Source organism: Streptomyces sp. NPDC014891 (genome assembly GCF_043081085.1).
Lineage (GTDB): Bacteria > Actinomycetota > Actinomycetes > Streptomycetales > Streptomycetaceae > Streptomyces.
Map to the genome: position 1 here is coordinate 636084 of NZ_JBIBWF010000005.1, position 57671 is coordinate 693754.

General features: G+C 71.0%; 40 protein-coding genes and 1 pseudogene (2 of these 41 cut by a window edge). 9 read left to right on the forward strand and 32 right to left on the reverse strand.

The window, feature by feature from the left end; all coding sequences use genetic code 11:
- From ACF09E_RS18190 to ACF09E_RS18230, 9 genes are all read right to left on the reverse strand, one after another.
- Nucleotides 1-1160 carry the 5' portion of an ABC transporter substrate-binding protein gene (locus tag ACF09E_RS18190; RefSeq protein ID WP_392206064.1) on the reverse strand. The gene continues 466 nt to the left of window position 1, outside the view, so 1160 of the gene's 1626 nt are visible here — the first part of the coding sequence; the start codon lies at nucleotides 1158-1160; its stop codon lies beyond the left edge, outside the window.
- A 177-nt stretch (nucleotides 1161-1337) separates the two neighbouring features.
- Complete coding sequence (locus ACF09E_RS18195; protein WP_392206065.1) at nucleotides 1338-2426, reverse strand: ABC transporter ATP-binding protein; 1089 nt, start codon at nucleotides 2424-2426, stop codon at nucleotides 1338-1340.
- Nucleotides 2419-3477 carry an ABC transporter ATP-binding protein gene (locus tag ACF09E_RS18200; protein WP_392206066.1) on the reverse strand — a complete coding sequence of 353 codons (1059 nt, stop codon included), beginning with the start codon at nucleotides 3475-3477 and terminating at the stop codon, nucleotides 2419-2421. The genes ACF09E_RS18195 and ACF09E_RS18200 overlap by 8 nt, the downstream gene beginning before the upstream one ends.
- A 14-nt stretch (nucleotides 3478-3491) precedes the next feature.
- Nucleotides 3492-4439, reverse strand: coding sequence for an ABC transporter permease (locus ACF09E_RS18205; RefSeq protein ID WP_392206067.1), 948 nt, complete (start codon nucleotides 4437-4439; stop codon nucleotides 3492-3494).
- On the reverse strand, nucleotides 4432-5364 hold the full coding sequence (locus tag ACF09E_RS18210) for an ABC transporter permease (protein WP_361852510.1): 933 nt from the start codon (nucleotides 5362-5364) through the stop codon (nucleotides 4432-4434). The genes ACF09E_RS18205 and ACF09E_RS18210 overlap by 8 nt, the downstream gene beginning before the upstream one ends.
- A gap of 170 nt (nucleotides 5365-5534) precedes the next feature.
- Nucleotides 5535-7172 (reverse strand): ABC transporter substrate-binding protein, encoded by a 1638-nt coding sequence (locus ACF09E_RS18215; protein WP_361852476.1) that lies wholly within the window; start codon nucleotides 7170-7172, stop codon nucleotides 5535-5537.
- A gap of 539 nt (nucleotides 7173-7711) precedes the next feature.
- On the reverse strand, nucleotides 7712-9613 hold the full coding sequence (gene typA / locus ACF09E_RS18220) for a translational GTPase TypA (protein ID WP_361852473.1): 1902 nt from the start codon (nucleotides 9611-9613) through the stop codon (nucleotides 7712-7714).
- Nucleotides 9614-9893: 280 nt separating this feature from the next.
- The gene (locus tag ACF09E_RS18225) at nucleotides 9894-12362 is read right to left on the reverse strand and encodes an ABC transporter family substrate-binding protein (protein WP_392206068.1); all 2469 of its coding nucleotides are present in this window, start codon (nucleotides 12360-12362) and stop codon (nucleotides 9894-9896) included.
- Nucleotides 12363-12876: 514 nt separating this feature from the next.
- Nucleotides 12877-13926 (reverse strand): hypothetical protein, encoded by a 1050-nt coding sequence (locus ACF09E_RS18230; protein WP_392206122.1) that lies wholly within the window; start codon nucleotides 13924-13926, stop codon nucleotides 12877-12879.
- A 132-nt stretch (nucleotides 13927-14058) separates the two neighbouring features.
- On the opposite strand from ACF09E_RS18230, the gene ACF09E_RS18235 reads away from it, so the two are divergent.
- On the forward strand, nucleotides 14059-16161 hold the full coding sequence (locus ACF09E_RS18235) for a TPM domain-containing protein (RefSeq protein ID WP_392206069.1): 2103 nt from the start codon (nucleotides 14059-14061) through the stop codon (nucleotides 16159-16161).
- 53 nt (nucleotides 16162-16214) lie between these two features.
- Nucleotides 16215-16922, forward strand: coding sequence for a PspA/IM30 family protein (locus ACF09E_RS18240; RefSeq protein ID WP_392206070.1), 708 nt, complete (start codon nucleotides 16215-16217; stop codon nucleotides 16920-16922).
- Nucleotides 16923-17116: 194 nt separating this feature from the next.
- On the opposite strand, the gene ACF09E_RS18245 is transcribed toward ACF09E_RS18240, so the two are convergent.
- The 6 genes from ACF09E_RS18245 to ACF09E_RS18270 all read right to left on the reverse strand — a co-directional run bounded on the left by ACF09E_RS18245 (nucleotide 17117) and on the right by ACF09E_RS18270 (nucleotide 24047).
- The gene (locus ACF09E_RS18245) at nucleotides 17117-19687 is read right to left on the reverse strand and encodes a SpoIIE family protein phosphatase (RefSeq protein WP_392206071.1); all 2571 of its coding nucleotides are present in this window, start codon (nucleotides 19685-19687) and stop codon (nucleotides 17117-17119) included.
- A 144-nt stretch (nucleotides 19688-19831) separates the two neighbouring features.
- The gene (locus ACF09E_RS18250) at nucleotides 19832-20254 is read right to left on the reverse strand and encodes an ATP-binding protein (protein ID WP_392206072.1); all 423 of its coding nucleotides are present in this window, start codon (nucleotides 20252-20254) and stop codon (nucleotides 19832-19834) included.
- A gap of 144 nt (nucleotides 20255-20398) precedes the next feature.
- Entirely contained in the window at nucleotides 20399-20851 is a 453-nt protein-coding gene (locus ACF09E_RS18255; RefSeq protein WP_392206073.1) for a (deoxy)nucleoside triphosphate pyrophosphohydrolase, read from the reverse strand.
- A 40-nt stretch (nucleotides 20852-20891) separates the two neighbouring features.
- Nucleotides 20892-21071, reverse strand: a complete 180-nt coding sequence (locus ACF09E_RS18260) for an SPOR domain-containing protein (protein WP_392206074.1) — start codon at nucleotides 21069-21071, stop codon at nucleotides 20892-20894.
- Nucleotides 21072-21225: 154 nt separating this feature from the next.
- Nucleotides 21226-22923: a purine-cytosine permease family protein gene (locus tag ACF09E_RS18265; RefSeq protein ID WP_392206123.1), complete on the reverse strand. Its 1698-nt coding sequence runs from the start codon at nucleotides 22921-22923 to the stop codon at nucleotides 21226-21228.
- 371 nt (nucleotides 22924-23294) lie between these two features.
- A complete protein-coding gene (locus tag ACF09E_RS18270) occupies nucleotides 23295-24047 on the reverse strand; it encodes a GntR family transcriptional regulator (RefSeq protein ID WP_392206075.1) in 753 nt (250 codons plus the stop codon).
- A gap of 414 nt (nucleotides 24048-24461) precedes the next feature.
- On the opposite strand from ACF09E_RS18270, the gene ACF09E_RS18275 reads away from it, so the two are divergent.
- Entirely contained in the window at nucleotides 24462-25799 is a 1338-nt protein-coding gene (locus ACF09E_RS18275) for a glycoside hydrolase family 18 protein (protein WP_392206076.1), read from the forward strand.
- Nucleotides 25800-25984: 185 nt separating this feature from the next.
- Here the strand turns inward: ACF09E_RS18275 and ACF09E_RS18280 are convergent, their stop codons facing one another.
- Both ACF09E_RS18280 and ACF09E_RS18285 read right to left on the reverse strand, forming a co-directional pair.
- Nucleotides 25985-27094: a DUF4190 domain-containing protein gene (locus ACF09E_RS18280; RefSeq protein WP_392206077.1), complete on the reverse strand. Its 1110-nt coding sequence runs from the start codon at nucleotides 27092-27094 to the stop codon at nucleotides 25985-25987.
- Between the two features lie 378 nt (nucleotides 27095-27472).
- Nucleotides 27473-29047, reverse strand: a complete 1575-nt coding sequence (locus tag ACF09E_RS18285; RefSeq protein WP_392206078.1) for a S8 family peptidase — start codon at nucleotides 29045-29047, stop codon at nucleotides 27473-27475.
- 176 nt (nucleotides 29048-29223) lie between these two features.
- Between ACF09E_RS18285 and ACF09E_RS18290 the strand changes: the two genes are divergently transcribed.
- Nucleotides 29224-30360 carry a pyridoxal-phosphate dependent enzyme gene (locus ACF09E_RS18290; RefSeq protein WP_392206079.1) on the forward strand — a complete coding sequence of 379 codons (1137 nt, stop codon included), beginning with the start codon at nucleotides 29224-29226 and terminating at the stop codon, nucleotides 30358-30360.
- 13 nt (nucleotides 30361-30373) lie between these two features.
- Here ACF09E_RS18290 and ACF09E_RS18295 read toward each other — a convergent pair whose 3' ends face one another.
- The 3 genes and pseudogenes from ACF09E_RS18295 to ACF09E_RS18305 form a co-directional block, all read right to left on the reverse strand.
- Nucleotides 30374-31180: a DUF4232 domain-containing protein gene (locus ACF09E_RS18295; protein WP_392206080.1), complete on the reverse strand. Its 807-nt coding sequence runs from the start codon at nucleotides 31178-31180 to the stop codon at nucleotides 30374-30376.
- A 135-nt stretch (nucleotides 31181-31315) separates the two neighbouring features.
- A pseudogene (locus ACF09E_RS18300) lies at nucleotides 31316-33964 on the reverse strand (BTAD domain-containing putative transcriptional regulator).
- Complete coding sequence (locus tag ACF09E_RS18305; protein ID WP_392206081.1) at nucleotides 33928-34344, reverse strand: hypothetical protein; 417 nt, start codon at nucleotides 34342-34344, stop codon at nucleotides 33928-33930. The pseudogene ACF09E_RS18300 and the gene ACF09E_RS18305 overlap by 37 nt, the downstream one beginning before the upstream one ends.
- A 101-nt stretch (nucleotides 34345-34445) precedes the next feature.
- Here ACF09E_RS18305 and ACF09E_RS18310 point away from each other — a divergent pair, with 101 nt between their 5' ends.
- The 4 genes from ACF09E_RS18310 to ACF09E_RS18325 all read left to right on the forward strand — a co-directional run bounded on the left by ACF09E_RS18310 (nucleotide 34446) and on the right by ACF09E_RS18325 (nucleotide 37528).
- On the forward strand, nucleotides 34446-35075 hold the full coding sequence (locus ACF09E_RS18310; protein WP_392206082.1) for a DUF6000 family protein: 630 nt from the start codon (nucleotides 34446-34448) through the stop codon (nucleotides 35073-35075).
- 107 nt (nucleotides 35076-35182) lie between these two features.
- Nucleotides 35183-35707, forward strand: a complete 525-nt coding sequence (locus ACF09E_RS18315; protein WP_392206083.1) for a hypothetical protein — start codon at nucleotides 35183-35185, stop codon at nucleotides 35705-35707.
- Nucleotides 35708-35789: 82 nt separating this feature from the next.
- Complete coding sequence (locus tag ACF09E_RS18320; protein WP_392206084.1) at nucleotides 35790-36611, forward strand: class I SAM-dependent methyltransferase; 822 nt, start codon at nucleotides 35790-35792, stop codon at nucleotides 36609-36611.
- Entirely contained in the window at nucleotides 36608-37528 is a 921-nt protein-coding gene (locus ACF09E_RS18325; RefSeq protein WP_392206085.1) for an alpha/beta fold hydrolase, read from the forward strand. Before ACF09E_RS18320 ends, ACF09E_RS18325 begins: the two co-directional genes overlap by 4 nt.
- A gap of 35 nt (nucleotides 37529-37563) precedes the next feature.
- Here the strand turns inward: ACF09E_RS18325 and ACF09E_RS18330 are convergent, their stop codons facing one another.
- The 8 genes from ACF09E_RS18330 to ACF09E_RS18365 all read right to left on the reverse strand — a co-directional run bounded on the left by ACF09E_RS18330 (nucleotide 37564) and on the right by ACF09E_RS18365 (nucleotide 48460).
- On the reverse strand, nucleotides 37564-39366 hold the full coding sequence (locus tag ACF09E_RS18330; RefSeq protein ID WP_392206086.1) for an ABC transporter ATP-binding protein: 1803 nt from the start codon (nucleotides 39364-39366) through the stop codon (nucleotides 37564-37566).
- The gene (locus ACF09E_RS18335) at nucleotides 39363-41216 is read right to left on the reverse strand and encodes an ABC transporter transmembrane domain-containing protein (RefSeq protein WP_392206087.1); all 1854 of its coding nucleotides are present in this window, start codon (nucleotides 41214-41216) and stop codon (nucleotides 39363-39365) included. The genes ACF09E_RS18330 and ACF09E_RS18335 overlap by 4 nt, the downstream gene beginning before the upstream one ends.
- Nucleotides 41213-42469 carry an alpha/beta hydrolase gene (locus ACF09E_RS18340; RefSeq protein WP_392206088.1) on the reverse strand — a complete coding sequence of 419 codons (1257 nt, stop codon included), beginning with the start codon at nucleotides 42467-42469 and terminating at the stop codon, nucleotides 41213-41215. The genes ACF09E_RS18335 and ACF09E_RS18340 overlap by 4 nt, the downstream gene beginning before the upstream one ends.
- Nucleotides 42462-43316, reverse strand: coding sequence for an ABC transporter ATP-binding protein (locus ACF09E_RS18345; RefSeq protein WP_392206089.1), 855 nt, complete (start codon nucleotides 43314-43316; stop codon nucleotides 42462-42464). The genes ACF09E_RS18340 and ACF09E_RS18345 overlap by 8 nt, the downstream gene beginning before the upstream one ends.
- Nucleotides 43313-44350, reverse strand: a complete 1038-nt coding sequence (locus ACF09E_RS18350; RefSeq protein WP_392206124.1) for a FecCD family ABC transporter permease — start codon at nucleotides 44348-44350, stop codon at nucleotides 43313-43315. Before ACF09E_RS18350 ends, ACF09E_RS18345 begins: the two co-directional genes overlap by 4 nt.
- Nucleotides 44351-44421: 71 nt before the next feature.
- Nucleotides 44422-45468 (reverse strand): FecCD family ABC transporter permease, encoded by a 1047-nt coding sequence (locus tag ACF09E_RS18355; protein ID WP_392206090.1) that lies wholly within the window; start codon nucleotides 45466-45468, stop codon nucleotides 44422-44424.
- Nucleotides 45465-46487, reverse strand: a complete 1023-nt coding sequence (locus ACF09E_RS18360; protein WP_392206091.1) for an ABC transporter substrate-binding protein — start codon at nucleotides 46485-46487, stop codon at nucleotides 45465-45467. Before ACF09E_RS18360 ends, ACF09E_RS18355 begins: the two co-directional genes overlap by 4 nt.
- A 107-nt stretch (nucleotides 46488-46594) precedes the next feature.
- Complete coding sequence (locus tag ACF09E_RS18365) at nucleotides 46595-48460, reverse strand: SIP domain-containing protein (RefSeq protein ID WP_392206092.1); 1866 nt, start codon at nucleotides 48458-48460, stop codon at nucleotides 46595-46597.
- Between the two features lie 140 nt (nucleotides 48461-48600).
- Between ACF09E_RS18365 and ACF09E_RS18370 the strand changes: the two genes are divergently transcribed.
- Nucleotides 48601-50244: a helix-turn-helix domain-containing protein gene (locus tag ACF09E_RS18370; protein WP_392206093.1), complete on the forward strand. Its 1644-nt coding sequence runs from the start codon at nucleotides 48601-48603 to the stop codon at nucleotides 50242-50244.
- A gap of 723 nt (nucleotides 50245-50967) precedes the next feature.
- Here ACF09E_RS18370 and ACF09E_RS18375 read toward each other — a convergent pair.
- The 4 genes from ACF09E_RS18375 to ACF09E_RS18390 all read right to left on the reverse strand — a co-directional run.
- On the reverse strand, nucleotides 50968-52320 hold the full coding sequence (locus tag ACF09E_RS18375) for a hypothetical protein (RefSeq protein ID WP_392206094.1): 1353 nt from the start codon (nucleotides 52318-52320) through the stop codon (nucleotides 50968-50970).
- Entirely contained in the window at nucleotides 52317-55736 is a 3420-nt protein-coding gene (locus tag ACF09E_RS18380) for an AAA domain-containing protein (protein WP_392206095.1), read from the reverse strand. The genes ACF09E_RS18375 and ACF09E_RS18380 overlap by 4 nt, the downstream gene beginning before the upstream one ends.
- A 221-nt stretch (nucleotides 55737-55957) precedes the next feature.
- On the reverse strand, nucleotides 55958-56485 hold the full coding sequence (locus ACF09E_RS18385) for an NUDIX domain-containing protein (protein ID WP_392206096.1): 528 nt from the start codon (nucleotides 56483-56485) through the stop codon (nucleotides 55958-55960).
- Between the two features lies 1 nt (nucleotide 56486).
- Nucleotides 56487-57671 carry the 3' portion of a tetratricopeptide repeat protein gene (locus ACF09E_RS18390; protein ID WP_392206097.1) on the reverse strand. The gene runs 171 nt beyond the window's last position, so 1185 of the gene's 1356 nt are visible here — the last part of the coding sequence; its start codon lies off the right edge, out of view; its stop codon occupies nucleotides 56487-56489.

The window sequence follows — 57671 nt, forward strand, 5'->3', positions numbered from 1 at the left end:
TTGTACGAGATCTTCATGGTGCCGCCGGGGATGCCGCCGCCCTCGGCGACGAGCTTCTTCGCCTCCGCGGCGTCGTACTTGCAGAAGTCGCCGCAGACGTCCTTGAAGCCGCCGTCCTCGCCGAGGACCGGGGAGGTCCAGTCGACGGCGGGGGTCCGGGTCTTCTGGAAGATCGTCTGGGTGATCTGGTCGCGGTCGATCGCCATGGAGAGGCCCTGCCGGAGCTTCTCCTGTCCGGGCTTGTTCCAGGCCGGGTCGTAGAACGGGAACGACAGGGTCTGGATGATGCCGGCCGGGACGTTGATGTACCGGTCGCCGAGGTCGGCTTCGACGTTCTTGAGCTGGGAGGCGGGGACGTCGTCGACGAGGTCGAGGTTGCCGGCCGTCAGGTCGGTGTAGGCGGTGTTGTTGTCGGTGTAGACCTTGAGGGTGATGCCGCCGTTCTGGGCCTTGTCGGGGCCCGGGTAGGCGTCCCAGCGCTTGAGGGCCATCTGGGAGCCCTTGGAGTACGAGTCGACGGTGTACGGGCCGTTGCCCACCGGCTTCGACAGCCAGGCGGCGTGGTCCGTGTAGAAGGTCTGCGGGAGCGGGGAGAAGGCCGCGTAGCCCAGGGTGATGGGCCAGGTGGAGAACTTCTGGGTGAGCTTGACCGTGAAGGTCTGGGGGCCGGTGACCTTGAGGCCGGACATCGTCTCGGCGGTCGGTTCGCCCTTCTCGGGGTGGACCTGGTCGTAGCCCTCGATCTGGCCGAAGAAGTAGGCGTTCTTCTGGTTGTTCTTCAGGTTCGCGCCGTAGTTCCAGGCGTCGACGAAGGACTTCGCGGTGACCTTCTCGCCGTTGGAGAAGGTCCAGCCGTCCTTCACCGTGATCGTGAAGTTGGTCGAGTCGGTCGTCTCGATCTTCTCGGCGAGCATGTCCTTGGCCTCGCCGGTCTTCGGGTCGTACTGCTTGAGCCCGCGGAAGATCATGGAGAGGACCTTGCCGCCCTGGACCTCGTTGGTGTTGGCGGGCTCCAGCGGGTTCTGCGGGTCGCCCCACGAGGAGCTCACGATGCCGTCGGCCCCTCCGCCGCCGCCGCTGTCGCCGCCGCCGCAGGCGGTCGCCGCGAGGGCGACGGCGGTGGCCAGAGCGGCCCACTTGGCGTGCGTGGCTCCGCGCATGGAGTGCCTCCCGAATGTCCTAAGTATGACTTAGGCCCCAATATCACCCGATACTGACGGGGGTGCACTTTTACCGCGGCCGGACGGTGGCCCGGCGATCCGGCGGGACACGCGAAGGGCGCCCCGGTCCGTGGGTACGGACCGGAGCGCCCTCCGTCGTGTCTGCCGCTCGGTGCGTCAGTGCACCGGCACGACCTGCTTCTCCTCGGCGAAGTGGCACGCCGAGAAGTGGGCGGCCGGGCTGTCCTGGCCGGCGAAGCGCTGCGGGATCGCCAGGAGCGGCGTCTCCTGCGCGCACTTCTCCTGCGCCTTCCAGCAGCGGGTGCGGAAGCTGCAGCCCGACGGCGGGTTGGCCGGCGAGGGGACGTCACCGGTCAGGATGATCCGCTCGCGGTGCGCGCGGGCCTCCGGGTCCGGCACCGGCACCGCGGAGAGCAGCGCCTGGGTGTACGGGTGCGTCGGGTGCTCGTAGATCTGCTCGTCCGTACCGATCTCGGCCATCTTGCCGAGGTACATGACGCCGACGCGGTCCGAGATGTGCCGGACGATCGACAGGTCGTGCGCGATGAAGAGATAGGACAGGTTGAACTCGTCCTGGAGCTTCCCCATCAGGTTGATGACCTGCGCCTGGACGGAGACGTCCAGGGCCGAGACCGGCTCGTCGCAGATGATGATCTCCGGGTTGAGCGCGAGGCCGCGGGCGATGCCGATGCGCTGGCGCTGACCGCCGGAGAACTGGTGCGGGTACCGGTTGATGTACTCCGGGTTCAGACCGACGACGTCCAGCAGCTCCTGCACCTTGCGGCGCCGGTCGCCCTTGGGGGCCACCTCGGGGTGGATGTCGAAGGGCTCGCCGATGATGTCGCCGACCGTCATGCGCGGGTTCAGCGAGGTGTACGGGTCCTGGAACACCATCTGGATGTTGCGGCGCACGGCCTTCAGCGCGCGGCCGCCCAGCTTGGTGATGTCCTGGCCCTTGTAGAAGACCTCGCCGGCGGTGGCCTGCTCCAGGTTCATCAGGAGCTTGGCGACCGTGGACTTGCCGCAGCCGGACTCGCCCACGATGCCGAGGGTCTCGCCCTGGTACAGGTCGAAGGAGACCCCGTCCACGGCCTTGACCGCGCCGACCTGCTTCTTGAAGAGGATGCCCTGGGTCAGCGGGAAGTGCTTCTTCAGGTTGCGCACCTGCAGGATCGGCTCGCCGCGGCCCACGGGGGCCTCGATGGCGGCCTCCACGGCCTCGTCGTTCTTGCTGAGGTCAGCCATGGATCGTCTCCTTCCAGAAGTGGCAGGCGCTCGTACGGCCCGGGAGGTCCGCACCGTTCTGCTCGGTGACGGGCACCAGCGCCGGGACCTCCGTGCGGCAGATGTCGTCGGCCATGGGGCAGCGCGGGTTGAAGGCGCAGCCGGTGGGCACCCGGAGCAGGTTGGGCGGGAGCCCCTTGATCGCGTAGAGCTCCTGGCCCTTCTGGTCCAGGCGCGGGATCGACTCCAGGAGACCCTTGGTGTAGGGGTGGGCCGGGCGCTTGTAGAGCTCGTGCACCGGCGCCTGCTCGACGATCCGGCCGGCGTACATCACGGCGATCTTGTCCGCGACGTCGGCGACGACGCCGAGGTCGTGGGTGATCAGGATCAGGCCCATGTTGTATTCCTGCTGGAGCTCCGCGAGGAGGTCCATGACCTGGGCCTGGACGGTCACGTCGAGAGCCGTGGTGGGCTCGTCGGCGATGATCAGGTCCGGCTCCAGGGCGAGCGCCATGGCGATCATGATGCGCTGGCGCATACCGCCGGAGAACTGGTGGGGGTAGTCGGTGACCCGCGCCTTGGCGGCGGGGATCTTGACCTTGTCCATCAGCTCGACGGCCTTGAGCGTGGCGGCCTTCTTGGAGAGGCCCTGGTGCACCCGGAACATCTCGCCGAGCTGGTAGCCGACGGTGAGGACCGGGTTGAGGGAGGACAGCGCGTCCTGGAAGATCATCGCGATCTTCCGGCCGCGGATCTTCCGGCGCTCCTCCTCGGCCATCTTCAGCATGTCCTGGCCGCGGAAGAGGATCTCGCCCTGCGGGATCTTGCCGGGCGGCATGTCGAGGATGCCCATGATGGCCTGCGCGGTGACGGACTTGCCGGAGCCGGACTCGCCGAGGACGGCGAGGGTCTCGCCGGCGTTCACCGAGTAGTTGACTCCGTTGACCGCCTTGGCCACACCGTCACGGGTGTGGAACTCGACGTGCAGGTCGCGGACTTCGAGCAGCGGACCGTTGTGGTCGGCGCCGTCGCGGGGCGCCGGGACGGACGCGGTCTTGTCGATGATGCTCATCTGTTACGCCCTCCTCAGCGCAGCTTGGGGTCGAGGGCGTTGCGGACGGCTTCGCCGAGCATGATGAACGCCAGAACGGTGAGGCTCAGCATGATCGACGGGTACAGCAGGATGTGCTGCGACGTACGGATCGCCTGAACGCCCGCGGAGATGTCGACACCCCACGAGACGGTCGGGGAGGCGAGACCCAGGCCCAGGTAGGACAGGGTGGCCTCGGCCGAGATGTAGCCGCCGAGCGCGATGGTCGCGACGACGATCACGGGAGCCATGGAGTTCGGCAGGATGTGCCGGAAGAGGATCCGGGTCGTGCCGGCACCGAGGGCCTTCGCCGCGTGGACGTAGTCGGCGTGCTTGACCGTGATCACGGCGCCGCGCATGACGCGGGCCATCTGCGTCCAGCCGAGGAAGGCGAGGGCGAAGACGACGACCCAGACGGTCCGCTCGACGAACGCCTGGAGGACGACCATGGCGCCGAGCAGGAACGGGATGCCGAAGAAGATGTCGGTCAGTCGGGACAGGATCGCGTCGACCCAGCCGCCGAAGTAGCCGGCGATCATGCCCACGATGCCGCCGAGGACGGTGACGATCGCGGTCACGGCGACGCCGACGATGATCGAGGCGCGCGTGCCGTAGATCAGTCGGGCGTAGACGGAGCGGCCCTGGATGTCGTAACCGAGCCAGCCCGCGGAGCCGATGTTGCCGAGCTCCGGCTTGCCGACGTAGTGCTTGACGAGGTCACCGGTGGTCGGCGAGGCGCTGGTGAACATGCCCGGGAAGGCCGAGATCAGCAGCAGGAAGAAGATCAGCACCGACGACACGAGGAAGTACGGGTTGCGGCGCAGGTCGCGCCAGGCGTCGCCCCAGAGGCTGCGCGCCTTCTCCGCCTTGACCTCGGGGACGCTCACCGAGGGGGTGTCGACGGCGTCCGCGGGAGCGGTCGCGGTCTTGGTCACGTCAGGCATACCGGATCCTCGGGTCCAGGACCGCGTACAGCAGGTCGATGAGCAGGCTGGTGATGAGGTAGATGACCACCAGGATCGTGACGAGGCCGACGAGGGTGGTTCCCTCGCGGCGGCTGATCGACTCGTAGATCAGGCCACCGACACCCTTGATGTTGAAGATGCCTTCGGTGACGACCGCACCGCCCATGAGGGCGCCGATGTCGGTGCCGAGGAAGGTGACGACCGGGATCATCGAGTTGCGCATGAGGTGGACGCCGATGACGCGGCTGCGCGGCAGACCCTTGGCGACCGCGGTGCGCATGTAGTCCGCGCGGAGGTTCTCCGCCATGGACGTACGGGTGAGCCGCGCGACGTAGGCGAGGGAGAGACCGCCGAGGACGATGGCCGGGGCGATCATCTCGGAGAGCAACTGGTCGTTGCTGACGTTGGGTTCGATCCAGCCGAGCTCGAAGGCGAACACCATCTTGATGATGAAGCCGAGCACGAAGACCGGGATCGAGATGATCAGCAGGGTGAAGATCAGGATGGCGTTGTCGGCCATGCGGCCGGCGCGGAGACCGGCGATGACGCCGAGGCCGATGCCGAAGACCAGCTCCACGGCGAAGGCGAGCGCTGCGAGCTGCAGCGTGACGGGGAACGCGTCACCCAGCACCTCGGTGACGGGACGGTCGTTGCGGATCTGCGTCCCGAAGTCCAGGTGGAAGATGATCCCGCTGATGTAGTCCCAGTACTGCTTCAGGATGTGCTGATCGAGACCGAGCTTGTGTCTGATCTCGGCGATGGTGGCGGGGGACGCGCCCTTGTCACCGAACAGACCGGCCACGGGGTCGCCGGGCAGGCTGTAGACCATGAGGAAGATCAGCAGGGTCGTCCCGAAAAAGACCGGGATCATCTGGAGCAGTCGTCGTGCGACATAGCGCCCCATCATGCCTCCGTTGAGATGTGACGGCGGCAGCCGGGGGCCCTCCCACGACGTCCTGCCCCGATGACGGGCAGAACAGTGTCGCGGAAGGGCCCCCCAGCCACTGCATAAGGCACCGAGCGGGACTGACGATCCGTCAGTCCCGCGACGGCGTGCGGACTACGCTTGGGTGATTACTTCGTGACCTCGACGCCGGTCAGGATCGGGTCGCCGTCCTGACCGTAAGCCACGCCCGAAACCTTCTCGGAGTAGCCCGCGTTGACCTTGTAGTACCAGAGCGGGATGGACGGCATGTAGTTCTTCAGTTCCTTCTCGATGGCCTGGAACTGCTTCACCGACTCGTCCAGCGTCGCCGCGGAGTCAGCCTTGGCGATCTCGGCGTCCAGCTCCTTGTTGGAGAAGTCGCCCTGGTTGCCCGCCGCACCCGTGCGGAACAGGTCCGAGATGAAGTTGGCGTTCACCGGGTAGTCGAGCACCCAGCCGGAGCGGTACAGGGACTTGACCTGCTTGGTCTTGCGAGCGGTCAGGTCGGCCTGGAAGTCCGGCTTGCTGTCGCCGACGCACTGCACGTCGGTGGCCTGCTGGATGGAGTTGCAGACAGCGTCCACCCACTCCTTGTGGCCGCCGTCGGCGTTGAACTGGATGGAGATCTTGTTGCCGGGGACGCCGCCGCCGGCCTTGATGAGCTCCTTGGCCTTCGCCGGGTCGAACTTGGTGACGCCGGCGCCACCGTCCTCCTGGAAGCCCAGGACACCCTTGGCGACCCAGCCGGTCGCGGGCTCACGGGTACCCTGCAGCACCGTCTTGGTGATGGTGGCACGGTCGATCGCCATGGACAGACCCTGGACGACGCGCGGGTCGATCGCCTTCGGCTTCTTCCACTGGTCGGCGTAGAAGGCGACGGCGATGGTCTGGATCGCGGAGTACGGCTGGTCCACGGCGCGGTCGCCGAGGTCCTGGCGGTAGACCGGGAGGTCCTTCGGCGCGATCTGACGCAGGACGTCGACGTTGCCCGACTTCAGGTCCTCGTACGCGGCCTCGAGGGTGGTGTAGTTCTTGAAGACCACACCGCCGTTCTTCGCCTTGTTCGGGCCCTTGTAGTCGTCGTACCGAGTGATCTCGATCTTCTTCTTGTGGTCCCAGCTCTTGAACTTGTAGGGACCGTTGCCGACCGGCTTCTGGCCACCGGCGGCCGGGTCCTTGTAGAAGGACTCGGGCAGCGGGGCGAAGACGATGTAGGCCAGCTTGTGACCGAAGTACGGGACGGCCTTCGAGAGCTCGATCTTGAAGGTGGTCTCGTCGACGACCGACAGGCCGTCGAGCTTGTCCGCGGTCTGCTTGGCGCCCTCGGCGTCCGGGTGGACCTTGTCGTAGCCCTTGATGTCCGCGAACCAGGACGAGAGGCCCTGGGCGTTCTTCAGGCTGGCGTTCCAGTTCCACGCGTCGACGTAGGACTTGGAGGTCACCGGGGTGCCGTCGTGGAAGGTCCAGCCCGGCTTGAGCTTGACGGTCCACGTCTTCGAGTCGGTCGTGGTGACGGACTCGGCGTTGATCATCTCCAGGGAGCCGTCGGCCTTGTAGTCGACCAGGGTCGAGAACAGGCCGGCCATGACCGCGGAGCCGTTGGACTCCATCGTGTCACCGGTGAGCAGGGGCTTCTCAGGCTCGCCCAGCTCGACGGAGAAGATTCCGTTCGGGTCAACAGCGCCCTTGGCGTCGCCGCTGTCGCTCTTACCCCCGCCACAGGCGGTCGCAGCAAGGGCGACGATGATCGCGCCCGTTACCCACTTGGCGCTCTTGGCACCGCGCATGGGTTCCTCCTCATGAGTCCACTTTTGTCACTACAAGAGGGGCACTCCGAGTTCTGCCGACACCCCTGACGGCATTGCACTCAAGTGCCCCGAGTGTGCTCGTGAGTCGGCACTCCCCACAGTGCGTGACCCATTGACCCGAGCTCAATGGAGCCAACTATTAAGTACGTCCGGGCTGTAAACCACACTTAAGTGGTCTCGTTTTGACAACATCACCACATGCCCAGATACCGAAATCCGGACAAACTGAGCACAGACAGACACCCCCGAAACGGACCGTTAACACACGTACCGGAGAGCGATGGCCGATATGCGGACACCGGGCCGGTGAAATGGAGTTGACGGAAGTTGACGAAAAGCCCGGACTCCCCCACTGCCTGCGGGGGTCCGGGCTCCGGTGTTGACGGGGTGTCGAACCGAAAGCGGGGTAGATCACAGAGACGTGATCTACCCCACTGTCATCGGTCGCATGCGGCCGATGCCGACCGATCTGGCCGACTGCTCGGCCTACGGTCTTCTCCGGTCGCTACGGCCGTGGTTCAGCCGTTCTTGGCGCGCGAGGAGGCGCGGCCACGCGCGTTCTGGTCGAGGATGACCTTGCGGATGCGCACGGCCTCCGGGGTGACCTCGACGCACTCGTCGTCGCGGCAGAACTCCAGGGACTGCTCCAGCGACAGCTTGCGCGGCGGGACGATCGCCTCGAAGGAGTCGGCGGAGGAGGAGCGCATGTTGGTGAGCTTCTTCTCCTTGGTGATGTTCACGTCCATGTCGTCGGAGCGGGAGTTCTCGCCGACGATCATGCCCTCGTACACCTCGGTGCCGGGGTCGGTGAACAGGACGCCGCGCTCCTGGAGGTTGGTCATCGCGAACGCGGTGACGGCACCGGCGCGGTCGGCCACCAGCGAACCGTTGTTACGGGTGGTCAGCGCACCGAACCACGGCTCGTGGCCCTCGTGGATCGAGTGGGCGATGCCCGTACCGCGGGTGTTGGTGAGGAACTCCGTACGGAAGCCGATCAGGCCGCGGGACGGAACGACGAACTCCATGCGGACCCAGCCGGAGCCGTGGTTCGACATGTTGTCCATGCGGCCCTTGCGGACGCCCATGAGCTGCGTGACGGCGCCCATGTGCTCCTCGGGGACGTCGACCGTGAGGCGCTCGACCGGCTCGTGGACCTTGCCGTCGACCTCCTTGGTGACGACCTGCGGCTTGCCGATGGTGAGCTCGAAGCCCTCGCGGCGCATCTGCTCGACCAGGATGGCGAGCGCGAGCTCACCACGGCCCTGGACCTCCCAGGCGTCCGGGCGCTCGGTGTCGAGGACGCGGAGCGAGACGTTGCCGATCAGCTCGCGGTCCAGGCGGTCCTTGACCTGACGGGCGGTGACCTTGCGGTTCTTGACGGCGGCCTTGGCGTCCGCGCCCTTGCCCGTGCCACCGCGGCCGACGAGCGGCGAGGTGTTGGTGCCGATGGTCATGGAGATGGCCGGCTGGTCGACCGTGATCAGCGGCAGCGCGATCGGGTTCTCCGGGTCGGCCAGGGTCTCGCCGATCATGATGTCCGGGATGCCGGCGACGGCGCAGATGTCACCGGGGCCGGCGACCTCGGCGGGCTTGCGGGTGAGCGCCTCGGTCATCATCAGCTCGGTGATGCGGACGTTCGAGATCGTGCCGTCCCGCTTGATCCACGCGACCGTCTGGCCCTTGCGCAGCTCGCCCTGCTCGACGCGGAGGAGCGCGATGCGGCCGAGGAAGTTGTCGGCGTCCAGGTTGGTGACGTGGGCCTGGAGCGGCGCCGTCTCGTCGTACACCGGGGCCGGGACGTGCTCCAGGATGGCGTTGAAGAACGGCTCCAGGTTGTCGCTGTCCGCGGGGACCGTGCCGTTCTCCGGCTTGGTCAGCGAGGCGATGCCGTCACGGCCGCAGGCGTAGACGATCGGGAACTCGATCTGGTCCTCGTCCGCGTCCAGGTCGAGGAAGAGGTCGTAGGTCTCGTTGACGACCTCGTCGATCCGGGAGTCCGGGCGGTCCGTCTTGTTGATGCACAGGATGACCGGCTTGCGCTGCTGGAGCGCCTTGCGCAGCACGAAGCGGGTCTGCGGGAGCGGACCCTCGGAGGCGTCCACGAGGAGGACGACCGCGTCCACCATCGAGAGACCGCGCTCGACCTCGCCACCGAAGTCGGCGTGGCCCGGGGTGTCGATGATGTTGATCGTGATCGGGGCCCCGCCGTCCTTGGGGTGATACTTCACCGCCGTGTTCTTGGCGAGGATCGTGATGCCCTTCTCACGCTCCAGGTCGTTCGAGTCCATCATGCGGTCGTCGAGCTGCTGGTGGGCGGCGAAGGCACCGGCCTGCTTGAGCATGGCGTCGACGATGGTCGTCTTGCCGTGGTCGACGTGGGCGACGATGGCGACGTTACGGATGTCGTGGCGCGTGGGCATGGGTGCTTGCGCTTCTCTCGGATCGTGGGATGCGGCGTCAGTTCCTCGTACGCCCGCCGGGCGGACGCGCCACGGCTATGTCCATGGTACGGGGCTGCCGCGCAAGGGGCTTCCCCGGCCAAGATCCGAGAGGTGGTGCCGAGCAGGGGCAAGGGTGTGGGGGAGGTCGTGCGACCGGGTCAAAGGGCCGACGCGATCCTGCCCGCCGGGATCACCGGCGGGCAAGGAAATTGAGCTGGTTCTGAGGTTGTGACCTGGGGTTTCAGGGCTTTCGGGGTTTTCAGGGGGTGTTTCGCTCGGCTCCCTTGGAGGTTTCGGGCTTCTTGAAGCCGATGTCCTGGTAGCGCGGGCCGGCCAGGCCCCAGGCTCCGGCGTTCACCAGATCCGCCTTGGCGGCGACGAGCTGGGGGCGCTGGTAGAGGGGGATGGAGCCGGCCGCCGCCCAGATCCGGGCGTCGGCCTGGCGCACCAGCTCCCGGGCCTCCTCCTCGTCGAGGGTGGCCGCGGCCTGGTCGAAGAGCTGGTCGATGCGGTCGGTGCCGACCCGCGAGTAGTTCTGCTCGACCAGGAGGGAGCCGTCCGAGGCGGGCTCGGGCTTGGCGAAGATCGGCCGGGCGTCGGTCGCCGGGAAGGCGGTGGCGGGCCAGGAGTAGAGGGCCAGGTCGTAGTCGCCCGAGGCCACGTGGTCCTTGAAGAAGCTGTCGTCGGAGACCTTGGTGACCTCGGTGCGGATGCCGACCGCGTCGAGCATCCGGACGATCCGGTCGCCGACCGCCCGCAGGGCCTCGGAGCCGGGGCCGGAGGGCAGGACGAAGCGGAGGCTGAGGGCCTTGCCGTCCTTGCCGAGGGTCTTGGCCGCGTCGGCGGCGCTCACGGGGGCGGCGGTGCCGCGCGGGGCGTACGCCCCGGCCACCCCCTTGTCCGTCCGGGTGATCGTCTGGGCGGCCTGGGCGCCGGTCCCCGTGTCGAGTGCCTCGGCGCGGGCGAGGAGCGCCGCGCTCTGGACGGCCGCCGCGGGGGCCGGGGCGAGGATGCGGGTGCCGCTCTCGGGACCACCGACGGCGGCGGCCCGGCGCTCGCCCGGCTTGTCGTCGCCGACGATGTAGAGGCCCTCGTCGGAGGCGGCGTCGGAAGCGCTGTCGGAAGCGGTGTCGGAGCTCGGCTTCTTGGCGTCGGTGGAGCCGGCGGTGTCCTCCTTCTCCGCCGCCCCGGCCTTCTCCGCCGCCCCGGCCTTCTCCGCCGTCTTCCCCTTCTCCTCGGCGCCCTCCTCCCCCGTCTTCTCCCCGGCGCCCTTCTTCTCGCCCTTCTCCGCCTCGCTGCCCGCCTTCGTGCCGTCCGCGGGCTTCCGCGCCGCGCCGCCGGGCACCCAGCCCGCGTCGGCGAGGAGGGCCCGTGCCTCGTCGGTGTCCTGGCTCCCGAGGGCGTCGCTGCCGTCCGCGTACGCGGACTGGCCCGCGAGGGCCAGGTGGCTGCCGGGCGGATCGGCCGGGAGGCCGAGCGGCTTGAGTACGGATTCGGCCAGTTCCTTGCGGTTGATCGCACGGGCCACCGCCCGCCGCACCCGCTCGTCGGCGAGCGGCCCGGACTCGCCGTTCAGCGAGAGCTGGGTGTAGGCGGGCTCCAGGGACTTGCGGACCGCGTACCTCGCCAGGACGTCCTGGGCGTTCGCGTACGCGGCGACGGCCTTCTGGTTCTGCTCGCGGGCGGCCCTGACCTCCTCCGCCTTCTCCTCGTCCGAGCCGTGGGCGAGTGCCCAGGACTTCAGGGCCTTGGAGGGGGTGATCGAGGAGCCGGGGCCGTGGGCGAGGGCGGCCTGGGCGCCGTTTCGGCCGGCCCGGGCGTCGCGGAGGGCGAGCGAGATGCGCTCGGCGGTGGACCGGTCGATCTCGGCCAGATCGAGGGTTCCCCTGGCGAGGGCGTCCGCGCGGTCCGCGCGGGCGACCGCCTTGAGGACGATGCTGTCGAGCTTCGCGGGCTGGCCCCACCAGCGGGGGTTGCGGGCGAGGGTGACATCGCCGCTCTTGCGGTCGACCGCCTTCAGCAGGAACGGTCCTGCAGTGGCCTTGAGGGTGGTGCGGGCCCCGTCGTTGAAGGAGGCCGGGGATCCCATGACCTGCTTCGGGTACAGCGGGGTGAACAAGGACTGCCAGTCGGCGTAGGGCTTGGCGAAGGTGACCCGCACCTCCAGGTCGTTCTTGCCCCGCTCGATCTTCTCGATCCGCTCGTACCCGGAGTTCCGCGCGGTCCAGTACGCGGTGTCGCGGCCGCTCAGCGCGCGCCACTGGGCGACGAAGTCGGGCGCCCCGATCTCGCGTCCGTCGCTCCACACCGCCTGCTGGTTGAGCTTGTAGAGGACGACCTGCTTGGGCTCCGTCTCGACGACCTGCGCGGACTCCAGGAAGTCGGGGTTGCGCTGCGGCCGGCCGCGCTCGTCGATCGTGTAGAGCGCGGGGAGCACGGCACCGGCGATCCGGGAGGTGGCACCGTCGGCGTCCGCCTGGAAGGAGTTCAGGGTGGTGGGGAACGCGTCGACGGCCCAGCGCAGGGTTCCTCCGTCGGCGACCCGCTCACGGGCGGCGGGCGCGTTGTCCTGGGCCGCGGCCCGGGACTCGTCCGCGTCGTCGGACGAGCATCCGGCGAGGACGGTGACGGCGAGGGCGGCACTGGTCAGCGTGGCGACGGAGCGGAGCGTGCGGGAGCGGGGGCTCCTGGAGCATGTCCTCCCGCGAGGGGCGCCGATCTGGGACATGACTTGTACCCCTTCGTCCAGATTCATTCCATTTGGAGATGATCACACCTATTGCTCATCCACTGAAAAGGAAGGAAAGGATCCGGCCACGGCGACACGACGACGCGGCCGGAAACCCCACTCGTGCGGCCCAACAGCGAGCGGGACGGGGCGGCCGCGGGTGCGGCCGGGCGGCGACAGAAAGGGGGCACGGCGCTCCCGCCGAGGCAGTCGGCGGGAGTGTCGGTGAAGGCATGGATGGAGTCGGTTCCGGCCGTCGAGGCGGCCGTCCGGCGGGCGGCGGGCGGCGGGCGGCGGGCGGCGGGCGGCGGGGCGACAGCCTGCCGCTGCCCCGTCCGCGAAGAGCTCCGCGATCGGTACCCCGGCGCCGTCGAGCAGCAACCGGGGCCAGGCGAGCAGCACGTTTCGGGCACGAACAGGCCCGGGGGCCGAACAGGCCCCGATTAGGGCCTGCCCCGGCGGGGCCGGGCCTTTCGCCCCCGCCGTGGTCCCGGGCCGGCGGCCCGGGCGCCGCTCAGTGCCAGCCGGCGCGGTAGGCCGCCCAGTCACCCTCCTCCGCGGCGAAGTCGACGTAGAGCGCGACGCCGAAGCGCGCGCGGTCGGGGTCGGTGCGTCCGAGGCCGAGTCTGACGCCCCGGACGGCGGCCTCGACGGTCTCCGCGTTCTCGTGGTGGCCGAGGTCGTCCTCGTGGAAGAAGGGGAGGCCCATCAGGAGGTCGGTCGACTCCGGAGTCACTTCGAGGGCGAGGCTGGTCTGCTGGGCGACGTACCCGCCGTACAGGCTCTCCAGCGGCATCCACGTGTCGTACGACATGACGGCGATCTGGTCGACGCGGCGGGCGACCTGGCCGAAGAACTTCTGCGACCACCACTTCTCCCTGCCCGTGAGCAGGCCGTTGGCCGAGTGCAGGCCGGGGAGCGGATCGATCTGGTGGGCGGCTATGGAGAGCTGCGCCTTCCGCGGCCGGGTGACCTCCCCCAGGTCGTCGAGCAGGGAGAGGTAGTCGGCGTCGTCGGACAGCAGCGGCTCCAGGTCGAAGTGGACCCCGTCGAAGCCGACGTCGAGGATCTGCCGGGCGGAGCTCACGACGGCGGCGCGTGACGCGGCCCTGTCGAGGCGGAGGCCGGGCCCCGGCCCGTCGTTGGCGAGGACGTCGCCCAGCCAGGCCTGGACACGTATCCCCGGCATCGTCCGGTGCACGGCGTCGACGAACCACTTCGCGCGGGGGTACCTGGCGGCGGGCAGGGTGCCGTCGTGCTCCAGGGGCCCCGCGTGGACGTACAGGTCGCGTATCCCCGTGTCCTTGACGCGCGCGGCGAACGCGGCGAGGTCGGCGTCCTTCTTCCGGCCGTCGACCCAGGCGTGGCCGAGCCACACGGCGTCCTTGTCACGGGTCTTCGCGTCGCCCCTGAGGTCCCCCGCGTAGTTGACGCGCAGGGCGAGCGCGCCGAACAACGGGGGCGCCACGAGGACCAGGACGAGCCCGAGCACGAACCAGCGCCCCCGTCGCCACATACGCCTCAGCCGTCCACTCACCCGAGCCCCCCGTGTGCCGTCGTGCAGGTCGTTCCACCGCTTCTCACCGTAGCGGCGGCTACCGACAGTGACGCAGGGCTGTGGAGAATGGTTTCCGCGGCCCCTCAGGGAGTCGCCGTCCGGTCGCGGCCGGTCATATGCGGACATAACCTCCCCTTTGTGACGCGAACAGCCACCCGAACCCTTCTCGCGGTACTGGTGGCGGCGTGGTGGCTCCTCGTGCCCGCCGTTCACGGTGCCCGTGCCGACGACCCGGTCGTCCTGTCCCGGGACGGGCAGATCACCGACCGGGTGGACGCGCTGGGCGACCGCCGCGCATCCGTCGCACAGGCCCTCGACCGGCTCTACGACGAGCGGCGGGTCCAGCTCTTCGTCGTCTACGTACGGGACTTCTCCGGTCGCGGCGGCCAGGACTGGGCGGACGCCACGGCCGAGCGCAACGGCCTCGGGACCGACGACCTGCTGCTCGCCGTCGCGACCCACGACCGCCTGTACGGCTACTCCGCCGCCCCGGACGGCCCCCTCACCCAGGGACAGCTGGACGACGTCGCGCGGACGGCGATCGAACCGGCGCTCCGGCAGAACGACTGGGCGGGCGCCGCGATCGGCGCGGCCGACGGCTACGCCGCCGTCCTCGCCGGGCAGCCCGTCCCCGCTCCGGCGATCACCCCCGGGCCCGCCGATCCGGGCGGCGCGGCCGGGGACGGCACCTCGGCGACCGACCTGGTGCTCCCGGTGGTCCTCGTCGGCGGCGCCGGCGCCGTGGCGGCCTACGCGTTCACCAAGCGGCGCCGGCGGTCCGAGACCCGCACCACGCCCCAGGGCGGGCAGGGCTGGGGCCCGCCGAAGGCGCCCGCACCGCCCTCCCTGGAAGAGCTCGACGGTCAGGCCCGGCAGACGCTGGTGGCCACCGACGACGCCGTCCGCACCAGCCAGGAGGAACTCGGCTTCGCGACCGCCCAGTTCGGCGAGGAGTCCGTCCGGCCGTTCACCGAGGCGGTCTCCTTCGCCGAGGAGCAGCTGACGGCCTCGTTCCGGCTGCGGCAGAAGCTCGACGACGCGTTCCCCGAGGACGACGCGACCCGGCGGAGCATGCTGGAGGAGATCCTGCGCCGCTGCGCGGAGGCGAACGCCCGGCTGGACGCCGAGAGCGAGGACTTCGACCGGCTGCGGGCCCTGGAGCGGACCGCTCCCGAGGCCCTGGCGACCGTCGGGGCCGCGGTCCGGGAGCAGACCGGGAGGACGGACACGGCCGAGGCGGCGCTGACGGCGATGCGCGAGCGGTACGCGGAGACGGCGGCCGCGCCCGTCGCCGGTGACGTCGACCAGGCCAGGGACCGGCTGGTCTTCGCGGCGGACCACGTCGAGCAGGCCCGCGCCCGGATCGACGCCGGCGACAACGGCGGGGCCGCCGTCCACATCCGGGCGGCCGAGGGCGCGGTGGACCAGGCGGCCCGGCTGGCCGAGGCGGTGGACCGGCGGGCACAGGAGCTGGCCGAGGCCGTCGGCAAGCTGCCCGGCGCCCTGTCGGAGACGGACGCCGACCTCGCGGAGGCCCGCGGGCTGCTCCGCGGGACCGCCGAGGGGGTCTCGACGGCCGATCTTCAGGGCCGGGTCGCCCGAGCGGAGTCGGTGCTCGCCGAGGTGCGGCGGGTCATGGACTCCGGACGGTACGACCCGCTCGACGCGCTGCGCCGGGTGGAGGAGGCCGACGGGGTGCTCGACGAGGCGCTGGAGGGCGCGCGGGAGCGCGAGTCGGGCAGTCGGCGCGCCCGTGCGCTCCTCGACCAGGCGATGCTGACGGCCCGCTCGGCGATCGGGGCTGCCGCGGACTACGTCACCACGCACCGGGGCGCGGTGGGCAGCGAGGCCCGTACGCGGCTGGCCGAGGCGCAGCGCCGCTGGGAGAAGGCGCGGGTGCTGGCCGAGGCGGACGACCCGCAGAACGCCCTCGCGGAGGCCCGGCAGGCGGACGCCCTCGCCCGGCGCGCTCAGGACCTCGCCGAGCAGGACGTCCGGAGATATGGGAACCCGAACGGCCCGGGCGGTGTAACAGGGGTGGGAGGTGGCGGCGGGCTGGGCGGTGCGGTGCTCGGCGGCATCATCCTCGGCGGACTGTTCGGCGGGGGAAGGGGAGGCGGACATGGGGGGTTCGGTGGAGGTTCGGGCGGGGGTTTCGGGGGCGGAGGTCTCGGCGGCGGGCCCGGCAGCTTCGGCGGCGGCGGCACGCGCGGCCGGCTGGGCGGCGGAGGCCGTTTCTGAGGGCGGCGCGGCGCGTCCCCTCCCCCTTTCTGTCCCTCTCAAGGAGAAGAGCCATGAGCAAGCAGACCATCCTCGGCCGGGTCACCCAGCTGGCGAAGGCCAACATCAACGCGCTGCTGGACCAGGCGGAGGATCCGCAGAAGATGCTGGACCAGCTGATCCGCGACTACTCGAACAACATCGCGGAGGCGGAGGAGGCGGTGGCCGCGACGATCGGCAATCTGCGGCTGATGGAGCAGGACCACCAGGAGGACGTGGCGGCGGCGAAGGAGTGGGGCGGCAAGGCGCTGGCCGCCAGCCGCAAGGGGGACGAGTTGCGCGGCGGCGGGCAGACGGCGGAGGCGGACCGCTTCGACAACCTGGCGAAGGTGGCGCTCGGCCGTCAGCTCCAGTCGGAGAAGGAGGCGCGGACGGCGGAGCCGACGATCGCCGCGCAGACCGAGGTGGTCGCGAAGCTCAGGACGGGCCTCGACCAGATGAAGGCGAAGCTCGGCGAGTTGCAGGCCAAGCGGGACGAGCTGGTGGCCCGCGCCCGGTCGGCCCAGGCGCAGAACACGATGATGGACGCCGTGAAGAACATCGACGTGCTCGACCCGACCAGCGAGCTGAGCCGGTTCGAGGACAAGGTGCGCCGGGAGGAGGCGCGGGTCATGGGCAAGCAGGAGCTGGCGGCGTCCTCGCTGGACGCCCAGTTCGAGCAGCTGGACGCGCTGGGCGACAGCGCCGAGATCGAGGCCCGGCTGGCGGCGCTCAAGGGCTGACCCGGCGCCCGGGTGCCGGGTCGGCCGCCGCGGGCGGCGCCGGCCACGCGGCCGGCTCGCTCGGCCGCCACCACACGCCGTGCGCCGCCCACGCGGTCGTCGCCGCGCTCGCCGCCGCCCGCGCGGGCGTGCTCGGTCGCGTGGTGGCGGCCGGGCGACGGCTCGGGCGGGCGGCCTGGTGGGCGCGGCGGGTGTCAGAACATGCTGAGGAGCTGCTCCACGGTGGGTTCCGCCGTGCCCTCGCCGTCCGGCAGGGGGAGTTCGAACCAGACGGTCTTGCCGCGGGGGGTGCGGCGCGAGCCCCAGGAGGAGCTGAGCAGTCCGACGAGCTGGAGGCCCCGGCCGCCCTCGTCGGTGTCCTTGGCGCGGCGTCGCCGGGGCTGCACGAGGCCGGCGTCCCAGACCTCGCAGACGAGGCTGCGGTCGAGGAGCAGCCGCAGCCGGATCTCCCCCTCGCCGTAGCGCAGGGCGTTGGTGACGAGCTCGCTGACGAGGAGTTCGACGGTGTCGACGAGCGCTTCGAGGTCCCAGGCCTTCAGCTGGGTGCGGGCGAGTTCGCGGGCCCGGCCGACGGAGCGGGGTTCCCTGGGAAGCCGCCAGTCGCCGACCGCCTCGCTGGGCAGGCCCTGGATCCTGGCCATGAGCAGGGCGATGTCGTCCTCGCCGTGTCCCGTCTCCAGGCTGGTCAGGACGCGGTCGCAGACGTCCTCCAGGGGGCGGGCGGGGTCGGTGAGGGCCCGTCGGAAGGCGCTCAGGCCCTCGTCGAGGGGGTGGTCGCGGGATTCGACGAGGCCGTCGGTGTAGAGGGCGAGGAGGGCGCCTTCCGGGAGTTCGACCTCGACCTCCTCGAAGGGTTCGCCGCCGACCCCGAGCGGCATCCCGGGGGGTACGTCGAGCAGCAGGGCCTCCTCGCCGGGTTCGACGAGCACCGGCGGGAGGTGTCCGGCGTTGGCGAAGGTGCAGCGGCGGGTGACCGGGTCGTAGACGGCGTAGACGCAGGTCGCGAGGTAGACCTCGGAGAGCTCGGGGCCGCGGGACTTGTGTCCGCGGGACTGCTGGGCGCCGATCGGGGCCCCGAGGCCGCGGGCGATCTCGTCGAGGTGGGAGAGGACCTCGGCGGGTTCCAGGTCGAGCTGGGCGAGGGTGCGGACGGCGGTGCGCAGTTCGCCCATGGCGACGGCGGCGCGCAGTCCCCGGCCCATGACGTCGCCGATGACGAGGGCGGTGCGGTGGCCGGGGAGTTCGATGACGTCGAACCAGTCGCCGCCGACCTCGGTGGCGGCGGTGCCGGGGAGGTAGCGGCAGGCGATGTCGAGCCCGGCCGCCTCGGGGTCGCCGGGCGGGAGGAGGCTGCGCTGGAGGATCAGGGCGCGCTCGTGCTCGCGGCGGTAGAGGCGGGCGTTGTCGATGCAGACGGCGGCGCGGGCGGCGAGTTCGACGGCGAGGGCGCGGTCGCGCTCTCCGAAGGACTCGCTGCCCTTGGTCCGGGAGAACTGGACGAGTCCGACGACGGTGTCGTGGGCGACCATCGGGACCACCAGGGTGCTCTGGACGAGCTCGCCGTCGGCGCCGGGCACGGTCCGGAGGCGGCCGGTGCGCAGGGCTCCGGCGCACGGGGAGTTGAAGGGGAAGCGGTGGACGGCGCCGACCTGGATGGGTTCGGTGGCGCAACAGCCGCCGCCGGGGCCGTGGCCCTCGTCGGTCCTCAGGGGGGTGTCGGAGACGGCGCTGGCGAAGGCGACCCTGCGGAGTTCGGCGCTGCCGGCCCCGTAGCCGACGTCGTGGGAGCTGCCCCAGCGGCCGGGTGGCGCCTCGTCGCCGGTGAGGAGCCCCTGGTAGAGGTCGACGGAGGCGAGGTCGCAGAAGCCGGGGACGGCGACGTCGAGGAGCTCGCGGGCGGTGGCCTCCAGGTCGAGGGAGTTGCCGATGCGGGCGCCGGCCTCGTTGAGGAGGGCGAGGTTGCGGCGGGCGCTGGCCGCTTCCCTGGCGGCGTTGTGGCGGCGGGTGACGTCGATGCCGAGGCCGGCGACGCCGATCGGGCGGCCGGATCCGCTGTGGACGCGGTAGAGGTTGATGGACCAGTGGCGCCGGTCGCGGGAGCCGGGGGCGGCGCCGACGATCTCGAAGTCGGTGACGGACTCCCCGGTCTCCAGGACGCTGCGGAGGGCGGCGGTCATCCGGTCGGCCTCGGGCAGGTTGAGGTAGTCGTGGACCGTGCGGCCGCGGTGGTCGTCGGCGGAGCCGCCGAAGACGGTGGCGAAGCGCCGGTTGGCCCGCTTGACGGTGAGGTCGGTGCCGAAGAGGAGGAAGCCGAAGGGCGATTGGCCGAATATCGCCTGGGAGGCGGCGAGGTCCGTCTCGATGCGGCGGAGGGCGCGGACGTCGACGACGATGCAGAGGGCGGCCCGTTCCCCGGTGGTGGTCTCGCTGGGCATGACGTACATCTCGGCGATGCCGTGCGGCCGGTCGTCGCCGGGGATCCGGAAGGGGACGAGTCCTGTCCACTCCTTGCCGTCGAGGATCTCGCGGACCCTCCGGTGGCCGCGCTCGCGCTGGTCGGCGGGCATGAAGGCCTCGACGGGGTCCTTGCCCATGGCCTCTTCCGCGGTCACCCCGAAGAGGTCCACGGCGCGTCGGCTCCACTGCTCGACGAGTCCGTCGGGCCCGATGGAGAAGGACGCCACCCGGATGTAGTCATAGATGGAGCCGGGCGGGCTGCTCTGCCACACCACGCCGCCACTCGCCTTCTCAGGTATCTCGCTCACGCGACCGTCCCCTCCAGCTCACCGCACCGGACCGGCCATTCCCGCAGTATTCAATACGGCGGGCTCCGGCGGTACGACGTTCACGATCACAGGGTGGTCTCGTTCGCCTCGCGCCGAGTGCCGGTGATCGTTGTCCCACCCTGTTTACTCACCAGGGAGAGCCAGCTCGAACCATACGGTTTTGCCGGTCCTTCCTTTACGAGTGCCCCAGCGGCGGGCGGAACAGGCCACCAGACCGAGTCCGCGGCCCCCTTCGTCCTCGGGTCCCGGGGCCCGCGCGGTGGGCGGATCCGGAAGCGGATCGGACACCTCCACCAGCAGCCCGGGCCGGTGGGCGGGATCGGTGCCGTCGGGCCGGGGGCGGACCAGCCGCACGCCGATCGGTCCGGACGCGTACCGGAGGGAGTTGGTCACCAGCTCGCTGACCAGCAGGACGGTGAGGTCTCCGACGGCCGCGTCGAGGTCCCAGGACCGCAGCGTCTCGCGTACGGCGTGGCGTGCCGTGCGCACGGCGTTCGCCTCCGCAGGGAAGTTCCACTCGGCCCGGTCGCCGTCGGTGTCGATCACACCCGATCACTTCCCCAGCCGTGCGTCAGCAGGAAGGCCCACGTCCTCATTCAACGGGTCATTCAGGACATACCCGGAATATGGGGCGTGATATCGCGCTGGGCGCAGCAGCGGGCGCACGGTGGCACGAACGGCGTAGAAAGTTCAGTCCCGCGCTCCCGCGACGGGTGTCGCCGGGAGTCTCCGGGCGGCCTCGGCGACGGCGGGGCGGTCCTGGTCGAGCCAGTCGACCGAGTCCAGCTCGGCGCGGGTGAGCCAGCGCAGGGCGTCGTGGTCCTCCAGCGGGCGGGGGTCGCCGGTCAGCAGTCGGGCGGTCCAGACCCGGAGGACGTATCCGGGCTTGAGGGGCCACTCTCCGGGGAGTCGCTCGCCGGGCTCGATCTCGACTCCGAGCTCCTCGCGCAGTTCGCGGACGAGGGCCTCCTCGTGGCTCTCGCCGGGTTCGAGCTTGCCGCCGGGCAGTTCCCAGCGGCCGGCGAGCTCGACGGGGGCGCTGCGGCGCGCGGCGAGCAGCCGCCCCCGGTGGAACAGGGCGCCCGCGACGACGACCACGTCGGGTTCGCGGGGCGCGGCGGGGCCGGTGGTGGGTTCGGTCATGGGCGCGAGCGTAGCCCGGCCCCGCCGTCGTCCGTCGGGCTCAGAGCGCGGGGCTGCCGATGCGCTCGACCCAGTAGAGCTGCTTGTGGCCGCGGGCGTCGAGGCTGTCCGCGATCTTCCGCGCTTCGTCCTCGGTCGCGTACCGCCCCACCCGGTAGCGGTTGCCGTTGTCGTCCTGCCGAATGACGAGCCAGGCCAGGACAGGGCCGCTCTCGGCCATCAGGCTTCTCCCTCCGCCGGTCCGGGCGCCGTTGAGGATCTCCGTGAAACCGCAATCCGCATATGCCGGAGCTTACGCCTGACCTTCACACAGCGGATACGGGATTGCACAAAGAGATACGGATCGGCCGGGAACCGACGGAGGGAGGCCGAAGTCACGCGGCGGGGGCGGCTCCGGGCACGGTCGGCACGGGCATCAGGACCGGGCCGGCGGCCTCGGGGTCCTTCCGGCAGGCGTCGCCGCACGTGGCGTCGAGCGAGCAGCAGAGGGAGCAGACCGGGCCAGAGCGCACCGGGCAGTCGGCGATGTCGGGGAGTTCGTAGGCGGTCTCGCACTCGGCGCAGGTATGGGTGGCGCGCTCGTCGACGGTCCCGGCGGCCGGGCCGTTCACGGTGTTGGGGCGGGCGAGGTAGTAGCGGCCCTTGGTCGCCCAGGCGATCAGGGGGCAGAGGACCAGGGCGAGACCGGCGGCGATGAAGGTGGAGAAGGCCTGCGCGTAGGCGCCGAAGACACCGAAGAAGGCGAGGATGGAGACGGCGGAGGCGATGACCATGGCACCGAAGCCGGCCGGGTTCACGGCGTACAGGTAGGCGCGCTTGAACTCGATGTACGGGGGGCTCCAGCCGGCCCGCTTGTTGATGACGAGGTCGGCGGCGACGGCCGTGATCCAGGCGATGCCGACGTTGGAGTAGAACCCGAGCAGCTTGTTCAGGGCCGCGAACATGTTCATCTCCATCAGCGTCAGGGCGATGGCGAGGTTGAGGAAGATGTACCAGACGCGGCCGGGGTGCCGGTGGGTGACGCGGGAGAAGAAGTTCGACCAGGACAGCGAGCCGCTGTAGGCGTTGGTGACGTTGATCTTCACCTGGGAGACGATCACGAAGAGCGCGGCCGCGGGCAGGGCGAAGGTTCCCAGCCAGGGCTTGAGCGCCTCGATCTGAGGGGCGATCGGCTCCAGGGCGTGGGTCTTGCCGACGGCCTCCAGGGCAACGAACGCGAGGAAGGCGCCGCCGAGCTGCTTGGCCGCTCCGATGACGACCCAGCCGGGGCCCGCGGCGAGCACGGCGAGGTTCCAGCGGCGCCTGGTGGCCTCCGTCCTGGCCGGCATGAAGCGCAGGTAGTCGGCCTGTTCGCCGATCTGGGCGATCAGGGAGAGCGCGACGCCCGTGCCGAGGCCGAAGCCGATCCAGGAGAAGCCCGCGCCGGCTCCCTCCGTGCCCCCGAAGGAGGCGAAGGCGCCCCAGGCGTCGGGGGCCTCGAAGGCCAGGACGGCGAAGGGCAGCACCATGCCGACGATCCAGACCGGCTGCGTCCAAGCCTGCACCTTGGCCAGGGCGCCCATGCCGCGGAAGACGATCGGGATGACGATGAGGGTCGTGACGAGGTAGCCGATCTCGACCGGCAGGCCCACGGCCTGGTGCATGGCCTGGGCCATGATCGAGCCTTCGAGGGCGAAGAAGATGAAGGTGAAGGAGGCGTAGATCAGCGAGGTGAGCGTCGACCCGAAGTAGCCGAAGCCCGCCCCGCGGGTGATCAGGTCCATGTCCAGGCCGTAGGTGGCGCAGGCCCGGGCGATGGGGATGCCGGTGAGGAAGATGAGCGTGGCGGCGGCGAGGATCGAGGCGAGTCCGCTGCCGAAGCCGTAGGTGAACACGATCGAGGCGCCGATCGCGAAGTCGGCGAGGTAGGCGATGCCGCCGAGCGCGGTGCCCGCCACGGTCCCGGGCGACCAGCGCCGGAACGAGTGCGGGGCGTAGCGCAGCGAGTAGTCCTCGCGGCTCTCGTCGGCGGCCAGCTTGGCGTAGCTGCGCCGGGGCCCGGCGGCCGGCGGAGCGGTACCTCCGCCCGCCATGGCCGCGGCACCCCCGTCCGCCACAGGTGCGGTGCTCCTGCCCGCCGCCGGTGCGGCGCCCCCGCCCGCCGCCGGTGCGGTGCCTCCGTCCGGCTCGGGGGTGGGCCCGGCGCCGGCGGACTGGGGGGTGGGCGCAAGGACTCCGCCGGGCCCGGGGGCGGGGGTGAGGGCCCCGCCCGGTTCCGGGGTGGGCGTGGTGACCGTGTCCGTCATGAGGGTTCCTGTCGTCCGACCGGCTCGCGGGTACGGACGAGGAAGGTAGGAGCCGCGCGTGACGGACGGCGGCGGCGCGCGGTTGCGCCGGGGTTACGCGACTTGACGGGCCGTTAACTCGGGGTCACGGCGCGCGGACGGCGCGGCCCGCTGAACGGTCACCGCACCGGCAGGTGGTACGAGAGGCGGTAGCGGTCGGCGGGGACGACGACGTCGGCCGTCTCGACGGCCCGGCCCGAGGCGTAGTACGTGCGCTCCACGACCATCACGACATGGCCGGGCACGCCCCCGAGCGCCAGCAGTTCCTCGGCGAGGCCCGGCCGGGCGCCGACCTCCTCCACCACGTTGTCCACGACGACGTCGATCGCGGCCATCCGCTCGACGACCCCGCAGCCGCCGAGCGGGCCCTCCTCGGGCAGCATGACCGGCGTCCGGCCCGTGACGGCGAGCGGCTCCCAGGAGGTGGCGACCATCATGGGCTCGCCGCCGTCCCGGTACACGTACCGCGTGCGCATCACGCGCTCCCCCGGCTCGATGCCGAGCCGCTCGGCCACCTCGGCGCTCGCCGGCTCCTGCTCGCTGCTCGACTCCCAGGTGCCGCGGGTCCCCTCGGCCGCCTGCTCCTGCCGGAAGGGACTGGCGCCCGACGCGGGGCGGTAGCCGGAACGGGCGATCCGGCGCGGCACCGGGCGCTCGCGGACGTAGGTGCCCGAGCCGGAGCGCCCTTCCACCAGCCCCTCGGCCATGAGCACCTTGCGGGCCTCCAGCGCGACGGTGTCCGACACCCCGTACTCCTCGCGGATGCGTGCCTGCGAGGGGAGGCGGGTATGCGGGGGAAGCGAGCCGTTCGCGATCTTCTCCCGCAGATCGCTCGCCACGCGCAGATAGGCGGGCTGCTCACCGAACGTCACTGGACACTCCCCTCAGGTTGACTGACAGCTACAGCCTGGCAACCGTCGGTCGCGATCCGCAAGCATGGGCCAAAGTTTCACCCGAAGTGATGACGCCGAGCTCACACCTCTTGCTGCGCAGCGTCACCCGGATAGACGGCGTCGGCCCTCTTGACCCGCATTGGTACAGACCAATACGTTCCTGCCAGCACACCCGCACGACGCACCCGCACCGCACGCACGCCACCCGGCGCGCACTCCGCGCTGCGCGCACGCCCGCTCCACCCCGCACGCACGCTCCACCCCGCACGCCTGCCCCACTCGCACGCCCGCTCCACCCGCACGCACGCTCCACGGCGCGCACGCCCCCGGCCGTCCGCGCCGTCCCGCACGCTCCACCGCACGCGCCATCCCGCCTCGCACAGGAACGAGCCCATGCGTCCCAGAGCCATGACCAAGCTGACCTTCGGTGCGGCCGCCGCGGCCACCCTCGGTCTCCTCGCCACCCTGGCCCCCACCGCCGACGCGCACCAGCCGTCCGGGCACAAGCCCGAGCTGAAGCGGATCGGCTACTTCACCCAATGGGGCATCTACGGACGGAACTTCCAGGTCAAGGACCTGAAGACGAGCGGTACCGCCGCCAAGCTCACCCACATCAACTACGCCTTCGGCGTCATCGGCACGGACGGCAAGTGCCTCATGGGCAACGCCCCCGGCTCCGACCCGTGGGCGGACTACGTGCGCCCGGTCGACGCGGCCTCCTCGGTGGACGGCGTCGGCGACACCGCGGACCAGCGGCTGGCCGGCAACTTCAACGAGCTGCGCGAGCTCAAGGCCGCGAACCCCGGCCTCAAGGTCATGATCTCGCTCGGCGGCTGGACCGGCTCCGCGCACTTCTCCGACGCGGTGCGCACCGACGCCGGCCGCAAGGCCCTGGTCGCCTCCTGCATCGACACGTACATCAAGGGCAACCTCCCCGTGGACGGCGCCCGCGGCGGCGCCGGAGCGGCGGCCGGGGTCTTCGACGGCGTGGACCTCGACTGGGAGTGGCCCGGCTCGGAGGGCGCCCCCGGGAACGTGATCCGTCCCGAGGACAAGCCCAACTTCACCAAGCTCGTACGGGAGTTCCGCACCCAGCTCGACGCCTACGGCCGCTCCCTGCCGAAGGCCCAGCGCAAGCACTACGAGCTGAGCGCGTACGTGCCCACCGCACCCGCCAAGATCGACGCGGGCTTCGAGGTCTCCAAGATCATGCGGGACTTCGACTTCGTGAACCTCCAGGGCTACGACTTCCACGTCTCCGGCGAGAAGACCACCGCCCAGCAGTCCGCGCTCTTCGCCAAGAACGACTTCAGCGTCGACCAGACGGTCAAGGCGTGGCTGCGCCGCGGCGCGCCCGCCCACAAGCTCGTGGTCGGCATGCCGTTCTACGGCCAGGGCTGGACCGGCGTCACCGGCGGCGGCGACGGCCTCGGACAGCCGGCGACCGGCCCCGCCCCCGCGACCTGGGTGGCGGGCTCGGAGGACTACAAGCACCTCAAGAAGCTGGCCGCGTCCGGCACGTACAAGCTCCACCGCGACTACCGGAACGGCCACGCCTGGCTCTTCGACGGCACCAACCTGTGGACGTACGACGACCCGACCGTGCTCCGCACCAAGGCGTCCTACGTACGGCAGAACGGGCTCGCCGGCGCCATGATCTGGTCGCTCGACGGGGACACCCCCGACGGGGAGCTGATCACCGCCATCGACCGGGGCCTGACCCGGCGCTGACCCGCCCGCCCGGCCGCCGTACGGCGACGGCCGGGCCCCCTGGCCGCGGACCGGCCCCGCCGCTCGCGGTGGACCGGCGGCGGCGGTCGGTCACGGGCCGCCGCTCCCCGGACCACCGCCCGGTCCGCACACGACGGGGCCGGACCTCCCCCGAGGAGGCCCGGCCCCGTTTCCCGTGCGCGGCGTCAGACGGAGGACCCCTCGCCCACGGCGTCCACCGGGGGCGTGCCGGTCAGGTCGAGCGCCGTCCGCGCGTCCGCCCCCAGGTCCTCGGGCAGCGCCTCCCACGCCGGGTCGTACGCCTCCCAGTAGGCCTCCGCGTCGGCCGCCGTCGCCAGCTTCAGCCACTGCTTCGACGCCGCTCCCAGGTCCTGCCGGAGCGCCGCGACGGAGGGCGCCGCGCCGGCGGGCCAGGTGCGCCGGTCCAGCCCCGCGCGCGCCGTCTCGATCGCCGCCAGCAGCTCCGAGGCCCACGCCTTGTTGGCGGTGAAGTCCTCGTCCGGGTCCTCCTCGGGCTCCCGGTAGGTCACCGTCTCGATCGGGTTGACGGCCTTCAGGAAGGCGGCCTGGTGGTCGGTCAGCCTGCTCGCGTCGGAGCGGACGGAGCCGCTGAACGGCTTCTTCTCGGCGGCGAACGCGCAGGTCACCGTCCGGTCGCCGAGCCGCCAGCTCTGGGCGCTCGGCAGGTAGTAGTACAGCCAGACGTCCTTGGGGACGGCCCAGGTGTCCAGGGCGTACCCGCCGTTGACCGTCTCGCAGCGCTTCTGCGCGATCTCGTCGATCGCGTCCTCGCCGGGCCAGGTGTCGAAGCCGGTCACCTTGAAGCCGCCGGTGACCTCGCCGATGTGCGGGCGGGCGCAGTCGACGACCGTGACGTCCGTCGCGTACGCCTCCAGCTTCCCGTCCGGGGTGAAGCACTGGCCGGTCCGCAGCGAGAACGGCGACTTCGAGCGGGACGCCTCCTCCACGCCCTCCTTGAAGCCGCCCCAGAAGGAGCCGAGGCCGCCGGTGGCGATGCCGATCACGAGCAGCAGGCAGCTGAGGGCGGAGAGGACGATGCCCGCGACCGCGAGCCCCTTGCCCGCCTGGTCCCGCTTCCTGATCCGGGGCAGGGCGACGAGCCCGAGGACCAGCCCGAGGGGCGGCAGGCAGCAGACGACGCCGGAGACCAGGGAGGCGATCGCGAGCCCGTTGGTGGTCCGCCGGGCCGGCACGCCGTACGGCACGCCCCCGGGCACCCCCGCGTAGGGCCCCGCCGCGTACGGCATCCCCGGCGAGGTGTACGGCCCCGGCACGGGCCGACTCCCCTGCTGCGGACCGCCGTACGGGGGCGGCGGGGGTGGGGTCGGCGGGGTCGGCTCCACGGGTACGGTGCTCCTGTTCGGGGCGAACGACGCGAACAAATGATCGGTCGCGCATCGTACGCCGCCGGACGGAGGGGACGGCATGCGGGGGACGACTCCGCCGATCCCGGCGGCCCTCCGTGCGGCGTTCTCGCTCTCGCCCGACCATCCGCTGTCCCGCGCGAAGCCGTTCGGACTCGCGGCGGCGGACCCCGCCGACCAGGCGGACCGGGCGCCCGGCGGCGGGACGACCGGTGCATGGCGGAGGGGGCGGTCGCCCTCGGGCGGCCGCCCCCTCGCGTCACGCGTGGTGTTGCGGTGGGGCCGGGGTCAGAACTGGAGGCCCCAGGCGTCGATCTTGCCGGTGTCGGCGTTCGCGTTGTCCGTGACCCGGAGCTTCCACGTGCCGTTGGCGACCTCCGAGGAGGCGTTCACGGTGTAGGTGGTGTTGATGTTGTCCGAGCTGCCGCCGGTGCCGAAGGCCTTCAGCGTGTAGGCCGAGCCGTCGGGGGCGATCAGCTGGACCTGGAGGTCGCCGATGTAGGTGTGGACGATGTTCACCGGCACCTGGAGGGCGGCGGGGGCGTTGCCGCTGACGCCGCTGACGGTGACCGGGGACTCGACGGTCGCGTTGTCGGCGATGGCGTAGTCCGCCGTGTTCTCGAACTTCTTGCCGGGCGGGGGGGTGGTGCCGCCGCCACCGACGTACAGCAGGCGGTTCGGGGAGCCGGTGCCCGGGTTGGTCACCACGTTCGGCGTGGCAGCGTTCACCAGGGCGGTGCCCACCTGGGCCGGGGTGGCCGTCGGGTTGTCGCCGAGGTAGAGCGCGGCCGCGCCGGCGACGTGCGGGGACGCCATCGACGTACCGGAGATCGTGTTGGTGGCGGAGTCGCCGGTGTTCCACGCCGAGGTGATGTTCGAGCCCGGGGCGAAGAGGTCCAGGACGGTGCCGTAGTTCGAGAAGCTGGAGCGCGCGTCGGTGTTGGTCGTGGAGCCGACCGTGAGCGCCTCGGTCACCCGGGCCGGGGAGTAGTTCGAGGCGTTGGCGTTGCTGTTGCCCGCGGCGACGGCGTACGTGACGCCGGACGCGATCGAGTTGCGGACGGCCGTGTCGAGCGTGGAGTCCACGCCTCCGCCGAGGCTCATGTTGGCGACGGCCGGCTTGACGGCGTTCCGGGTCACCCAGTCGATGCCCGCGACGACACCGGCGGTGGTGCCGGAGCCGTTGTTGTCGAGCACGCGGACGCCGACGATCTTCGCCTTCTTGGCGACGCCGTGGGCGGTGCCCGCGACGGTCCCGGCGACGTGGGTGCCGTGGCCGTTGCCGTCCTGGGCGACGTTGTCGTTGTCGACGGCGTCGAATCCGTTGAAGGCACGGCCGCCGAAGTCGCTGTGGGAGATCCGTACACCGGTGTCGATGATGTACGCGGTGACGCCCTGTCCGGCGGTGTCCGGGTAGGTGTAGCTCTGGTTCAGCGGGAGGGCCCGCTGGTCGATCCGGTCCAGGCCCCAGGACGGCGGGGAGGGCTGGGTGCCGGTGATCTTGAAGACGCGGTTCTGGACCACGGACTTCACGGCGGGGTCGGCCGCGAGCTTCTTCGCCTGCGCCTCGGAGAGTTCGACGTTGTAGCCGTTGAGCGCGGCGGTGTACGTCTTCTTGATCTTCGCGCCGTACTCGGCGGCGACCGCGCGGCCCTCGGCGGTCTCGGCCTGCGCCGACTCCTCCAGGGTGACGATGTAGCTGCCCGCGATCGTGCCTTCGGCCCCGGCGTTCTCGATGACGCCCTCCGGGGCGGCCGGCACGGCGGTGGCCGGGAGGGCGGAGAGGGTGCCGACGGTGAGGGCGGCGACGGCGACGGCCGCGGCGGTGGCGATTCGACGCCGTGATTCACGCATCACTGACATGTGAGGGGTCCTCCTCATTGGTGGTGCGTCACTGTGGGGGATTAGCAGGGACATGACAAAGCGGTATGGCTCCACACCGCCTCGGAACATCCGGCTGCCGAGCGAAAGGTTGACTGATCCATAGGAATCCCACAAGAGCTGTCGGCACCCCGCAACACCCGCGCCACACGGCTGACATGCTGATCGCCATGACCTCCTACCGCTGCCCCCGCTGCCGTGTCGACTCGCCCACCGACGCCCTCACCTGGTGTTGTCCTCAGTGCCGTGGCCCGTGGGACCTGGAGTTCACCGGCGGCCCGGTTTCCCTCCCGTCACTCGCGTCACGACGAAATTCGTTGTGGCGTTACGAGGAGGCGCTGCCGCCGATGCCGTGCGCGCCGGAGGTGACGCTCGGGGAGGGCCGGACCCCGCTCGTCCCCCTCCTCGAAGGGGAGGAGGGATCGGTTTCCGCCAAACTCGACTTCCTGATGCCGACCCTGTCGTTCAAGGACCGCGGCGCGGTGATGCTCGCCGCCCACGCCCTCCGGCTCGCCCGGAACGGCACCCTCCGCCGGATCGTCGCCGACAGCAGCGGGAACGCCGGTACGGCGATCGCCGCCTACGCGGCGCGGGCCGGCCTCGACGCCCTCGTGTACGTCCCCGAGGGCACCTCCCCCAAGAAGCTGGAGCAGATCCGGGCGCACGGCGCCCGGGTCGTCGAGGTGCCCGGCGACCGCGAGGCCACGGCCCGGGCCGCTCGGGCGGCCGCCGACGAGCCCGGCACCTTCTACGCCTCGCACGTCCACAACCCGTACTTCCTGCACGGCACCAAGACCTACGTCTACGAGCTGTGGGAGGAGCTCGGCGGCCGCCTCCCCGACACGGTCGTCGTCCCGGTCGGCAACGGCACCCTGCTGCTCGGCGCCGCCCTCGCGCTCGACGAGCTCCACCGCGACGGCCTCGTCGACCGCCTCCCGGCCCTCGTCGCCGTCCAGGCCGAGGCCGTCTCCCCGCTGGCCGCGGCCTTCCACGCGGGCGCCGACGAACTGCTCGGGCCGGCCCCCGCGCGCCCCACCCTCGCCGAGGGCATCGCGATCCCCGCGCCGCCCCGCGCCCACCAGATCCTGCGGGCGGTCCGGGCGACGGGCGGCACGTTCCTGACGGTGACGGAGGACCAGATCCGCGCGGCGCAGCGGGAGCTGGCCGGGCGCGGCCTCTTCGTCGAATCCACCGGCGTGGCCTGCTGGGCGGCGGTCCGGGCCGCCGCGCGCAGGCCCGGACTCACCGTGGTGCCGCTGTGCGGGGCGGGCGCCAAGACCGGCCTGGCGCACTGACCGGCTGCCGGGCTCAGAACTCGTCGGCGCCGTCGCGGAGCTGCGGCGTCCAGTAGCCCGTCTTCGCGGCGGCCTCGGCGACGGCCAGGCCGCCCGCGGGGGCCTTGACGACGATGCTGCCCTCGGCCGGGCCCTCGGCGGCGAACAGGTTCACGGTGAAGCTCCGCACGACCTTGTTGTCCTCGTGGGTGCCGCCGAGCGAGACGCGCACGTTGGCGTACGCGGGCGCGCCGGGCCGCAGCACGACCGGGGCGGCCGGCCTGCTCTTCGCGACGGCCGGGACGTCCTTGGCCGTCTGGATCGGGCCGAAGGCGATCAGCGGGTACTGGAGCAGGGTGCAGGCGCTGCCGGAGGTGTTGGTGGCGGTGAGGACGATGTGCTCGGTCGGGACCTCGTCGGCCTTCGCCGCCGTGATCCGGATGTCGCCGTAGGCGCAGGCGGGCGCCTTGGCGGAGCTCGTGCCGCCGGCGGAGGTGCCCTTCGAGGACCCGGTGGATCCCGTGGACCCGGCCGTGGACGCCTTCGTACCGCTGCCGCCGGAGGTGCCGCCGGACGTCGTCGAGGTGCCGCCGGACGTCGTGGAGGTTCCGGCCGTCGTGGAGGTGCCGCCCGAACCCGAGCCGCTCTGCGCGGCGGTCTGGTCGGCGGTGCCGCCGGCCTCGGCCGTCCCCTGGCCGGCGGCGCCCGCCGTCTGCGAGGAGCTCGCGCTGCCCGCGTCCTTCGCGCCGGTGTCCGCGGCGCCGCCGCAGGCCGTCAGGCCGAGCGAGAGGACGGTGACGGCGGCGGCGGCCAGGACGGTGGACGTGCGGTGGGTGCGCATGAAGGTTCTCCCCCGTGAAGCGGTCGATCGGTGCGGTACGCCGGGGCGAGCGCCCCGGCGGCGGCTCCGGGTACTCCGTGTACTCGGTGCTGTGTCCAGCTTCCGGCCCCGCGCTGCCGTCCCGCTTGCGTGCCGCTAACGATCCGCTGACAGGCGCGAGAGACCCGCCGCCGCGCGCGCCGCACCCTCGGTGAAACCGGCCGCGTCGGATGCCGCGATCGCGCGTTCCAGCTGGTCGGCGGCCTCGTCGAGGCGGCCGACGGCGGCCAGCGCCTCTCCCTTGACGATCTGCAGCTGGGCCCGGACGACCACCGCGTCGGGGGCGACGAGTTCCCCGGCGCGAAGGGTGTGCGCCAGCGCCGCCTCGTAGTCGCCCGCCTTCATGCAGTGGCCCGCCAGGTGGTGGAGCGTGAGCACCTGGGTCGACGGGTGGCCGGTGCGGTCGGCCAGGGAGACGGCGTGCACCATGAGCAGCCCGGCCCGCTCGTGCTCCCCCGTCGCGTCCAGGACGGCAGCGTGGTTGACGTACGCGATGGCCTCGCTGATCGCGTCACCGGCCCGGGCGGCCAGCCCGGGCGCCTTCTCCAGGTGGACGAGCGCCTCGGCGTCCCGGCCCTCCTCATGCAGGATCCAGCCGAGCAGCGCCCGGGTCCGCGACTGCGCGTCGAAGTCGCCCACCTGCTCCGCCGACGCGAGACCGGCCTCCAGGAGGGGCGTCCAGCCGTCCCCGATCCGCAGGAGCATCAGCGGCCACTGCACCAGGGCGAGCCGCCAGGCCCGGTCGTGCAGGCCGAGGGCGGCCGCGGTGGTGACGGCGCCCTCCAGGGCGGCGCGCTCGGCCACGTACCAGTCGAGGGCCGCCGTACGGTCCTCGAACTCGCGGGTCGCGGCGGGCCTGCGGGCGTCGGCGGGCAGCGAGTAGCAGGGCTGGGACCCGGGCTCGGCGGCGGCGTCGGCCGCGAGCCCCGTGTACAGGTAGTGGTCGAGGAGGCGGCGCAGGCCCTCGGGGTCGGCGTCCGCGGAGACGTGGCGGGCGTAGAGCCGGACCAGGTCGTGCGGCGTCCAGCGGCCGGGGACGGACTCGGTCAGCAGATGGGCGGCGGCGAGCCGGTCCAGGTCCGCGGAGGCCTGGCCCGGGGACGTGCCGACGAGCGCGCCGGCCGCGAACCGGTCCAGGTCGGATCCGGTGTGCAGGCCCGTCGCCCGGAACAGCCGGGCCGCGGACTCGGGCAGTTGCTGCACGGTCAGGCGCAGCGCCGCGGAGACGCCCCGGTCCTCGACGTCGAGGAGCGTCAGCCGGCCCTGCTCGTCGGCGAGTTCGCCGACCATCTCGTCCAGCGTCCACCGGGGGCGCTCGGCGAGCCGCGCCGCGGTCACCCGCAGGGCGAGCGGGAGGCCGTCGCAGAGTCCGGCGAGCCGTGCGGCGGCGGCGGGTTCGGCGGCGACCCGCGTCTCGCCGAGGACGGTGGTGAGCAGGGCGGCGGAGTCGGCCGGGGGCAGGTGGCCGAGCGGTACCGGCCGGGCCGCGTCGGAGGCGATGAGGCCGCCGAGCCGGTCGCGGCTGGTGACCAGGGTGGTGCAGTGGTCTCCGCCCGGCAGCAGGGGTCTGACCTGCTCCGAGGAGCGGGCGTTGTCGAGCAGGACGAGGAGCCGGCGGCCGGCGGTCAGGGAGCGGAACAGGGCGCCGCGGGCCTCGACGGCCTCCGGGATCCGCTGCGGCTGCACGCCGAGCGCGAGCAGGAACTCCCGGAGGACGGCGGCGGTCTCGGGAGCCGGGGTGTCGCTGAAGCCGCGGAGGTCGGCGAAGATCCGCCCGTCGGGGAAGTCGTCCCGGCGCTCGTACGCCCAGTGCACCGCGAAGGCCGTCTTGCCGACGCCGGCGGGGCCGGTGACCAGGCAGACGGGCCCGTCGCCGCCGCGTACCGCGCGGTCGAGGGCGGCGAGTTCGGCACCGCGCCCGGTGAACCCGCGCGGCGCGCGCGGCAGTCCCTCGGGCGTCGGGGCGGCGGCGGGTGCGGCGGGGCGGGGCGCGGTCACGGGCGGCGCGGCCGAGCGGAGCAGGGTGGCGTACGCCTCGCTCAGCGTCTCGCCGGGGTCGACGCCCAGTTCCTCGGCGAGCAGCCGCCGGGTGCGGTGGTACCAGTCGATCGCGTCCGACTGCCGTCCGGAGCGGCCCAGGGCCAGCATCAGCGCGGCGGCGAGGGACTCCCGCAGCGGGTGGGCGACGGCCTCGGTGCGCAGCACGGCGGCGGCCCGGGCGTGCTCGCCGAGTTCCCCGTACGCCTCCGCCAGCGACTCCACGGAGGCCAGCCGCAGCTCTTCGAGCTCCCCGGCGGCGGCCTCCAGCGGGCGGCTGTGCACGGTGCCGGTGAGCGCGGGCCCCTGCCAGTACGACAGGGCCTCACGCAGCATCCGCACGGTGTCGGCGGGCTGTCGCTGCACCCCGGCGAGCGCGACGAGCTCCTCGAAGCGGTGCGCGTCCACCAGTGACTCCGGCATCCGCAGCACGTACGCCGAGCCCTGCGTGGCCAGTTCGACGCCGTACGCCTCGGCGCCGTGCTCGGCGAGCAGCGCCCGCAGCCGCGAGACGTGCCCCTGGAGCACGGTCTTGGCGTGGGTGGGCGGCTCCTCCTCCCAGAGCGCGTCGATCAGCCGGCCGACGTTCACCGCGGTGTTGGGACGCAGCAGCAGCATCGCGAGCAGGCTGGACCGCTAGGCGGGTCCCAGGGCCACGTCCCCGTCCTCCGTCACCAGCGCAACGGAGCCGAGCAGCCGGAACTCCACCAGTACACCTCCGCGACACGTCCCCCGATTTCCCAGCAGTCGAGGATACGTGGGGTGGAGGTGTCGGAAGTGCCGTGGAGATCCCCGATCCCGCCCTCGTCGTCCGAATCCGCACCGGGCCCTCGGCGGGCTCCTCCGCACCGGGTCCTCGGCGGGCTCCTCCCGCACCGGGTCCTCGGCGGGCTCCTCCGCACCGGGTCCTCGGCGGGCTCCTCCCGCACCGGGTCCTCGGCGGGCTCCTCCCGCACCGGGTCCTCGGCGGGCTCCTCCCGCACCGGGTCCTCGGCGGGCTCCTCCGCGCCGCCGACGACCCGCGCCCGCAGCCGCTCGATCCGCCGAACGGCGTCCGCGCGCAGCACCGGGGTCCCGGCCGGCTTCACGACCCCGCATCGCCCCCCCGGCGATTCCGGCTGGAAGTATGCCGTCACGGGACGCCACCGCGGGCCGCCCGTCCCGAACCGCCCCCGGAGAGGTGATACCGATGCCGTCCCAGCACCCCGAGGAGACCGGCCACGGCCATGTGGTCAAGGGCTATGTGACGAGGACGTACGGCGGCCTCCCGCGCTATCTCGTACTGAACAGCGCACGGTTCCTGAGCCCCCGGTGGTGGCATGCCACCCGCTTCACCCGGCACCTGCTGAACGACGCCGCCGTGATCACCGACGAGGAACTGGCAGCCCTCCTCGCGTACGAGTGGCGCTCGCGGCTCACCGCGGCCTGGCTGATCGGCGTCGACCGCCGGGAACGGTTCCGTGACCGAATCGGCGACCTGCTCCTGGCGAGCGAGGTCTGCTACTCCGGCGGCGCCTACTGCTTCGCCCTGGCCCGCTTCGGCACCCACGCCGACGCCGAGATCCTCACCGCCTACCTCGACCACTACCTCCCCCGCACCGACCTCCACTACGACCAGCCGTCCGCCCTCGGCGCCCTCCTCCGCCTCGACGCCCACCTCGGCACCCGCCACGCCGACCGCTTCACGGAGCCCGACGGTCTCTGGGACGAGTGGGTCAAGGGCGTACAACGCCTCGGCTATCCCGGCAACACCCCCGCCGAGGCGCACCACTGGACGGACCTCCAGTGCGACTTCGCGAACGGCTGGAGGCGGAGGTAGCGGCGCCCGGAACCGCGAAGAGAGCAGGCCGGGCGGCGGATGCGGCGACGGCCCGGCGGTGGACGCACGGACCGTGGGCTCCCTCCCCCTCCCGGCACAATGACGAGATGCGTCCCTTCGACATCGACACCTACGCCCCCGAGTGGCTGCACGGCCGCGCCGCGATCACGGCGGCCCACGGGGACCGTCTGCGGGCACTGGCCGGGCGGCCCCTGACACGAGCATGGCTGCTCTGGGACGTCGAGGACGACACGTGGTTCGCCGACGCTCCCGTCCTGCTCGACTTCGACGGAGAGCAGGTGGAGATCCAGCACCACAGGTTCGACGACATCGCGATCGGCTGGAACTCCCTGGCCCCCCACGGCCCCGCCCACTGGCCCGGTTTCGACCTGCGCTGGCGCGCCGACGCGATGCCGGCGCTGACCTCGCTGCACGGCCAGGCGCTGGAGAGCACCGAACTCCTGGAACGGCGCGGCGCCGACCTGGCCCGGGGCATGGTGGCCCTCGGCTTCGTCTTCCCCCACGGCCGGGTCACCGTCTTCAACGCCCTCGACGAGAACGGCCTGAGCTTCACACCACCGGGACCGGGCTACGCGGTCCAGCGCATGCCCGACCCGACGGACGCGCCCTAAGGACATGGGAGTTGAGGTTCCTCCGACACCACCCTAGGCTGAGCTACTTAGGTGACCCTAACCTTTCCTGGGTGGTGATCGTGTGGTCAAGGAGAGCGTACGGCTCGGCACCGTGCAGGAGACGCTGCTCATCCCGCTGTACGGGCGCGCGCTCGACGCGAAGGCCCGCCGCTCGATCCTGCGGGACGACCGGGCATGCGCCATGGTCGAGAGGATCGACTACGACTTCGCCAGGTTCCGCGGCCCTTCCCTCGGCGGCTCCGTACTGCGCAGCGCGATCTTCGACGGGTGGGTCGCACGGTTCCTGGCAGCACACCCGGACGGCACCGTGATCGAACTCGGAGCAGGGCTCAGCACCCGCTCGCACCGCCTCGACAACGGGCGGGCGCGCTGGTTCGACCTCGATCTGCCGGACACCGTCCAGTTGCGGCGGCGGTTCCTCACCGACTCCGAGCGGATCACGACCCTCGCGGGCTCGGTGCTGGACACCGACTGGTTCGAAAAGGTCGCGCGGACCGGCGGGCCGTACTTCTTCGTGAGCGAGGCCGTGCTCCTATACCTGCAGGAGGACCAGGTCCGCGCCGTCGTAAGGGCTCTGGGAAACCGCTTCCCCGGGGCCGACCTCAGCTTCGACACCGGCGGCGGCCCCATGATGCGCAACCAAAACCGCAATCCGGTGTTCAAGGCCGTCGACGCGCGGATGACCTGGACCTGCGACAACCCGAAGGCCCTGGAGGGCTGGGGCCTGAGGCTCCGCGAGAGTAGGACCTTCGCGACCCCGCAGCCGGACGTGGCCCGCACCTGGCCATGGCGCCACCGTTACGGCATTCCCCTGCTGGCGCGCCTGGTGCCGCCCGCTGTCGACTCGTACCGGATGAACCTGTTCACGCTGGAGGACCGGTGACCACCCCCGTGGGCGGAGCGCATGTGCAGGGCACCGCCGAGTGGGTGCCTCTGCCCGACGGTAGGCGGCTCTACGCGATGGTCCTGCCCGGAGCGCGGCCGGACGCACCGACCGTCGTGTTCGAGGCCGGGGCCGGCGCGGGCAGGTCGTCCTGGGCTCTGGTGCAGCCCGCTCTCGCGCCGTACGCCCGGACCGTCGTCTACGACCGCTCCGGCCTCGGCCGCAGCGGCCCCGACCCGGCCGGGCGCACCCTGACCCGTATGGCCGACGACCTCGGCGCCCTGCTCGACCACTTCGGTCCCGGGCCCTGTCTCCTCGTCGGGCACAGCGCGGGAGGCCCGCTGGTCCGGCTCGCGGCCGCCCGCACTCCCCGACGGATCACCGGCCTGGTCCTGGTCGACCCCACCGACGAGGCCGCCGACGTACTGTTCTCCGCCCGGTTCAGACGCCTGGAGCGGACGGCGCTCGGCCTCGGCAGCGCCCTCGCCGCCCTCCGGCTGCTGCGCCCCCTGTTCCGCGGACAGCTCGCCCTGCTGCCCCAGGACGCCCGCCGGGACATGGCCCGTGAGGGCTTCACGACGGGGGTGCTGCGCACCCAGCGCCGCCAGGCCCGCACCTATCTGGACGAGCTGGCCGCCTGGCGCGAGACACCGCCGGACACCGGTGGGATCCCGGTCACCGTGATCTCCGGCGGCCTGCCCGGAGACGGGATGGACGAGGCGGTGCGCGCGGCGGCGAACGCCGCCCATGCCGGACGCGCCGGCCGGAGTCCGAAAGGCCGGCACGTGATCGCGGAGAGGTCGGGCCACTACGTGCCACTGACCGAACCGGGGGTCGTGGTCCGGGAGATCGTGGCCCTTCTGTCCGGCCTGCCCGACGCTCCCGGCACCACCGGCCCCCCTGGCATCCCCGGCTGAGGCCCGCGTGCTCCGCACGCCGGAGCCCCCGTCCGTCACGCGCCGGCGGGTCGCCCGGCTTGCCACACCTCCCACAACCGGGCGTAAGTGCCGCCGGCGGTGAGGAGTTCGTCATGGGAGCCGGTCTCGATGACGCGTCCGGCGTCCATGACCACGATGCGGTCGCACGCGGCGGCCTGGGAGAGCCGGTGAGCGATCACGATGCCGGTCCGGCCGGCGAGCACCGCTTCCGAGGCGTGGTCGAGCCTCTCGGCGTGGGCGGAGCCGGCCTCGGCGGTGGCTTCGTCGAGGATCGCCAGCTCGGGATCGGCGAGGAGCAGCCGGGCGAGGGCGAGCTGTTGGGCCTGCGCGTCGGTGAGCGGCTGTCCGCCGGTGCCGACCACCGTGTCGAGGGCGTCCGCCGACAGGTCCAGCAGATCGGCCGCGCCGGTGGCTTCGAGCGCGACGCGGAGGGCGCGGTCCGTGGCGTGGGGGGCTGCGAGCGTGAGGTTGTCCCGTAGCGTCCCGGCGAACACGTGCACTTCCTGGGAGATCACCGCGGTGCGGCGGGGACGGGCCACGGTCCCGGCGTCGGGCCGGTGAACGCCCGCGATCACGGAGGCGAGCGTGGTCTTCCCCGCCCCGGACGGGCCGACGATCGCGAGGTGCTGGCCGGCCGGGACGTCGAGGTCGATGCCGTCGAGGACGGGTGGCCCGTCGGCGTAGCGGAACGCGACCCCGCGGAGCCGGACGGCGGTGTCGGTCGCTGTCGAGCCTGCGGGGTCCGCCGGGTCTGTGGGGTCTGCCGGGTCTGCGAGGTCTGACCCCGCCGTCGACGGGGCGGCCGCTTCCGGCGTCGGAATCGTGACCACTCCGATCATGCGGCTCAGCGAGGCGAGAGCCGACTGCAGGGTGTCGACGACGAACAGCAGTTGATTGACCGGCCCCAGCAGGCGCAGCACCAGCAGCATGGCGGTGGTGGCGCCGCCGACGGTGGAGAGTCCGTGGTCGACGAGGACGAACCCGACGACGAGCACGGCTGCGAGGCTCAGGCATTCGCCGAGATTGAGCCGGGCGCTGAGCATGCTCTGCACGGTGCGTGCCCTGATCGACTGCACAGCGACACCCCAGGAGGCCGTCAGCACGGCACGGTGCCGTTGCTCGGCGAGCCCGAATCCGAGCACGGTGGCGTGACCGCGCTGGGACTCGACGATCTGCTGGGCACGCGCGCTCATCGCCGCCCGCTCCGCCTGGTACACCCGGGGCCCGACCCGCAGATACCACCGCATGGCAAGCCAGTAGACGGGCAGTACGACGGCGAACGCGGCGGCGTAGGGCCACTCCAGTGCCGCGAGCCCGGCCAGCGACACGGCGACGGTGAACGCGGTGACGGTGAGCGCGGGAATCACCGCTGGGGCGGCGTCGGCGACGGCGGTGACGTCGTCGCTGGCCCGGGATATCAGGTCCCCGGTACCGGCGCGCTCGACGAGGTGCTGCGGGAGCAGCATCGCGCGGCTCACCAGGCGTTCGCGCAGCGTGGCGAGGACGGTGTGGTAGACGCGGGTGGCCTGCGCGATCGTCACGGCGGTGCCCGCGGAACCGAGGACGGCGGAGAGCGCCATCACGCCCGTGACCGTCAGCACGGTGCCGAGATCCGCGGTGCCCTCCCGCACCCGGTCGACGAGATACCCGATCGCCACCGGCGGGATCAGGTCGACGGCGGTTCCGGCGACCCCGGCCAGGCCGACGGCGGTGAGCCGGAGCCGGTGTCCGCGGCTGAGCCGCCACACCTCCCCGGCCGTCGCCCGCCCGCCCGCGACGGGCAGCGCGTGCCCGGTCGTAGCGGTTGCCACGCTCATCCCACCGTCCTTCCGTGCAGGGGTGCGTCCCCCGCGTGCAGGGGTGCGTCCCCCGCGTGCAGGGGTGCGTCCCCTGCGTGCAGGGGTACGCCCTTCGTCTCTCGGGGCACGTCTTCTTGCCGGGGCACGTCCCCGAACAGGTCGACGACGCGGTCGCAGCGTCCGAGCAGCACCGGGGACGAGGCGATCAGCAGCGTCGAGCGGCCCGCGCGGACGGCGGGCAGACGCTCCGCGATCGCGTGCTCGGTGACCGGGTCCACCGCGGTGGTCGGGTCGTGCAGCACGAGTACCGGTGCGTCGCTCGCCAGCGCGCGGGCCAGCGCGATCCGCTGGCGCTGACCGCCGGAGAGGCGGTTGCCGTCCTCGCCGACCGGGAGGTCGAGGTCGGTGGCGAAGTCGTCGCAGGCCGCGGCGCGCACCGCGGCGGCGACCGGTTCGGACGCGTCGGCTCCGGAGGGGGCCGTGATGTTGTCGCGGATCGTCCCGCTGAAGAGCGTGGCCCGGTGCGGAGCGACCGTGACCCGGGAGCGGTACGCGTGCGCGGTCAGCTCACGTGCCGGGCGCCCGTCGAGCCGTGCCTCCAGCCTGTCGGAGGCACACGGGTCGAGGAGCGCCCGCGTGATGCGGGCGGCGGTCCGGTCGTCGGCGCGCACTCCCACGAGCTCGCCCGGTTCCACCCGGATCGTCGCGGCCGGCGTGACCACTTCCAGAACGGGCAGCGGCGCGACCTCCGGACGCGACGCGTCGTCCCGTCCCGGCTTCCGTCCGCCGTCGCCGCGCAGAACGCCGACGACGCGGGCGGACGCGGCGCGTGCCCCGGCGAGGTTGGGGATGGAGATGCTCGCGATCGACTGGATCTGCGGCAGCAGCGCCTGGGTGAGGCCGACGGCGGCGATCAGCTCGCCGATGCTGAGTCGCCCGACCACGGCGAACCAGCCGGCCAACCCCATGACGGCGGCGACGAACACGCCGCCGACCGCTCCCGAGCCCACGAGGAACCTCCCGAGGAGCCCCGCGTTGCGCCTGGCCCCGACGAGGGTCTCCCGGCTCGCCCGCCGGTATCTCCTGGTCGCCTCGGCCTCGGCGTGCATCCCCTTGATCACCCGGTAGCCCGCGACCAGGTCCGTGGCCCGTCCGACGGTGGAGGCCAGGAGTTCCTGGTACGCACGGGTGTCCCGGGAGAGCCGTTCGCTGAGCACGCCCATCAGCCACACCGCGGCCGGGGCTCCCAGCAGCACCGCGAGCCCGAGCAGCCAGTGCGTCGCCAGCAGCGATACGGCGATGAACGCGATGGCCGCGATCCTGGAGACGGGCATGATCAGCAGGATCACTCCGTTGGCCAGGCGGGCGACGTCGTTCGTCATCACCGAGACGACGCTGCCGTCCGGCGGACGGGCCTCGCCGCCGACCGGATGCAGCACGGCGTTCGACAGGGTGCTCCGCAGCCGGTGCTGCAGCAGTTGCACCGCGTACGAGGTCAGCCGGTTCGTCACCTTCGCCGCCATCGTCAGCGCGATGTACAGGCCCGTCAGCACACCGAGCCACAAGGCGAGCTGCGCCGCGTTCCCGGTCGCGAGGGCCCGGTCGATGGCGACGCCCATGACCACGGGGACCGCCGACTCGCCGACCTGCCACACGATCGCGAGGAGCGTCGCCGGTACGGTGACCCGCTTGACCGAGAGGATCGCACGCAGCAGGAACCGACCCGGCGTGATCCCCGCCCCGGCCTCGGCGTCGGGCGCCTGAACCGGTTCGGGGGGCGCCTGCAGCAGCACGGGCAGCCGTCGGGTCAGGGGTCCTCGCCCCAGTCCCGCGGTGTCGGCGGCCGCGCGACCCGAGAGTCTGCTCACGCGGGGCTCCCGTCCCGGCTCTCCGGACTCCCGTCCCGGCTTTCCGGGCTCCCGTCCCGGCTTTCCGGGCTCCCGGGCGGGAAGCACCAGAGCAGGGCGTCGGCGAGGAGCCCCCGCCACCATGCGTAGTCGTGCCCGCCGGCGAACTCCCGGTAGAGGGTGTCGTAGCCCTTCGTGGTGAGCACGTGGTCCAGCCACCGGCTGTGGGTGTTCGAGGCCTCCAGCTCACCGACGTCGTGGAAGAAGCGGACCGGCGCCTTGTCCGCGGCGAGGCAGTCGGCGATCAGCGTCGGTACGGGGGTGTGCCGCAGCAGTTCGCCGGCTCCGGTGCCCCACCTGAGGTCGGGGTGGTACCCACAGGACGGGGACTGGAGGATGGCGTTGCCGAAGGCGTCGGGGTGGTGCAGCGCCGTCCAGCCGGCGCACAGGCCGCCGAAGCTCTCACCGGCCAGCGCCACGTCGGCGGGGTCGCGCGAGAGCGGGTACCGGTGGCGGAGCCACGGAAGCAGTTCCTCGACCAGCATCCGGGAGAACGCCGGGTCGCAGAGCAGTTCCCTGTCGCGCTGCTGTCCGAGCTGGTCGACGAGGACCACGGCGCACGGCCGGATCAGGCCCGCCTCGACCAGGGCGTCCCGCACGCTCGGCGCGCTGTGGTCCGGTGTCCCGTCCAGGTGGATCACGAAGGGCAGTGCGCTGTCGTCCGTATGGTCGCCCGGGGGCATCGAGACCCAGACGCGCCGTTCGTTGCCCAGGAACTCGCTTGCCAGCACGGCGGATTCCATGGCGGGGGCCGGGCGCGCCTCGGCCTCGTCGAGCCAGGGCAGCGGCGCCGCGTCGGGCAGCACGGCCACCGAGGCCCCGGAGAACCGTTCCACCGAGCACTCCGAGAACCGCGGCGGCGGATTGAACGGGTCCGGGACCCGCTCGCTCTCGCCCGTGGCCCCGCCTCGGACGAAAACGTACGAGAAACGCAGGTCGGAGCGCATCCGCAGGGTGAGCACGCGAAACGGCGTACCGGCCACCGAGGTGAACTCCGTACCGACCGGGTTGAAGCCGATTCTGGGCCCGATCACGACCGAGAGGGTGACCGTCGTGTCGTCTCCGGGCTCGTCGACGAAGGTCACCTCCACCTCGTCCGCGGAGATCCGCTCGACAAGGGGTGTGCCCGTCTCCCGGAGATGCCGTCTGAACCTCTCCGGGCTCCACTCACCGGTCGACAGCTTCGCGACGGACGGACGGGACGGATCAGACATGGGTCGCGCTCTCTGTGTCGGTGGTCTGGGCGGGCCTGTGACCGGGCCGTTCGCGGCCGAGCGGCACCACCTGGGGGCTGCCGGTCACCGGATCGCGCGTCACCAGGCAGCGCAGACCGAACACCTCCTCGATCGCATCGGCCGTGACGACCTCCTCCGGAGTGCCCTCGACGACCACGGCACCGTCCTTCATGGCGATCAGGTGGGTGCCGTAGCGGGCGGCGTGGTTCAGGTCGTGCAGGACGGCGACCAGGGTGTGGCCGGCGTGGTGCAGGTCGGTGAACAGCTCCAGCAGCTCGATCTGGTGGGTGATGTCGAGGAAGGTGGTCGGTTCGTCGAGCAGCAGGATGCCGGTCTGCTGCGCGAGGGCCATCGCCACCCACACGCGCTGGCGCTGCCCGCCCGACAGCTCGTCCACCGGGCGCCCGGCCAGGTCGGCGACCGAGGTCTGGCGCATCGCCGTGAGCACGGCCCGCTCGTCGTCCTCGGTCCACTGCCGGACGAAGCCCTGGTGGGGGTGGCGTCCCCGGGCCACCAGGTCGGCGACGGTGATCCCGTCCGGGGCGATCGAGCTCTGCGGCAGCAGTCCGACCTGTCGCGCCACCTCTCTGGTCTTGTACGAGGTGATGTCACGGCCGTCGAGGACGACCTGCCCGGCCGACGGCTTTAGGAGCCGGGACAGGCCGCGCAGCAGGGTCGACTTGCCGCATGCGTTCGGGCCGACGATGACCGTGAACGACTCGTCGGGGATGGCCACCGAGAGGTCCTCGGCGATGACCCGTCTGTCGTAGCCGATCGTCGCCGACTCCACCCTCAGGCGCGCGGTGCGGGACGGGGGCACGCTCACAGGCGTCTCCTCGCTTCGGTGAACAGCAGGTATCCGAGGTAGCCGCCGCCCAGCACGACGGTGATGATGCCGACCGGCAGCGGGGTGGGGGCGACGTGCTGGGCGAGGTGGTCCGACGCCAGGCACAGCAGCGCACCGACGAAGGCGGCGGGGACGAGGGTGATCCCCGCGCTGCGGGTGAGCCGCCGTGCGATCTGCGGGGCGACCAGGGAGACGAACAGGATCGGCCCCGAAGCGGCCGTGACCGTCGCCGTCAGCGCCACTCCCACCAGGATCAGGCCCAGCCGTGCCGGCGCGACCCGTACTCCCTGCGAGGCGGCCACGTCGTCGCCCAGTTGCATCTGCCGCAGCGACCGGCTCAGCATCCCCGCCGGCAACAGGAGTACGGCGATGCAGGCGCCGCCGACGAGGACCTGGTTCCAGGACACGCCGTTGAGCGACCCGGCACCCCACGCGGCCGCGGACATCGCCTGGTCCAGGTCGGCCTTGAGGATCAGCCAGGTGTTGAGCGAATCGAGCATCGCCGACGCGGCGATGCCGACGACGATCAGCCGGAACCCCTTCACCCCCCGCCGGTACGCGAGCGTGTACACGGCCACGGCGGTGGCCATCCCGCCGAGCAGCGCCCCACCGGCCAGCTGGGTGTAGCTGCCGTTGACGACCAGGATCACGATCAGCGCGCCGCTGTAGGAGCCCTGGGTGAATCCCATGATGCCGGGGTCGGCGAGCGGGTTGCGCAGCAGCGACTGGAAGACCGCCCCGCTCACGCCCAGCGCCGCGCCGAAGACGAGCGCCGCGACCACCCGGGGCAGCCGCCACTCGATCACGATCTCCCGGACGAACCCGGTCTCCTGACCGGTCAGTGCGGAGAGCACCTGTCCCGGGCTCAGCGCGTACGAGCCCGTCATGAGCGCGAGCACCGCCGTACCGGCGCCCAGGGCGGCGAGCACGGCGCAGACGACGACCGGGCGCCACGGCAGCCGGACGGCGATCCGCCCTCGCCGCAGTACCAGTCCCCGCCGGCCGAAGTCCACGTGTGTGAGGTGCGCGTTCGACGTCACGGACCGCTCGCCTTCCTCCGCCCGCAGAGGGCGTGTCGTCGCGTTCACAGTCCGCTCGCCTTCCGCCGCCGCACCAGCACGACGAGGACGGGCGCGCCGACGAAGGCGGTGACGATGCCGACGGGGATCTCCCCGGGTCGCATCAGGACGCGGCCGAGGACGTCGGAGGCCAGGAGCAGGCTCGGGGAGAGCAGCACGCTGTACGCGAAGATCCATCGTTGGTCCGGGCCGGCGATCCAGCGGGCCACGTGCGGCACCATGAGTCCGACGAACCCGATGGGTCCGGCGATCGCGGTGGCGCCCCCGGCGAGGAGGGTGAGCGCGATCACGGCGAGGAACCGGGTGCGTGCCAGCCGGACCCCTTGGGCGCGCGCCAGCTCGTCGCCCAGAGCCAGCGCGTTGAGGGGACCCGACACCACGAGGGCGAGGACGAGCGCCATCGCGAAGAAGGGCAGGATCGGCCATACGACGTCCAGCGGGCGACCCGTGATCGACCCGGCGTTCCAGAAGCGCATCGCGTCGAAGGCGTCCGGGTCGGTCAGCTGGAGTGCCTCCCTGGCACCGCCGAGCACGGCGCCGACGCAGACCCCGGCGAGCACCATGACCACCGGCGAGGAGCCCTTCCGTGTCGACCCGAGGGCGAGGACCAGGAGGGTGACGATCAGCGCGCCCGCGAACGCGAACCACATGTAGCCCCGGGCCTCGCGGACGCCGAGCAGACCCACGGCGACCGTGACCGCGAAGGACGACCCGGCGTGGACGCCGAGAACGCCCGGATCGGCCAGGGGGTTGCGGACGAGCGCCTGGATCAACGCGCCCGACAGACCGAGTGCCATGCCGACGACGAGACCCACGAGGGTGCGTGGCAGCCGGAAGTCGCGGATCGCGAACTGGTCGGCGTGGGCGGACGGGTCGACCAGTGCGTTCCACACCACGGACGGCGCGATCGCCGTGGATCCGATCATGAGGCTCAGCATCAGCAGAGCCGTCAGCACCGCCACCGCGAGGACCAGGCCGAGCACACGCCTCCGGCGCGGCCGGGGCACCGTCTCGGTGTCCCGGCCGCGCTGCCCCTGGGCGAGGACCGTCACTGCTTTCCGGCGAGCGTCGCCAGTGCGCCGTCCAGCGAGTCCAGGTACTGCAGGACCGGGCCGTAGGAGTTGTTTCCGGGGCAGAAGACTCCGAGCGCGCGACCGGAGGTCACGGTGGGGAGCGCCTTCCAGGTGTTGGTCTCGGTCACCGGGACGAAGGGCTCGGTCGGCCGGCCTTCCGCGTCGACGGGGTAGGTGATCACGTCGTACTTGGAGAGCCCGGTGATCCGCTCGAACGGCAGGGACTCGTACGCCAGGGGGTCCTTGCCCTCGGCCGCCTCGGGCAGGTCGAGGCCGATGTCGTCCCGGGCGATCTCCGAGCAGCCGATGTCAGCGATGTAGAACGTCCCGGGATCGCTCCAGTCGCCGCGGGAGACGTCGACGAACGTGCTGTCGCCGATGGTCTTGCCGTAGGTCTGCTTGATCTTGGCGACCTTCTTCTCGAACTCGGCCTTCTGCCGGCCGAGTTCAGCCGTGACGTTGCCGGCCGTGGCGATCTCGTCGGCGAATTCCTTCCACTCGGTGTCCAGCCCCCAGAGCACCGTCGGCGCGATCGACTGGAGGCGCTTGCCGACCTTGTCCCAGTCGTTCGAGTGGAACTGGACGAGGATGAGGTCGGGCTTGAGGGCGGCGAGCTTCTCGAGGTCCACGTCGCCGCCGCTGCTGCCGACGACCTCGGCCGCCTCGTACGCGGCCTTCTGTTCCTTCGGGAGTACGGCGAGGTCGGATGCGGACACCTCGGTGACGCCCACCGGCCTGCCGCCGAGATCGATGAAGGGGAGGTTCGTGTTGCCGATCGTGACGATCCGCTGAGGGGCGGCGGGGATCTCGACGGTGCCGTTCTCGGCCTTGACGCTGCGGGTCTTGGCGGCCTTGTCGCCGCCGGTCCCGGCGGCGGCCTTCTTGTCCGCGTCGCCGCCGTCGCCGCCGTCGCCGCCACAGGCGGTGAGGAGGAGCGACGCGCTCATCAGGGCGGCGGCGACGGCCATGCCGCGTCTCGTGGTCGGGGTGCTGCTCATGGTGGTCTTTCCTTCGCTTGTGCCGCGGCGGGGAGGGGCTGCCGGGGGAGGGGAGTCCAGGGGGACTTGAGTGAACTGGGGCGGGACGGGACGAGAAGGCGAGGGGATCAGCCGGCGTCGGGGTGGACGAGTTCGTGGACGGTGGTGCCCAGGCCGACGGTCCGCGCAGACCTGCGCGTCAGACCCGCCCGTGCGATGACGGCGTCCAGTTCTGCTGCGGTGCGCAGGCCGGAGCCGTGGCAGACGAGCCCGATGAGGTCTTGCTCGCCGTCGTGCTCGTCGAGGTCGTCGGTGTCGAAGACCTCCTCGATCAGCAGCACCCGTCCGCCGGGGGTGAGGTTCTCGGCCGCCCGGCGCAGCGCGTGGGCGGCGTCTGCGTCGGGCAGGGTCTTGAAGGCGCGGCTGACGAGCACGGCATCGGCTGCCGGGCCGGGTTCGAAGACGGACTGCTCGAGGACGCCGACGCGGGCACGCTGCCGCTCGTCGGGAATCGTGTCGGGCAGGTCGCGGCGGAGCCAGTCGGCCTGGGCGGGCAGGGCGCAGATCGTCACGCGCAGGTCCTCGTGGGCGGCGACGTACTCGCGGGCGTGCGCGCCCGCGCCACCGGAGTGGATCACCAGGTGCCGGACTCCGGCCAGCAGATCGGATGTGGCGATCGATCCGGCCAGTGCGGGCTGGAACTTCGCCAGGCGCTCCAGGTGGCGGTCCTCGTAGTCCTGCTCGGCCCGCACCTCGGCGAAGGTCTGGCCGGTGACCGAGGCGTAGGCGGAACGGCCGGTGCGGATCGACTCCGTGAGTCCGTACAGCCCCAGCGACTCACGGCCGACCACCCCCGCCGGGTGCAGCCTGTCGGCGATGAAGTCGAGCGTCAGGACGTCGCCGACCGGCGTCAGGGCGTAACGCCCCGGCTCCGTCCGGGTCACCACGTCCAGGGTGTGCAGGTAGCGCAGCAGTCTGCCCAGGGCGCGCTCGTCGGCACCGGTCTCGGCGGCCAGCTCGGCCACGCCGGTCACCCCACGCGAGAGCAGATCGGGAACGCCCAGCTCGACGGCGGTACGGATCGCGAGCGGCGCGACGAGTTCGGTCAGGTCGTGGAGCCTCTGGAACGGGGTGACCGTCCGCTCCGGATCGGGCAGCGCCCCGTCGCTCTCCAGGGCGACGACCGCGGAGCGGCGCCAGTATCCGGTGAAGTCGATGTCCTCCTTGGGCACGCCACGGTCCTCGACCAGGTGCCGGCGGATGTCCCGGACGGCCGTGTGCTCACCGGCCAGCCACACGAACGCCTGCCCCGGCCACCACGCCGTACCGCGGACCGCCTCGGTGAGCGGTGCCCCGGCCCCGTCCGTCGCCTCGGAGCGGACCAGCCACGTCACGTCCACCCCGGGCAGCTCGCGCAGCTCCTGGCGGTGGGTGCCCTCGCCGATCTCGATGAACACCTGCGCCCGGGCGTCGGCCGGAAGCTCGTCGAGCAGGCGGCCGATCGCGGGGAGCGCGGTGTCGTCGCCCGCCACGAGCCACCAGTCGGCCCCGACGGGGTGCGCCTTCGACGTACGCGGGCCGCTGAGGTGGATCCGGTCACCCGGCGCGGCGCGGTACGCCCATGTCGTTCCCACGCCCACCCCGTGCCTGACGAAGTCCACGTCGAGCTCGCCGGCCTCCGGGTCCCACCGGCGCACCGTGTAGGCCCTCGACAGCGGGCGGGGCCCCTTGGGCACGATCAGCTTCGCCTCGCCCTGGACCGGGAGCACCGGTTCGCTCTGGCCCGGGTGGGGGAAGTAGAGGCCCAGGTCGTCGTCGAAGCCCTGCGACGCGAAGGCGGGGCGCGTGAGACCGTCCGCCGTGGTGAACGCGTGCAGTTGTTCGCCGCTCAGCGTGACCCGCCGCATTCCCGGGCCGAGGTCGACGATCCGGACCACCTCGACCTCACGCAGGGTCGGCGGGTGCACGGTGAGCCGGCGCGAGGTCTTGGGCATACGGGGACCGGACTTTCTGGATCGCTTCGAGGGCGGAGCCGCGCGCCGGCATCGGAAGGGCGCACTCCGGTAAGGTTAGGGGAACCTTACCTCGAAGGGTGTGCGCAGACTGCCGTGCGGTTAGGACGTACGGTCAGGGCATGACCTCGCTCTCCCCCTTCACCGCCGGCTCCGGCAGCCCTCCGCCGATCCCGGGCGCGCGGTGGAGTCCGACGGAAGCCCCCGCCCGACCGCTGTTGCTGTGGGTACGCACCGGCACCGCGCACGTGCGCCTCGACGGAGGTCCGACGCTCCACCTCGGGGCCGGAGAGGGCGTCTGGATTCCGGCGGACGTCCGGGCGGAGACCCCCGCAGACAGCCGGGCCGGGCGGACGATCACCACCGAGCCGGAGACGGTCGCCTTCCCGCTGTACCCCCACGCCGGCGTCGCCGCCCAGGGGTTGCCGGACCTGACACGGTTCGACGTTCCCAGCGGCTGGCAGGACTGGTTGATCCAGCTCTTCAACCTTCAGGTCACTCCGTTCAGTGGCCACGGATACTCCCCGGAGGCCGTCGCGGAGCTCCTGCGGCACCCCGGCTCGCCCCCTCCGGCGCCCTCCGCGGTCGGGCAGGACCCGAGCCCGGAGGGCTTCGCCTCGCCCCCGATGCCGCACGCCCGCGGCGCCAGAGCCGTCGCCGAGGAACTGATGCGCGACCCCGGCCTCGACCTCACCGTCGAGCGATGGGCGGTGCGGGTGCTCGCCGGCGCTCGCACCCTTCGCCGCGACTTCCTCGCCGACACGGGGCTCACCTTCGAACAATGGCGGCTGCACTGCCGGCTCGCCGCCGCCGTGGAACTCCTCGCCGCCGGCTACGACGTGGACCAGGTGACCGCCCTGGTGGGCTTCGCCAGCCGCAACGGCCTCACCCGGGCCTTCAAGGGACGCTTCGGACTCACCCCCCACGAGTTCGGACGGAAGGTCCACGCCCGGCCCGGCGCCGGTGGGCTGACCCGGCGGGCGGCGGCCGCACGGCAGACCGACGACCTGATCCGGATGATGCGCGAGACGGACACACCCGTCCCGCCCGAGATGCTGCCCCCGGCCAGCACACCGTCACACACCAACGACATCCACGTCCTCAGCTGGATGTACCGCGGCAGCGGGTACCTGGACATCGGCGACCGGCGCTACGAGCGGGAGCGTGGGGTCGCCACCTGGATCCCGGCGGAGAGGGAGCATGTCACCGGCCTCCGCGAGAACTCCGTCTCCCTGCCGCTGGGCAACGCGAGCACCGCCGACCTCCACCTGACCGCGCCGCTCCAGGTGCGGTTCTCGCCCGCGTGGGACGACTACCTGATGTTCTGTTCGATCAGCGCACGCTCGGCACTGCGCCCTGACGACCACAACCCCCGCCACATCCTCGACCTGTTCGCGGAACAGGTCGCCGCGCAGCGAGCGCTCTCGGTACCGATGCCCACCGATCCACGCGCGCGTGCCGTCGCGATGGACTGTCTGCGCCGCATCGGCGAACCCGGCGGGTCCCATGACGCCGAGGCAGGCGGGGCCCACGATGCCGAGATCCACCGCGCCTTCCGGGACGAGACGGGCATGACACTCGGCCGCTGGCGCTACGCCGCCCGCATGCGCGTCGCCCGCGACCTGCTCGCCGGGGGCGCCCCGCCCAGCACCGTGGCCCGCCGGATCGGGTACGCCCACCTCCCCACGTTCAGCGCCGCCTTCTCCCGGTTCCACGGACTCTCCCCTCGCGAGTACCAGGAACGCGAGGCGGCCGGGAGCCGGTGAGCACGTCACGGGGACGCGCTGCCCCGGCACGGCCCCATCCCCCGGACACCATCCGGGCACGAAAGAACCCGAGGGCCCGACTCCCAAGGAGCCGGGCCCTCGCGGACCTGCGCAGGTGCCGTGCCGGCGACGGCGTCGCACTCGCCAGACGTTGAAGCGGAATGTTTGCGGACTGATCCTGACCTGCGGCGGAGCCCCGCCCAGGGCTCTGAACTGGGGTTTCTTCGTTGGCGCGCGTTGGCTTCCGACGGTCGTTTACGGGTGTCCTGCGGACTAACTGCGGACCGGACAGATGCCTAGCAGAGGAGGACCGGGAGCGCCGATCTGCACAGTCCGCGCGCCCATAACCAGACCCATCCGAAGGCACACGACCGCGGATAGCAACCCGGGAGCGGCCGCATACCGAGCGAACACCTCCTGGCCGGAGATCCAGCCTTGCTCGATATGCGAAACCGGGCACTTGATGAAGCCCAGCCACCCGCCACCTGCTCCTAGGGGAGCCCCCTCAACCAGCGGATCTCCGCCAGACGCTCTCCCAACAGTTCCCGTTTCCCCTCGGCGACCGTTCCGCCTTCCGACGGCAGGTCGCCTCCCCGCTCCCGCAGCAGAGCGAGACCCTCATCACAGCCCATCCGAACGCGCCTCCCACGCCAGTCGATCAACCAGCCGCCGCAACAAGAACACCCCACGATCGCCGATGGTGGCGTGTTGTACTCAGCCGGGCTACGGCTTGGCGTCAGTCGCCAGCACTTCGACGTACTGGTGGTATGCCTTGTCGACTTCACTCGGGATCTGCACGAGCGTGCCTTCCTCCATGCGGAAGGTCCGGTTCGGGTCGCCCTTGAAGGAGAGCCAGTTAAAGCTGGTGTTAATCCAGATCCCGTCGTAGATCAGGATCTTGGCGTGGGTGTTGTTCAGCCGCACGAAGTGGAACCTGCCCTCGTAGCGCTGGGCAAGGTTGCGCAGCTTGCGGAGTACCCACTCGTCGCTACCTCGGTCGTCGGAACCGATGCCATGGCCGATGTGAATCTCGACGCCCGCACGTAGCCGACCCTCAAGCCTCTCTATGAAGTGGGTGTTGACGACACCACCTTTGACCCACGGGGAGATGATGAGGATTCGCTTGCGGGCTGAGTCGAGCGCGGCGGTCAAGTGATCGGGGTGCTCCAGCATACTGACGCTCCGGACGGGGATCTCCGTCACCGTCGCAGGGGCGCCTCCATCGGGCGTCTTCACAGCGCCCTGAACAAGTGCCTTGATCTGCTCGGCCGGGACACGGGCCTCTTCGAGCTCCGGGCTGAGCGTCGGGCGGGGCTCCGGCTGACCGACCTGGAACCCCAGCTTCTCGGCGGCACCAATGGCAGCAAGCTCAAGCCCATGCGCCGATCGGAGCTCGCCATCAATGCATAGTTCTAGTTCGACCTCGCCCTGCTCGGGGTTTCCATAAACCAGAAGTTGAGCTGGCAGGTAGAGATGCTGGGACTGGGATGCGATCTTGCGGATGCGGAGAATCTCGATGAGCCGCTCGCGGTCTTCGCGGTTGCGGATCAGCTCGTTGAACCGTTCGACCGTGAGGTCCGTCAATGCGACGCTGGCTTGCTTCTTACGCGGGAGCAGAAGGTAGCCACGTTCCTCCGCCACCTTCTTCTTGATCAGGCTTATCTGGGCGTAGTTCTTGATGCTCCAGACGATGCGATCGAACGGGACGGGCAGCTGCTTCAAGACCGGCTGGATGGCGGCCACGTTGCGGGCGACCTCCAGCCCCTGCGCTGTCAGTGCGAGACGTCCGTCGCTCCGGCGGATGTTGCCTTCGCTGACCTGCTCGGCGGTAGCGTTGAGTACCTGCTCGTGTTCGAGCCCGAGCAGCGCCGCCAATTCATCGATCGTCTGCACGCCCTCATATACGAACTGGATGATGAACTCGTCGAGCAGCGGAAGTTGCTTGCGCTCCTGAGCAAGCACGTCCACACGGAGGACCGTGACAGGAACGGCGGCCTCGACGAGCCCGAGCAGCTCCAGTCCTGGCCTCTGGTTTCCGAACCGCCGCCGGATCTGTTCTGACGCGGTGAGGCTCATCGGTCGGCCATCCTGATCTCGCAGTCATCGGGGTGCGTCTCGATGTGAGACAGCACATTTCGAAGGGCGCCGGGCGTGCCCTTGATGAACCCGGCGTCTCCGACGATCGTCAGGCCGTACTTAGCGCGGGAGAGTGCGACGTTGATACGACGCCAATAGTCCGCACCAAGGAAGCCGAGCTGCCCGGTACTGTTGCTGCGAGTGATCGAGAGCATGGCGACGTCGGACTCGCGACCCTGAACCGCGTCAACCGACATCACGGTCATGGCGAGATAGGGGAGCCGCTTGCGCATCGCGGCGAGCTGCACGTTCAGCTCCGTCACCTGGCTGACGTAGGGGGCAATCACCAGCACGTCCAAGGGGGCACCGGAGTTCGGAGGCTGTATGAGGTTGTGTTCGATGGCCTTGTTCAGCACCTTGAGCCGATCAGTGAGCACGCGCACTTCAGCGCGATTGGCGTAGCTGGTTGCAGTGCCCTGCGGCGCCGACTCGCGACGCTGCCCGCCGAGCGACGACGTGTCGATCCACAGGACGGGCTTGCCGTAGGCCCTGTCGTAGCCCAACAGGCCAGCCTGTCGGTGCGAGACCAGCTTGCCGTCATAGAAGCAGGAACTGATCATGTCGCCGATAGGGCGGATCATGCGATACTGCTGATTCAGCAGGATCTGGGAGTGCTCCGGCAAATGGGTAGCGAGCCGCTGGAAGAGCGTCTCTTGGATGTCCGCCTTAGTGAGCTGATGCTCATCGAGGAGCTCCCTACTGCGGAGCAGCTCCTCATCAGTCGGCGGCAACTGGTTGGTGTCCCCGACGAAGATCCACCGCTTGGCCCGAGACACTGGCACCAGCGCCTCAGTCAGTGTCGCCCGCGATGCCTCGTCAACGATGCACAGGTCGATGTCGAGATGGCGCACAGCAGGGTGACGAAGGAAGCCCGTACAGGTGCCAGCGATGACGCTGACTTGGTCCAGGAACGTTGCCGCGAGGCGCTGGTTGGATGCGATCCGCTGGAGCCATTCTCCTTGGAGCCGAAGGTGCGTCAGCAGTGCCCGCGACTCGGCTCCTTCGCCGATGAGGACATCGACCGCGTGGAGTGCGTCCTCCGGCGACATGCTGAGCGACAACGTCAGATCGCCGGCAAGAGCTGCTTGGGTTTCCTCGAAGAGTTCATCGCGGAGGTCAATCAGGGCGTCGACGCGTTCCTGTGCGGAGGCGGTTGAGTCCGAAGACCCCAGCGCGGTCGTGAGCTCCGTTTGCTCGGGAAGTTCTTCCTCTTCCTGAACCCGCGATTGCAATACCCGGATCTCTCGAACGGTCGTAGCTAGCTGCTGCAGCGCGAGCGCTGCCCGCAGGTGTGATCCCGAAATACCGGCAGCCTCCGCCTGCGCGCTGAGGTACGACTCCGCCTTGCGGCGGACGGATTGTGCCCACTTCCTCATCTGGGCGTCCAGCAGAAGGTGGCGCACCGGCTCGCTGACGCGACTTTGGTCTGCGCTGGCCAGACGGACCAGGCGGGCAAAGCCACCCTGATCGAGCTTCTCAAGGGCGTTATCGACCGCAACGTTCGTCTGGGAAGCAATGAGAACGCGAGCATCAGGCTTGGCGAGCAGGCACTGCTCCACCAGTTCAGCGATGAAGCTGGTCTTGCCAGTTCCTGGCGGACCTTGCACCAGGTACACATCCTTAGCGCCGAGCGCTGTGCTGACTGCTTCCTGCTTGCGCTGATCGAGGTCGCGACTCCAGTCGGCCACCTCCACTGGAGTCGGAGCCGAGACGGTCTCCGGCTGCAGCAACAACTCCCGCAGTTCCGGCCGTGTTGCCGTACCGCTCTTAACTGACATGACGGCTTCGCGTTGGCGACCGATGGATACTTCGTCCGGCCCGATGTGAGGGATGAGCAAACCGCGATCTGGGATGCTCTCCCACCGATTGCCAAGAATGACGACAGTGTCTCCATCGTGTTCGACGACCTCGCCCCAACCGAAACGACGGTCGGTGTACTGGTCCTTGACGCGCCACTCGGTGTTGATGAGGTCCTGCTCGACCGGCTCCGCGAGTGTGAAGGTCGCCTCGCGCCCCCGGACGGTGAAGCCCTTGTATGGGAGAGGCTTCTTCTCACCGCGCGCCAGCTCTTCACGGGCGGTCAGAATCCGGAGCCAAGTATCGAAGAGGTCGTCGCCCGCTCGGTCGACCGTGCCAGCGGCGATCTGCTCGGCCTTCTCGGCGTAGAACTCGTCGAGGCCATGGATTAGGTCGGTCATCGCCTGTTTGGCGGCCTCGATGTTCGTCGGCCGACGGAACGTCCACGAGTAGCTCTTCGGCAAGAGAAATCCTCGACGCCGATACCCCTCCAGCGCGTCCAACTCCATCTGCCTCGCTGACACCATCACGGCACCGTCCGCGTCAGGCTTTATGTTAAAGCGCCATGATTCGCCGATGATAAAGATGCTGTCGCGCTGCGGTTCTCCAGAATCGCGGTCGAGTAGGAACGTTGCGTGGACGTCTCCGGCGAGGTTTGCCTGAACGACAGCCTGAGCCTCCAAACGCTTCTCGCGTGCGCCGGCCAGCGCTGTTGCTGCGTTGCCCGTAATGCGCAGCCAGATCGGCTTTGGTGATGCTGCCGCTGCGTTTGTGACGCGGCGCTGCTGAGCGGCAGTAAGCGCTGCGAACAGGTCACTGGCGTTCTTTGGACGGTCGCTCGGAACGCGTGCCACACAGGCGGTCAGGATTCGCCGGATTTCCGGCGGAACGTCGATGTCCAAGACGGCCTGCTCGACGTCATCCCACGTCTTGAGGCGTGAGGGGCTCATGCACTGAATGAGAAGGACACCGAGAGAGTAGACGTCACGTACATAGCGAATTTCGGCATTGATCTCGGGCGGGGCATAAGGCCGCGAGTGCCAGTCGGCGACCGTGTTGGTGGTCTCCTCGCCGTCGCCGCGGATCTTGGAGATGCCGAAGTCCGCCAACATCGGGACCCCGCTGGATGTGATCAGGATGTTCGCTGGCTTCAGATCGCGATGCTCAACCTGCTTGAGGTGGGTGTACGCCATTGCGTCGACAATGGGGAACGCGATCTCTTTCGCGAGACGATCCCACGATTGCCACGGGCTAGCGTCCGCGAGCAGGTCGTCAAGATTGCGTTCGACCCAGTCCAGCACGATGTAGTAACTGCCGGTCTCGTCTATGCCTGAGTCGCGGTAGGGAACGATGTTGGGGTGCGACAGATCCTTGAGCGTGCGCCGCTCGCGCTCAAAGACACGTTGGCTCAGTGCGTCGGCCTGACTATTGATAAACTTCACGGCCACAAAGGAACCGTCGCGCCTGTCGATCCCTTTGCGAACAACGCCGAAGCTGCCGGCGCGGGATCCGACCTCAAGCAGAGTGAAATGCTCCCCGACCTGGTCTCCTGCTGACACGTTCGCCCCTCCCCAAAGACGACCACACCCATCGTTCGGGCTGTAGGTCAGATCACTTCACTCCACAGAGTACCGGCACAACTGGCCGGAACCCGAGGAAGGACAGCCACTTCCTCGGCCGCCTCAGCCTTCACCTGCTACACAAGACTCAAAAAGATCACTGCGTGATACATCCTCTTGGTCAGCGCGACAGGAATGGCAACTCCGTCTGCTGGCGACCGTCACCAGCCGTTCAAAGAGACCCTTGCGCCACCTTCCAAGTACTGGCGGAGGGCACTGGCTGTCGTGTCGACGAAGGCATCGGGGATCGCATTGACATCGACCCAGCGGACCTGCGAGTGCTTGCGGTTTTCTCGGTTTTCGGGTTCGCCGGTCCATTCATGGGCGGCGAAGACAACGGTGAGGAAGCCGTTGGGGGCTTCGACGCCCCAGGCTCCGTGGATGATGTGGGCGACCTTGAGGGACTCGGGCTTCACAGTGAGGCCCGTCTCCTCGTAGAGCTCGCGGACCGCCGTCTCCGTGATGGGTTCGCCCGGCTCGCTCTTACCGACGGGAAGATCCCACATCCCCTGGGCGAACTTGGCATTTTCGCTGCGCTGGAGGAGGACGACGCGGTTGGTGGCCTTGTCGTGGACGATGACGGCCGCGACCAGCAGGGTCATGGAGTCGAGCGCCGGCTGGAGGGCTGGGGGGCGGTTGTCGGTCTGCTGGGCCACGGGGTTCCCTTCGTCGGGCGGGTTGTTGGGCATGTTAGGCGAGGGCCTTGCGGGCGCGACGGGCGAGATCGGCGGCGCCGGGGACGCGGCGGCGCTGGTAGACCGCGAGGGTGGAGCGGATGGAGGTGATCGCCTTGCGGGTGCGATCGGAGGTCATGCCCTCCATGAGGACCAGGGCCTGGGTCCAGGCGGCGACGGCTTCGTCGGCGCGGGCCTGGGCGGCGAGGCTGTCGCCGAGGTCGGCGTGGGTGAGAGCGTGGACGCGCTTGTACTTCCCGGGGTCCCAGCGGGTGAGGGCATCCCGGTGCTGCTGTTCGGTGCCGATGTGGTCGGCGAGGTCGGTCAGGGTGCGGGCGGTGTGGCTGGCTACGGTGCCAGCGGCGGGGCCGCTCACGCGGGAGTAGCTGGGCTGGGGGCCGTCGTCCCGTAGGAGGGCGTCCTCGGCGGCGAGCAGGGCGCGTGCGGCCGACGAGTGCTCGTCGGTGGCTGCGTAGGCGCGGGCATGGGTGATGTGGAGGAGAGCCTCGGTCTGGCCGTCGACGTGGCCGAGACCCGTGCGTAGGGCGCCTTCGACGAGGTCAACGCAGTGGTGGGGCTGTTTGAGGCTGAGGGCCTGGTGGGCGAGGGCGCGCATCATCCAGGCGGCGTGGCCGTGGGGGTCGGCTTCGCAGGCGAGCTTGTAGCCGACCTGGTAGTAGCGCTGGGCGGCGCCTTCTTGGCCGAGGTCGTGGTGCTTCCAGCCTGCGAGGTAGGCGAGTTCGGCGACGGCGCCGAACGCGGCCCGGCGTAATGCTTCGCTGGGGAAGCATCCGCGCAGCATGGGTGCGGCGGTGTCGGCGAGGTACGCGGTGACGGTGGTCAGGCCGTGCCCGCCGCCGAGGCGCTCGTCGGCGGCGCTGAAGGCCGCGGTGATCTGGCGTACGACGTCCACGTCCTCAGCCCCGACCAGGGACGTGCCGGTGCGGGCGCGGAGCATGCGGGCGGTGGCTTCGTGGTCGTAGCCGAGCGGCATGGCGACGCCGGCGGTGGTGAAGGCCGCGATTGCGAGGAAGCGGCGGCGCTCGACGTCGGCGCGCCCCAGGTCGGTGGCCGCGAGGACGGGGTCGGACTCCGCTGGCGCATCGCCATCACCGACCTGGAGGCCGATCTCGGTCTGGGTGATCGTGCGCCCCGCTCGACGGGACAGCGCTTCGGCGAGGTACTGGCCTACTCGGCCCGA

Excerpts from the sequence above, each read along its gene's own strand:
- ACF09E_RS18195 (WP_392206065.1), bottom strand. The coding sequence starts at position 2,426 with ATGGCTGACCTCAGCAAGAACGACGAGGCCGTGGAGGCCGCCATCGAG.
- ACF09E_RS18200 (WP_392206066.1), bottom strand. The coding sequence starts at position 3,477 with ATGAGCATCATCGACAAGACCGCGTCCGTCCCGGCGCCCCGCGACGGC.
- ACF09E_RS18205 (WP_392206067.1), bottom strand. The coding sequence starts at position 4,439 with ATGCCTGACGTGACCAAGACCGCGACCGCTCCCGCGGACGCCGTCGAC.
- ACF09E_RS18210 (WP_361852510.1), bottom strand. The coding sequence starts at position 5,364 with ATGGGGCGCTATGTCGCACGACGACTGCTCCAGATGATCCCGGTCTTT.
- ACF09E_RS18215 (WP_361852476.1), bottom strand. The coding sequence starts at position 7,172 with ATGCGCGGTGCCAAGAGCGCCAAGTGGGTAACGGGCGCGATCATCGTC.
- typA (WP_361852473.1), bottom strand. The coding sequence starts at position 9,613 with ATGCCCACGCGCCACGACATCCGTAACGTCGCCATCGTCGCCCACGTC.
- ACF09E_RS18225 (WP_392206068.1), bottom strand. The coding sequence starts at position 12,362 with ATGTCCCAGATCGGCGCCCCTCGCGGGAGGACATGCTCCAGGAGCCCC.
- ACF09E_RS18240 (WP_392206070.1), top strand. The coding sequence starts at position 16,215 with ATGAGCAAGCAGACCATCCTCGGCCGGGTCACCCAGCTGGCGAAGGCC.
- ACF09E_RS18255 (WP_392206073.1), bottom strand. The coding sequence starts at position 20,851 with ATGACCGAACCCACCACCGGCCCCGCCGCGCCCCGCGAACCCGACGTG.
- ACF09E_RS18260 (WP_392206074.1), bottom strand. The coding sequence starts at position 21,071 with ATGGCCGAGAGCGGCCCTGTCCTGGCCTGGCTCGTCATTCGGCAGGAC.
- ACF09E_RS18265 (WP_392206123.1), bottom strand. The coding sequence starts at position 22,923 with ATGGCGGGCGGAGGTACCGCTCCGCCGGCCGCCGGGCCCCGGCGCAGC.
- ACF09E_RS18275 (WP_392206076.1), top strand. The coding sequence starts at position 24,462 with ATGCGTCCCAGAGCCATGACCAAGCTGACCTTCGGTGCGGCCGCCGCG.
- ACF09E_RS18285 (WP_392206078.1), bottom strand. The coding sequence starts at position 29,047 with ATGTCAGTGATGCGTGAATCACGGCGTCGAATCGCCACCGCCGCGGCC.
- ACF09E_RS18290 (WP_392206079.1), top strand. The coding sequence starts at position 29,224 with ATGCTGATCGCCATGACCTCCTACCGCTGCCCCCGCTGCCGTGTCGAC.
- ACF09E_RS18295 (WP_392206080.1), bottom strand. The coding sequence starts at position 31,180 with ATGCGCACCCACCGCACGTCCACCGTCCTGGCCGCCGCCGCCGTCACC.
- ACF09E_RS18310 (WP_392206082.1), top strand. The coding sequence starts at position 34,446 with ATGCCGTCCCAGCACCCCGAGGAGACCGGCCACGGCCATGTGGTCAAG.
- ACF09E_RS18315 (WP_392206083.1), top strand. The coding sequence starts at position 35,183 with ATGCGTCCCTTCGACATCGACACCTACGCCCCCGAGTGGCTGCACGGC.
- ACF09E_RS18330 (WP_392206086.1), bottom strand. The coding sequence starts at position 39,366 with ATGAGCGTGGCAACCGCTACGACCGGGCACGCGCTGCCCGTCGCGGGC.
- ACF09E_RS18340 (WP_392206088.1), bottom strand. The coding sequence starts at position 42,469 with ATGTCTGATCCGTCCCGTCCGTCCGTCGCGAAGCTGTCGACCGGTGAG.
- ACF09E_RS18360 (WP_392206091.1), bottom strand. The coding sequence starts at position 46,487 with ATGAGCAGCACCCCGACCACGAGACGCGGCATGGCCGTCGCCGCCGCC.
- ACF09E_RS18365 (WP_392206092.1), bottom strand. The coding sequence starts at position 48,460 with ATGCCCAAGACCTCGCGCCGGCTCACCGTGCACCCGCCGACCCTGCGT.
- ACF09E_RS18370 (WP_392206093.1), top strand. The coding sequence starts at position 48,601 with ATGACCTCGCTCTCCCCCTTCACCGCCGGCTCCGGCAGCCCTCCGCCG.
- ACF09E_RS18375 (WP_392206094.1), bottom strand. The coding sequence starts at position 52,320 with ATGAGCCTCACCGCGTCAGAACAGATCCGGCGGCGGTTCGGAAACCAG.
- ACF09E_RS18385 (WP_392206096.1), bottom strand. The coding sequence starts at position 56,485 with ATGCCCAACAACCCGCCCGACGAAGGGAACCCCGTGGCCCAGCAGACC.